The sequence below is a fragment of the Vagococcus fluvialis genome (genome assembly GCF_048815235.1).
Classification (GTDB): domain Bacteria; phylum Bacillota; class Bacilli; order Lactobacillales; family Vagococcaceae; genus Vagococcus.
Window position 1 is genome coordinate 115,133 of the sequence record NZ_JBMEAO010000002.1, and the last position, 57,671, is coordinate 172,803.

A 57,671-nucleotide genomic window follows, 5' to 3' on the forward strand; every position below is an offset into this window, starting at 1 on the left:
TATTTAGAGCGTATTGGTGATTATGTAACAAATATTTGTGAATGGATCGTATACCTAACAACAGGGAAAATAGAAGAGTTGGATCCAAAAAACTTTGAAGAGAACTAAGCTGAAAAGCTTAGTTTTTTTTATTCGTCATAATTTGTAACGAAGTTGTAATCTTATAAATAGCATTTATGTGATATAGTTTATAAAGTAATTAAATTAAGCCGAGGTAATATGAATGAAACTAAAAAAATCAATCATCTTAACAGCAGCAACAATTTCTATGATGGGATTAACATGTCCAGGAATTGTTCAAGCTGAAAGTATCGATAATAAAATAGCTAATGAAGAACAAAAAATCCAAGATTTAAACGCTAAAAAAGCATCATCAGATAATACTTTAGCTAATTTAGAATCGAAAATTAGTGAGTTAACTGTTGAAACAGATAACTTGTTAAATGAAAAAATTAAACTTGAAAAAGAAGTTAACCAACTAACTGTTGATATCAAAGAGTTAGAAGAGAAAATCGCTAAAAGAAATGAAAAAATTGAAGATCAAGCTAGATCTACTCAAATTAATCAAGACAAACAAGATATTGTTAATGTTTTATTAGATTCTGAGTCTTTATCAGATGCGATTGGTAGAACTGTAGCTTATACGAAATTAGTTTCTGCTAATAATGATATCATGCAAGCTCAAAAACAAGATCAAGAAGAATTAAGTGAAAAGAAAGTAAGCGTTGAAGAAAAGGTAGCGGAAGTAACTGAAAAAGCTACTATTCTAAAAGGTAAACAAGAAGAGTTAGAAAGCTCTAAAATAGCTCAAATTCAATTAGCAAATGAAATATTAAAAAATATTGACGATGCTCAAAGTAAAAAATCTGAGTTTGTAGCCCAAAAAGCAGAAGCTGAAAGAATTGCTGCTGAAGCTGCTCGTAAAGCAAAAGAAATTGCTGAACAAGAAAAAGCAGCCCAAAAAGCAGAAGCAGACGCTAAAAAAGTATTTGAACAAAAACAAGAAGCAGCTAAACAAGAAGCAGAAGAAAACTTAGAGCCTACTGGTCCATCATCAATTACAAAACCAACAGGCGATAAAGGAACTGCTGATAATAGTAATAGTCAAGAAAGTTATGCTAGTGGTTTCCAAAGACCATTAAACTCATTTACTATTACAAGTACATTTGGACCACGTCAAGACCCAACAGGTTTTGCTGGGGATTATCATGATGGTTTAGATATGGCAGCTCCTGGTGGAACGCCAATTATGGCTTCAAGAGCTGGTACAGTAGTTGAATCAAGTTATCATTATAGTGCTGGTAACCATGTTATTATTCAACATGATAACGGTTATTATACTTACTACATGCATATGAATGCACCTGGTATTGCATCAGGTTCAACAGTTTCTGCTGGAGATATTATTGGTAACGTAGGAACAACAGGTAGTTCAACTGGTGATCACTTACATTTTGGTATTTCAACAGGACTTTGGAGTGGATTTATGAATCCAGCACCATTCATTGGTTTATAAGAGATTTTAAGAGATGAGAAATCATCTCTTTTTTTGTACTTGTTAGGGGTTCTTGAGATAGATGGATAAATCCAACTCAAGACCTATGACAAAGCACTAGGAAAAAGGCATAATATGTATATAAGATTTATAAAACCTACAGGGAGGCTTTAACATGCAAGAAAGAGATAGAATTTTGGAATTAGTAAAAAAAGGAATATTATCGACTGAGGAAGCTTTGGTTTTATTGGAGAATATAGCAACTGAAAAAGATGAAAAATTGGTAAATAAAGAAGCGGCAGAGGTAAAGAAAAATGTGTCCTTTGAAAAAGAAGAGGAATCAGTGAGTGATGAACAGGAACGCTCATTTGAAGAATCTCTTTTCGAAAAAGAAGAAGAAGTTGATGCTGATGCTTTTTTTGAGAAGCTACAAGAAAACGAAAGAAAAGATCAAGAAAGATTAGAAAAGATATTAGCTGAAATTACAGAAGGTATTAACGAAGTTTCTGCTAATATAGATGAAATTACTGTTGAGGTTGATGGGTTAGATAAAGACATTACTGCTAAAGAAGAAGCTGTCACTGTTTTAAATACAATGGAAGAGTTAGATGGCTTAACTGATATTAAATTAGCTGAAAGAGAACAACTTGAAAAAGAATTAGTTTACTTGAAAGAAACAAAGGAACAATTACAAGAAGAACGTGAAGGATTACGAACACAATTAAAAGAGTTTAAAAAAGAACAAAAAGAAACAGTCAAAGAAGAGTGGAAAAATAAATTTGATATCCCAGAAGATTGGAAAGAGCAAGCAAACGAAACGTTTACTCAAGTAGGAGAAAAAGTTGGCGAAGCAGGAAGTCAATTTGGAGCTTTTATTAAAAAAACAATTGAAGCTGTAACTAGTTCAGTTAACGATAATGTTGACTGGAAAGATATTAATATCAAAGTTCCAGGAGTTGCTAGTCAATCATTTTCACATGAATTTGTATATCCAGAAAATGAAGCAACAATTATTGATGTCAAAGTTGCTAACGGTAAAGTAGTTTTCAAAGAATGGGATGAAAAAGACATTAAAGTTGCCGCTGATATTAAATTCTACGGTAAAGTCAATGCGGATAGTTTATTTGAAGCATTCTTAGAACGAGCAGATATTGATGTGGATGATGAAAGAATTTCATTCCAAATTCCTAATAAGAGAATGAAAGTAGATTTAGTATTCTATTTACCAAAACGCAACTACGATCATATGTCAGTGAAAATGTTAAACGGTGATATTAAGATAAACAATTTAAACTTAGGGGATATCTTCCTTAAAACTACTAATGGTGAGATTGAGATTGATGGCGTAACTGCTAGCATGTTAGAAGTTGAAGGGGTGAATGGTGAGGTTGATGTTAAAAATAGCCAAATCATCGATTTCTTAGGAGAAACAGTTAATGGTGATGTACGATTGAAATCAGATATTAAGAGCGCTAAAGTATCTCTTATTAATGGTGAAATTAGAATCACAGTTCCTAAAAATAGTGGACCTAAAAAAATTGAAGCATCTGCTGTTAATGGAACCATTAAATTAGCTTTACCAACAGAGATTGGCATTGAAGCAACAAGTAAGACTAATTTTGGTAGTATTAAAAACCGACTAAGCAACATTGATATGATTCGTGAAAAGAAAGATAAAACAAATCAATGTGAAGAATTTAGAAGAGATGTATCAGATAGTTTAGTATACGTTAATCTCTCTACAACAACAGGAAGTATTCTTTTAAAGGATACAGATAATTAATTAAAATGGAGTGAAGTGAAATGAATAAGAAATTAACAAAATCAAGATCAAATATTGTTATCTCTGGTTCTTTAGCGGGAGTAGCTGAATATATAGGGATTGACCCAACGATAGTCCGAGTTATTTATGTGATATTATCATTAGTAACAACAGGCTTTCCAGGTTTCTTACTATACATAGCTTTAATGGTTTTATTACCTTCTGGAAATACACGTCAAGAAACATATTACAATACGTATAAGCGTCCATATGAACATCCTTATAAAGGAAGTGCTGGGAGAAAAGGAAGCAAACCAACTAAAACAAGAAAAGAAGCTGAAAAATTAGATGACAATGCTGATGACTGGAGCGACTTTTAATGTCGTTTCTTCAAAGATTAGTTGTTAACACGCTAGCTTTCATTTCACTCTCAGTTTTGTTTCCCACAAAAATCTATGTAGCTAGTTTTACAATTGCTATTGCAGCAAGTTTAGTTCTATCGCTTTTGAATATGTTTGTAAAACCAATATTACACTTATTATCATTACCGATAACATTAATAACTCTAGGTTTGTTTAGTTTTATTATCAATGGAGGAATTTTAAAAATGACTTCATACTTAGTCGGAGAACAAAATTTAGCATTTTCTAGTTTCGGGGCTGCAGTTTTAATGGCTATGATTATGTCTTTAATAAATGCCATTGTAGCCGATCATAATGATAGTAAATACCGTTAAGAAGTATATTGTAGAGAAGTCAGTCTAATAAAGATTGGCTTCTTTTTTATTTAACCAAAAGAAGTATGCTTTTTATGAGAAGAATGAGTGATTTCCTAGAATATAAAGCCGTAAAATGATAAACTAGAACAGTCGAGAATGAATTTTAAATGAGCTAAGGAAGTGAGTAAAAATGGTACAAATTAAAGATATTGTTAACGAATTACAATTAGACGTCTATTCAGGAGAGTCTTTTTTAGATAGAGTTGTTTCCTCAAGTGAAATATCAAGACCTGGTTTAGAATTAACAGGATATTTTAACTATTATCCAGCTGATAGAATCCAGTTATTTGGAAAAAAAGAAATTACGTTTACTGAAAAAATGACATCAATTGAAAAAGAAATGATTTTTAAAAAGCTTTGTGCAGAAGATACACCGTGTTTTGTTGTAGCAAGGGGATTGAAAGTTCCAGAAGAGTTGGTAGAAATGACCAAAGAAAAAAATATACCGATTATTCAATCAACTATTTCAACATCACTTTTATCAGGTATTATTTCTAACTATGTGGAAAGTAAACTAGCAGAACGTGTATCTATTCATGGTGTATTAGTAGAAGTATACGGATTAGGTGTATTAATTCAAGGAAGTAGTGGAATTGGTAAAAGTGAGACAGGTTTAGAGTTAATTAAGAAAGGACACCGATTAATCGCTGATGATAGAGTTGATATTTATCGTCAAGATGAGCGAACTGTAATTGGTGAGGCTCCAAAAATTTTAGAGCATCTAATGGAAATTAGAGGAGTTGGGATTATCGACATCATGAATTTATTTGGTGTTAGTTCCGTTCGAAAAAAATCTCAAATTTCTTTAGTAGTAAACTTACAAGATTGGACACAAGATAATAAGTATGATCGTTTAGGAAGTAGTACCGAAACGATATCCCTTGGTAATGTACCAGTACCAAGAATTACTATTCCAGTATCAACAGGTCGTAATGTAGCGACAATTATTGAAGTTGCAGCCATGAACTTTAGAGCAAAAACTCTAGGCTATGATGCAACTAAAAAATTCGAATCTAATTTAAGTGAATTAATAGCAGAAAACTCTGTTGACAAGGAGAAGTAGTGAATGAAGATTTTAACAGTTAATCCAACAGCTTTTACTCTTTTTGGTATTGATATTCAGTGGTATGCCATTATTATTGTATCTGCTATTGTTTTAGTATCATGGATGGCTTCAAAAGAAGCTGTCAAAGTAGGATTAAAAGAAGACGATGTTGTGGATATGATGCTGTGGGCATTACCTATTTCTATCGTAGGAGCAAGACTTTATTATGTCTTGTTTGAACTAGATTACTATTTAGCAAATCCAGGACAAATTTTAGCTATTCGAAACGGTGGTTTAGCCATATATGGTGGACTTATTGCGGGAGGTTTAGTGATTTTCTTCTTTACACGTCACCGTTTTATTTCTACTTGGAAGTTTCTAGATATTGCAGCTCCAAGTGTGATTTTAGCTCAAGGGATTGGTCGTTGGGGTAATTTTATGAATCATGAGGCATATGGTGAAGTAGTTAGTAGAAGCTTCCTAGAAAGTCTTCATTTGCCTAAATTTATTATTAATAATATGAATATTGATGGAGCTTATCGTCAACCAACTTTTCTTTATGAAAGTGTTTGGAATGTGTTAGGATTTGTTGTCTTAGTTGTTTTAAGAAGAAAACCAAACTTCTTAAAAGAAGGAGAGCTTGCTCTACTTTATGTTATTTGGTACTCATTTGGTCGTTTCTTTATTGAGGGAATGCGAACAGATAGTTTAATGATTGGTGATTTACTAAGAGTTTCACAAATTCTTTCAGGTGTGTTATTCATTGGTGCTATTGCACTTTTAGTATACAGAAGAAAGAAAATGACTTTACCATTTTATGATAGAACAAAAGGAGATAAGAAAGCCTAAGGGCATTCTTATCTTTTTCCTTATCATTATGTAGTGAGTGTGATAAACTTATTAGTGATAAATAGATAGATTAAAGGAGCTTTTACATAATGAAGCAAAAAATAGCTGTGTTAGGAGCAGGTTCTTGGGGAACAGCTCTAGCGATGGTTTTAGTAGAAAACGGCCATGACGTAACGATTTGGGGACATCATGCTGATCAAATGATAGAAATGAACGACAATCATACTAATCATAAATACCTACCAGATATTCAATTACCTTTAGGTTTAAAAGCAACTTCTGATATGAAAGAATGTGTTAAAGAAGCAGCAGCAGTACTTTTTGTTGTTCCTACTAAAGCAATGAGAGAAGTAGCTAAATCTTTCGTAGAAGTTTGTGATAATAAACCTGTTATTATTCATGCTAGTAAAGGCTTAGAACAAAATACTTATAAACGAATTTCAGAAGTGTTACTTGAAGAAATACCAGAAGAACACCGTCAAGATGTAGTTGTTTTATCTGGACCAAGCCACGCTGAAGAAGTCGCTGTTAAAGATGTGACAACAATTACAGCAGCTGCAGCAGACTTATCATGTGCAGAATTTGTTCAACAGTTATTTTCAAATGAATACTTCAGAGTTTATACGAATCAAGATATTATTGGTGTCGAACTAGGAGCAGCTTTAAAGAATATTATTGCTTTAGGTTCTGGAGCCTTACATGGTTTAGGTTACGGGGATAATGCAAGAGCAGCTATTATGACACGTGGTTTAGCTGAAATTAGCCGTTTAGGCGTAGCTATGGGAGCTGACCCATTAACCTTTATCGGTTTAAGTGGTGTGGGTGATTTAGCTGTAACTTGTACAAGTGTCCATTCAAGAAACTGGCGTGCAGGTGACTTATTAGGTAAAGGTCATAGTTTACAAAATGTTTTAGATAATATGGGAATGATTGTGGAAGGTGTTTCTACTACAAAAGCAGCCTACGAATTATCTAGAGATTTAAACATTGATATGCCTATTACAGAAACAATTTATAAAGTTTTATATGAAGACGAAGACGTTGATAAAGTCATTAAACAAATCATGTTACGTGAATTTAAATCAGAACAAGAATTTTAAAAGTGGCAAAGAGACTAGCAAACCGTGCTCAGTCTCTTTTTCATTGGAAAATTAGGAGGTTTCATAATGGAAATCAAAAAGGCGATTTTACATATTATTGATAGAGAAGCAGGCTCATTAATTTGCTCTCAAACAGAATTGGACTTAAAAGAGTATGCTGTAAAGCAGTATTTAGATTCAGTGCTAAAACGTTTAGAAAAAGCAGAATACAAAACGGGTATCTTAAATCAAGAATCGGAATTTTATCGATTAGTAACAAACGAGGAATTAGATTTTGTTGATAAATCAAGCGAAATGGCACAAATGCTTTTTGATAGCTTAGCAATCAGTGAAGATGCTCCTAGTGGGGACTTATTAGTTGTAGAGTTAGCGGAATTAAATGGTACGCCAAAACTGGGTATGATTAAATTTAATTATAAACCAAGCTTTACTCATCACGTTACTTATATTGAAGATAAAATGCAAAATAATATCATTTTAAATAAAACTATTTTCCCCTCAACTACTCAAAGAATTGATGAATGTTGTTTAATTAACTTAAAAACATTTGATTTAGAGCTGGTTGAAAAAAAATATAGTTTTGAAGGGCAAAATAGGTTGTTTTTCTCTGAGCGATTTTTGCAAGTTGATCCTAAACCAACAGTTACTGAAAATTTAAAAATTATCAAAAAAGCAGTTAAAGAAGTGGCTAACAGATATAATGAGGAAGAATATGTTAGTATGAGTCAAACGCAACAAGCGATTTTTGAGAGTATCGAAGAAGATGGGATTATAAGCAAAGAAAAAATCGCAGAAGCTGTTTTTGAAAACAACGAATCTGCGAAAAAAGAATACTATGAGATGATTGAACAAACCAAATTTTCTGAAGAGATACCAAGTAATGTACCGAAGTATGAAAAAAAATACAGTAAACAAAAATTTAAATTAACTAATGGCATTGAGCTTAGTATCCCAACAGATATTTTTAAAGATAAAGAATTAATTGAGTTTATTAATAATCCTGATGGTACGATATCGGTTATGATTAAAAATGTAGAAGAAGTTGTTAGTAAGTTTTAAAACTCTTCTTGAAAAAATCCCCTGTACGATTCATGATATCAATGGTTAGAATATGTGGTTCACCAACTCCTGTATCAAAACTCATGTTTTTACCATATTCTGTGTTAACATTATCCAGGTAAAATTGATGTGTCACCGTATAAGGTAATTTGGCGTCTTCTGTCCCATGCCAAAAATAAAGTGGGCGACTAGCTATTTTTTCAGGCATTAAGTTTAAGTCATAGTGCTTAGTCCAAGCAAGTAAATCTTCCAAAACCGGTACATCATAAATATTAGATTGTTTCATGTAGCTAGTAACTCGGTTAATAAAATCTTGATAGTTAGGTGCACCCATTAAAATTGCAGCAGCTTTAACTTCCGGAAAATGGGTTAAAATACCAGCAGTGGTCATACCTCCCATTGAAAAACCTGCTACGCCTAATAAGTCATCTTTAATTAACTGACGGTCGTTGTAGAAGTCTTTAATGATGGAGAATTCACTTAAATTATGTTGAATTGTTGACCAAAATCTAAATGAGGGGATTTTGGTAGGGTTATTAACTTTTCGTTCCCCGTGGTACATAGAATCAGGTATGATAACTCTGATATTGTTTAAAGCTATTTTTTTCCCAGCCGTTAAAGCTAATTCTTTTTTTGTTTGCCATCCGTGGTAATAAACAACTAATGGAAGGGCTTCGTTTACCTTATCTTCAGGTGATAGTTCTAAAACGGGAATATGTTCAATCATCCGTTTTCTAAGTGTAATATTCATATTAGTCACGTCCTTTAATTAATAGTTTACAAGAGTCGATAATAGTTGTAAACAAAAGTGAATTAAGGATGAAAAAAGCAATAATTCATCTGCCTACCGTAGAAATTTAAGTGAATTTCTATTATAATGGAGGATGAGTTTCAAAAAGAGAGGAGAATGAAAGTGACCTATCAAGCATTGTATCGCGAATGGCGTTCTCAAACCTTCGATGAGATGGTTGGCCAAAAAATGATAACCCAAACGTTAAAAAATGCGATCATCCAAGATAAAGTTTCTCATGCTTATCTCTTTACAGGTCCTAGAGGGACAGGGAAAACAAGTGCTGCTAAAGTTTTTGCTAAAGCCATTAACTGTAAACATGCAGTAAACGGTGAACCTTGTAATGTCTGCCAAGACTGTATTGGTATCACAGAGGGTAGAGTAAATGATGTGATTGAAATTGATGCAGCTAGTAACAACGGGGTAGAAGAAATTCGAGATATTCGAGATAAAGTAAAATATGCGCCAACACAAGTTTCTTATAAAGTTTATATCATTGACGAAGTTCATATGCTATCTTCTGGTGCTTTTAATGCACTATTAAAAACTTTAGAAGAACCACCTAAACAAGTTGTGTTTATTTTAGCTACAACAGAGCCTCATAAAATACCAGCGACCATTATTTCAAGAACACAACGATTTGATTTCAAGCGAATTGGCTTAGAGGATATTATTGGACATTTAAGTCAAATTTTAGAAAACAAACAAATTGATTACGAAGAAGCAGCTGTCAAAATAGTTGCTAGAAGTGCTGAAGGTGGTATGCGTGACGCACTTAGTATCTTAGACCAAGCTCTTTCTTTTAGTGAAGGTAATTTAACAGTCAATGATGCTTTGGAAGTGACAGGTAGTTTAACAAACGAGATAATGGATAATTATTTATCTCATTGTGTTAATAGTGAAGCAGAAGAAGCCTTGTCTGTATTAAATGAATTGTTGCGAGAAGGTAAAGAAAGCAATCGTATTGTTGAGAACTTACTATTATATTGTCGTGATTTACTTGTCTATAAACAAGCACCATCTGTTTTAGAAAAGCAAGTAGGTATTTTAACAGAAAGTTTTAGACAGTTAAGTCAAGATGTATCCTTTGAGCAGCTTTACCAGTTAATTAATGAATTAAATGAAACACAAAAAGAAATCAGATTTAGTCATCAGCCTACTGTATTTTTAGAGGTAATGACAGTTAAGTTAGCCACTACTTTAAGTATCAGAAAAGTAGAAAAGCCTAATGCACAAGAAGTTGATTTAGCTAGTATTGATACAAGTGGATTAGTGGAGAGAATTAATCAGTTAGAAGTAGAATTACAAGGCTTAAAAGAAAGACAGTCTCAATCAAATCAAGGGGAATCTCGTCAAGGGGCAACCGCTAAAAAAGCGAAAGCACCTACTTATAGAATTCCAACTGAGCAAGTCTATCAGATTTTAGAAAAAGCTAAAAAAGATCAGTTACTTGCAGTACGAGATGCATGGCAAGAATTATTACAATTTTTATCAGTGACACAACGGGCGATGATAAAAGCAAGTGAGCCAGTAGCTGCTAGTGAAGATGGCTTGATTGTTGCTTTTGAATATGAGATATTATGTCAGAAAGCTAGTCAAGATGAAGAACTAAATCTAGCGATGAAACACGGTTTAAACAGATTATTAAACTATGCGCCTAACTTGATTAGTGTACCAAAAGAACAGTGGACAGAACTTAGAACTTCTTTTATCTCTCAAATGGATAAATCAGAAGACTCAGAAGATGCCCCTAAAAAAATAGAAACAGATCCAGTTGTGGAAGAAGCTAAAGAGTTATTTGGTTCTTTTGTGAATGTGATTGAAGATTAAAGAAAATAGGAGAGATTATTATGATGCGTGGAATGGGAAATATGCAAGGTATGATGAAACAAATGCAAAAAATGCAAAAAGAAATGACAGAAACAAAAGCTCAATTAGATAGTATGGAATTTACTGGTGAAGCAGGTAACGGTCTTGTAAAAGTTGTGATGACAGGTGAGAGACAAGTTATTTCTGTAACAATTAATCCAGATGTTTTAGACCCAGAAGATGCAGATATGACACAAGATTTAGTTTTAGCTGCAACAAATGATGTTCTTGCTAAAATTGAAGTTGAAACTGAAAAAATGATGGGAAAATACGCTAAGAATATTCCTGGATTCTAAATTAGATAAACATGATGACAGGAAGAGACCCTTCCTGTTTTTTTTAAGAGAAAGAAGGCTGAACTTATGCATTATCCTACACCGATTGCCAAGTTAATTGAAAGTTATATGAAATTACCAGGTATTGGAGCTAAAACAGCAACTCGTTTAGCTTTTTATACAATCAATATGCGAGAAGAAGATGTGACTGAATTTGCCAAGTCATTAATTAGTGTTAAGAGAGATTTACATTATTGCCATATCTGTGGCAATATAACGGATGAAGAAACATGTGACATTTGCCGAAATCCAAGTCGAGATAAACAAACGATTTTGGTAGTAGAAGAAACAAAAGATGTCATGTCTATGGAGAAAATGAGAGAATACAAAGGACTGTATCACGTATTAAACGGCGTGTTGTCACCAATGGATGGTACTGGTCCAGATGATTTAAATATTGCGTCTCTTATTAAAAGATTACATAGTGATGAAGTAACAGAAGTTATTATTGCAACTAATGCAACAACCGACGGAGAAGCAACAGCTATGTATTTATCTCGTTTAATAAAACCAGCTGGAATCAAAGTGACTCGTTTAGCTCATGGCCTTTCAGTGGGAAGCGATATCGAGTATGCTGATGAAATTACTTTGTTAAAAGCAGTTGAAGGTCGAACAGAATTGTAAGGAATTGGAGAATTTATTTATGAATGGAATATTTATTACCGTTGAAGGTCCAGATGGTGCAGGAAAAACAACAGTTATTCAGAAGTTGAAAGAGAAATTAGAGGCAACGATTAATACGGAGTTGGTTGTAACTAGAGAACCAGGTGGCATCCCAATTGCTGAGAAAATTCGCCAAGTTATCTTAGACCCTACTAATACAGAGATGGATGAAAGAACAGAAGCTTTATTATATGCTGCAGCTAGACGTCAACACTTGATAGAAAAAGTATTACCAGCAATGAAAGCTGGAAAAGTTGTTTTATGTGATCGATTTGTAGATAGCTCAGTAGCTTATCAAGGTGCTGGAAGAGGAATAGGAGCAGACGAAGTTTATCGATTAAATGAATTTGCCATTGAAGGTCACTTGCCAGATTTGACTCTATACCTAGATGTCCCTTCAGAAATCGGGCTAGAAAGAATTAACCAAGGAAGAAAAGAAGAAGAATTAGATAGATTGGATAAAGAATCTTTAGCTTTTCATCAAACGGTAAGAGCTGAGTATCTGAAGTTACTAGAAGACAATCCTAATAGAATTCTTTTAGTAGATGCAAAAGAAGATATAGAAAAAGTGACAAAAAATTGTTATGATTTAATTGTAGAGAAGTTCCCTTCTATTTTTAATTAGAAGAAAGGTAGGGATTAAGATGAAATTATTATTAGCAATAGTACAGGATAAGGACAGCAATCGTTTATCTAGTGAGTTTGTCAAAGAAAATATTCGTGCTACAAAACTTTCAACAACAGGTGGCTTTTTAAGAGCAGGGAACACAACTTTTATTGTCGGGATTGAAGATGAGCGTGTAGAAGAGGTATTACAAGTCATTAAAGAAACATGTCAATCTAGAGAGCAATATATTACTTCACCAGTCACTTTTGATTTATCAATGGATCCTCATGGAAGTTATCCAATTGAAATTCAAGTTGGTGGAGCAACTGTTTTTGTGATGCCTGTTGAAGGGTTTCATCAATTCTAATGACAACTAAATTGATAAATCGCGTAAAAGAAACACAACCTCAAGTGGCTTCTCAGTTTGAGAAAGTTATAAAAAGGAAACAATTGACTCACGCCTATCTCATTGAACATTTGGATAGCACCGTTAGCTATGATTTTTCTTTGTGGCTTGCTCAATCAGTGTTTTGTATTCACATGATAGATGGGTTACCTTGTGGAAATTGCGATACATGTCGCCGGATTGAATCTTTTGATTTTCCAGATGTCAATACTGTTGAACCAGATGGACAGCGGATTAAAGTGGACCAAGTAAGAGAAATCAAACAAACCTTTATTCGTAGCGGGATGGAATCAAGACAAAAAGTTTTAATTATTAGAGAAGCTGAAAAAATGACAACTAGCGCAGCCAATAGTCTGTTAAAGTTTATTGAAGAGCCTGATGGATTGATGTATGTCTTTTTCTTAACATCTAATACAAATAGAATATTACCAACGATTCAATCACGATGCCAACAAGTGTATTTAAAACCAGTGTCCAAGAAAAGCATTGAATCACGTTTAAAAGAACAAGGTGAACTATCCAACCAAACGATTCAATTACTTGTTGAATTAACAGATTCCATTCAAAAGGCAGTTGAATTATCAGAGGATGAGTGGTTTAATAGTTCTAAAGAAACTGTGTCTAAATGGTTTCAATATTTAGAGAATAATAACCCATTAAGTTTTATTTTTGTTCAACAACATTTAGTGAAAATAGCAAAAGATAAAGACCAGCAATTTCTAATTTTAGATATACTACTTGTGATGTATCGTTTAAAATTAAAAGAAGAAGTTATTAATCAAGGGATGTCCCAAAAGAGGTTAACTTCATCAATTGAATTAGTCATAAACGCTAGAAGGAAGTTAGAAGCCAATGTTTCTTTTCAAAATGTCTGTGAGCAATTAGTGTGGCAATTACTGAATTAATATAGGAGGGCAACAAAATGGTAGAAGTAGTCGGAGTTCGCTTTAAACCTGCAGGAAGAATTTATTATTATGCCGGTGCAACTGACAACGTGACATATACATATAATCAACAAGTTTTAGTGGAGTCGCAAAAAGCAAAAGAACTAGCATTTGTAGCTATTCCTCAAAAAGAAATTTCTGAAAGTGATTTGCCAGATGAATTAAAACCAATCCTACAAGTAGCAACTGAAAAGGAATTAAAAAAATATCATCAAAATCAAATAGATGCAAAAGAAGCATTTAAAATAGCAAAAGAAAAAATAATCAAACATCAATTAGAAATGAAATTAGTTGATGCTGAATATACATTTGATCGTAGTAAAATTATTTTTAGTTTCACAGCTGATGGTCGCATCGATTTTAGAGAATTAGTTAAAGATTTAGCTAGTATCTTTAAAACAAGAATTGAGCTAAGACAAATCGGTGTAAGAGATGAAGCTAAACTACTTGGCGGAATCGGGCCGTGTGGTAGACCTTTATGTTGTAGTACCTTTTTAGGTGATTTTGCCGCTGTGTCAATAAAAATGGCAAAAGAGCAAAGTCTATCTTTAAATCCTGCTAAGATATCAGGAGTTTGTGGTCGTTTAATGTGTTGTTTAAATTACGAAAATGATGAGTATGAGAGAATCAGAAAATCAATGCCAGACTTTGGACAAACAATCGAGACACCAGATGGACCAGGTAGAGTAATTGGATTAAATGTTTTATCTGAAGTAATCAGGGTTAAATTAAAAACAAGAGAAACCCCTATGGAATATGGATTAGACGAATTAGAAGAAGTAAAAGAGCAGAAGATAAAGGAAGATTAGCATGGAAAAAACAAATCTTTATGATGAATTAGTTGATATAGAAAAAGCGTTACAAACCATGTTAATTCAAGTGAGTGAAATGAAAGATGTGGTTGATACGGTTTTAGAGAAAAATCTGAATCTAGAATTGGAAAATCAACATTTAAGAGATCGCTTAGAAAAATTAGAGCGTGAAGATTTACCAGAAGATAGTAAACAAGAATTATCTAAATCAAGACTTAATTTAGAAAAACTTTATGAACAAGGGTTTCATGTCTGTAAAGATTTTTACGGATCTAGAAGAGAAAATCATGAAGAGTGTGTCTTTTGTTCACATATGATTTATGGAAAATAAAAACTGGTGAGGCACTAGCCTAACCAGTTTTTTTAAAGGAGAAAAAATTATGCAACAGAAAAGTTTTAAAAATATGGATACAGGTAAGCTTTATCTTGTTCCAACACCAATTGGTAATTTGGAAGACATGACTATTAGATCAATTAACATATTAAAGGAAGTTGATTTAATAGCAAGTGAAGATACTAGAAATACTCAGAAATTGCTTAATCATTTTTCAATTGAGACCAAACAAACAAGTTTACATGAACATAATGTAAAAGAACGTGTTCCTGAATTAATTGATGCGTTACTAAATGGTAAAAAGATTGCCCAAGTTAGTGATGCAGGCATGCCATCTATTAGTGACCCTGGACATGAACTTGTTGTTAAAGCCATTGAAGAAAAAATTGATGTTGTGTCACTGCCAGGGGCTTCAGCAGGGATTACCGCTTTAATTGCATCCGGTATTTCTCCGCAACCTTTTCTGTTTTATGGTTTTTTACCACGTAAAAATAACGAACAAAAAAAGGCATTAGAAGAATTAAAAAACCAACAAGCAACAATAATATTTTATGAATCACCACATAGAATTGTTAAAACCTTAACTAATATGTCTGAGGTTTTAGGGACAACTAGAAAAGCTGTTTTATGTAGAGAATTAACAAAACTCTATGAAGAGTACACTAGGGGAACTATTCAAGAGTTGATGGAATTCTTTGATGAGAAGTCTATCAAAGGCGAATGTTGTTTGATTATTGAAGGGGCTAATCTTGAGGATAACTCGATGTTAGAAGAGGAGTTAACACCTCTTGAACATGTTAATTTGTTAATGACGACTCTAGGGCTATCAAGTAAGGAAGCTATAAAAGAAGTTGCTAAAAAAAGAGGATTAAAAAAACAAGAAGTCTACAAAGAGTTTCATGAAAAAGAATAAAATCTTATTTTTCTGTTTCTAAAAAAAAGTTGCATATTAATAAGGTTATGATATAATTTTACTTGTATAAGTACCATTAGAATAGGGATATTGAGATTTTTTTTTATTAAAAAAGTTGTTTTTTTATTTTGATTTTACTTGGATATGTCATGTTTTTTAATATAAGTTTTATTGTGAGGTGGAATTGTATTGTTTAATAATTGGTTAAAACGTCGTGATGAAAACGATGAAGAAACGTCTTTAAATGAAGAACAAGAGCAAAATGTATCTGGTCAGATTTATGGAAATACAGATGATGATGACTATTATTACTATTATTACTATGAAGGTGATAGTAGTGATGAACCAACAATTCCTAATTTATCTTCAGAAACACCAACAGAGGTAACTGATGAAGAAGAATTAGAATTTTTTGATTCAAAAGAAGACACATATGTCAGTCCATTTACTACAACAAAAGAGGATGAAGTAGAGTCTTCAGATGATGTAACGTATGAAGAAGATTTTGTAGCTCCTGAAAAGATTTCATTAACAGAAGAAAAACAACCAGTTTCTGTGAATGAGGAAGAAATGGCTCAACTTAAAGAACAATTGGCAGAAATCCTAATTGAAAATGAATCATTAAAAGAACAAACGAGTCGTTTATCTTTTGTAGAAGCTAATAACGAAAGTTTATCAGATCAGCTTAAAGAGTATAATGACGTTTTAGAAGAAAATAATGAATTAAAGACACGTCTTTTAGATATGGAAACAGCATCAGAAACAACAGAAGAAGAAATGTCACAAGTAAAAGAGTTAGATGAAAGATTGTCAGAGTTAATTCAAGAAAAAGAAATTCAAGAAAAAGAAAATTCTCAATTAACAGCTAAGATAACAGAACTGACAGAAGAAAGAGACACTTTGTTAGTATCAAATTCTGATTTATCTGAAGAGTTAGAAAAAGCAACTAACTTAATTGCAACACTGAAATCAGAGAATAATGTCTTTGTTGAAAAAATTGAAGAATTACAACAAAATTTAGAAGATTCTAAAACAGGTTCTAGTAAAAATGATTTAATTATTGAAGAGAATATTCGCTTAATCAAAGAATTAGAAGAAGAGTTAGAGCAATCTAAAAAACTTGAAACAGAATTAATAGAACGTTATGAAACAGAAATTGAATCTAATAAATTAATGATGACGAAAAATGAACAGGAGTTAACTGAGATGAACGAAAGAATTAGCCAAACTGAGGAATTAGAAAAAGAATTAGCAGAATTAAGAGAAAATCAAAAAGCAATCAATGAATTACAAAAAGAATTATCAACTATGCGTCAACAACAAGTTGATGTAACAACTAGCTTGACAGAATTAGCTTCAGAAAAAACAAGATCAGCTAGATTAGAACAAGAAGTAACAGAATTAAAATCTGTTCAAACACCTGAAGTTTCAGGTTTACAAGCGGAACTAGCAAGAGTTAAAGAAGAGTTAAGAATTGCTAACTTAAAAGCTGAACAATCAGGTTCAATGAATCAATCAGATATTGCTCACGTTATGTTAGAAGCTCAAGCTAAAGCACGTCAAATCGTTGATGTAGCTAACTACGAAGCAAAACGCCGTGTAGCTGATTCAGAAATGGAATTAAGTGCAGTGAGTCAAGAAGCTCGTAATTATTACAGAAAATTAGAAAAAATCAAAGCAGAATCAGAAGTAGTATTTTCTGAATTATTAAGAAAATTAGAATCAATCGGAGATATTGATAGACTATAATAAGCAGAAAGTGAGGTAGAGGATGATGACGAAAAAGAATAAACAACCAGTACATCGTAAAATGGGGATTTTTGTTGGTGTAACAACGACGTTATTTTCGATTTGCGGTCCTATACTTCAAACTGTTGCTATTGCAGAAGAAACAAAACCTTTAGGTATTAACCGAGTGCCAGGATTACCTGATGTCACTTCAGTTATTAATTATGATAGTGAGTTTAGTAGTAATTTAGATAGTTCAAGTGATTTTGAAACGTCAGCATCATCTTCAGATATTCCAGAAGAATCTACTTCTGGAAGCTCTGAGGAGACTGGAACTAGTGAAACGAGTAGTAGTTCTTCTTCAAACAGTAGTACAAGTGAGAGCAGCAATACGTCAAGTAGCTCCTCATCAACTAATTCTTCATCTACAGATAATAGCCATAATATTTCTAGTAGTTCTTCTAGTGATAAGGGGACGTCTTCAACTAGCAGCTCAACTGATGGAAAAGGGGAAACAAAACCTTCTTCAGATAAAAAAGATGAGTCTGATGCTAAAGAGATAAAAGCTCCTATCAAATATACTAAAAATCAATCAACGGCTGAGTTTATTGAAGAAATCGGTGAAGATGCAAGAGCAATTGGGCAAAAAAATGATTTATATGCATCTGTTATGATTGCCCAAGCTATCCTTGAAAGTGGATCAGGAAATAGTGGCTTAGCTTCAGCTCCAAATTATAATTTATTTGGTATTAAAGGTTCTTATAAAGGTGAATCTGTTCAAATGCCGACCTTAGAGGATAATGGTTCAGGTAGTATGTATACAATTACTGCTAAATTTAGAAAATATCCGAGTTATAAAGAATCATTAGAAGATTACGCGACTCTTATGACTGGTGGTACTTTAGGTAGATCAACTTTCTATCAAGGTGCTTGGAAATCAAATACTGATAATTATGAAGAAGCAACTAAATACTTAACAGGACGTTATGCAACAGACACTCGCTATAACGAAAAGTTAAATGGTTTGATTGAAACCTATGATTTAACTCAATATGACCAAGCTAAAGCGTCAAAGAGTAAGATGAAAAAATCAAAAGAAACAGAAAAATTCATCAAAGAAATAGCTCCTGATAGTAAAAAAATAGCAAAAGAAAATGATTTATATGCTTCTGTTATGATAGCTGAGGCGATTCTTCAAAGTACATCGGGTAACAATGTATTAGCAGAAAGTCATAACATTTTTCTGACTGAAGGAAATTATGAAGAAAAAAGTGTTGAATTAGATACAATTAAACACACTTCTGAAGGACCTAAGCTTGAAAAAGTTGATTATAAAGAGTATCCAAGTTATGAAATAGCTATGGAAGATTATGTAAGTGAGATGAAAAAAGACAAAGAAACCTTGAAAGAGATGACGATGTCAGAAAAAGATACTTATAAAAAAGTAACTGCTTATATGACGGCTCAAAAAAATCAAGACCGCAAATATCATAAAAAGATGAATGCTTTAATTGATACCTATGATTTAACTAAATATGATGAAGTTAAAAAAGAGGTAAAAGATAAAGACAAAGAAACAACTGTTGCAATTAAAGATAACAAGAAAAAAGATCAAAGTGTCGATTTAATTAATAAATTAGGTCAGACGATGACAGATAAGTTATTTGAAGGTTTAGAGAAACCTACTAAATATCAAGTGACACAAAAATAAAGAGAGAAATCTCTTTTTTTTTGTGATTTGACATTTACTTCGAAATAGCTTATAACTAAAGAGCTTATATATGATTATAATATGGATAATCGTTTCTACTCAGCACCCTAAATGTTGAACTATAAGTAAATTTGGACCTTCATAGGCCTTTTTTGCTTTCAGCTAAATAGGGAAAAAATATTTGGAGGCCAATCATGAAAGAATTATTGAATAAAATTATTAGCGATGGAACTGTATTAGAGGAAGATGTGTTAAAGGTTGATAGCTTTTTAACTCATCAAGTTGATCCAGAATTAATGAGTTTAGTAGGAAAAGAATTTGCTAATCGCTACCGCGATAAAAATATAACAAAAGTTGTTACGATAGAATCATCTGGTATTGCGCCAGCAGTATTTATTGGTTTGGAATTAGGAGTGCCAGTTATTTTTGCTAGAAAACAAAAAAGTTTAACTATGAATAAAGAACTTTTAACCGCAGAGGTTTATTCTTTTACGAAACAAGTGACTAATGAAATTTCTATCTCAACTAAATTTTTAACAGAAAAAGATCATGTTTTAGTTGTAGATGATTTTCTAGCAAATGGACAAGCTGCTTTAGGTTTAGTTGAATTATGTACCCAAGCAGGAGCAACTGTTGAAGCGATTAACATTGTTATTGAAAAGTCATTCCAAAATGGACGTACATTATTAGAAGAAAAAGGATACAAAGTAGATTCATTAGCTCGAATTAAATCGTTAAAGAATAATGAAGTGACATTTATTGAAGAATAGTTGCTGACAGTTACTCAAAAAGAGTAACTGTTTTTATTTTGTCATCTTTTAGCCTTTACAGTCGATTCTGAGATTGTTACTATTATAAGTGATTATCAGATTTATTAGTAGAAAGTAGTGAAGGATGTTGTCTGAAATAATTTTACCAGGAAGCACAATTGGTATCATCGGTGGTAGGCATATAAGCAAAATGTTGGTTATGTCAGCTAAAAAATACGGTCTCACAGTAGGGATTTTGGATCCATTAAAAAATTCCCCAGCAGCGCAAGTGGCAGATTGGCACATAGAAGCGGAATACAATGATGAACACGCATTACTTGAGTTAGCGCAAAAAAGTGATGTGCTTATTTATGAAACCAGAAATTTAGATACACAAGCAATAGATTTCTTAAAAGATATTGTTTTAATTCCTCAAGGAACATTCGGTTTAGGCGTTACTCAAGATCGATTGATTGAACGAGCATTTTTAGATAATCATTCTATTAACATCCTACCTTATGAAACAGCAGTCGTTATTTCAGATATTAAAGAAGCTGCTCAAATTGTTGGGTACCCTTGTGTTGTTAAAAGCACAAGAAGGTACGGAGAAGAAGAGAGTATTGTGGTTATTCAATCAGAAGATGAAGTTGATTTAGCAGTTCCTTTAATTCAACAGGGGGCATGTATAGTCGAATCTTATGTCTCATTAAAAAAAGAACTTTTTCTTTCAATAGGTATTAATGGGAATGGTGAGTACAGTTTGTTTCCAATCGTTGAAACAATTCATAATAAACAAGGTGAATTAAAAAAAATAAAAGCGCCAATTGATATTCAAGAGCTAGATGACTCGACACAAAATCAAATAAAACTTATTGCTAGAGTAATTGCTTCGGAATTAAATGTTTCAGGAGTAGTGGGAGTCGAATTTTTTATTAATGAATCTGGCAACTTATTTGTTAATGAAATATCTTCAATTGCTCATGAATCATCCAGCTATAGTTTAGATGCATGTGATTTTTCAGAATATGATATTCACATTAGGGGGATTTGTAATTGGCCGTTGCCAAAAATTGAGCAACTAAGACCTGCAATAACTTTTAATATTACAGAAGATAATTATGATACGATTCTCTTTTTACTAAATAAAAAAAGACAATGGCATTTTCATTTTTATCAATATCCAAAGGAAGTTGGAGCGGTTAAAGGGCATGTTACCATATTATCAAGTAACATTGAAGAAACGATACAAGAAATAAAGCATGCTGGCTTATTGAATGACTAGTATTAGAAGTGGACGGAAGAATTAGTGAAAAAAAGTAGAATGCAACAAATGGCATATGATTATATAAAGAATAATATTATTGAAGGGAGATGGGGAAATGATGTCCGCTTAGTGGAACAAGATATATCAAATGAGTTATCTATTAGTCGAACTCCAATAAGAGAGGCGATTAATTCATTGATTGATGAAGGTTATCTTGAGAAAGAAACAAATCGCGGCGTAACAGTGAAAAAACAAATAATAGCTGAAAAAGAATTTATTGAAAGAACGCAATTATTAGAATTACTTTTACAAAATTACCTATTTCAACTTCAGGTTAAACAATTGAAAATTGATACAGTAGAGGTTTTGGATCAATTGGAAATAATGAAAAGTGAATCAGATTATTCTGGTAAACAAAATCAATTAAAAGAGGTATTATGCTGTTTCTTAGGGCAAATGGATAATCAATTAATTAAGCAATTAATTGTTAGTAATTTTGAACAGCTTCATTATGTTAAGTTTCCAAATGTTCCGTTATTATTTTTATATAACGAAGTCGCTCATTGTATGGAAAAAATTTGCCAACATATGAGTGAAGATTCTTACGACTTATGTCGAAAAGATATCAGAGTCTTTTTTAACCGTCTGAACTTAGAGTTAATTGATCAACAAATATAAATCGGAGGCTATAACCATGAAAACAATTCAATTAGGTAATACACATTTAGAGGTACCACAAGTTGCATTAGGTTGTATGAGAATGAGCGGTTTATCAGTGAAAGATGCGAGTAAAGTTGTTGAAGTTAGTTTAGAAGAAGGCATTAATTTCTTTGACCATGCTGATATTTATGGGGGAGGAGAGTCAGAAGCTCTTTTTGCTAAAGCTGTTAAAGAGTTAAGCGTGCCTCGTGAAGACCTTATTATTCAATCAAAATGTGGTATTAGAGATGGCTTCTATGACTTTTCTAAAGAGCATATCATTAGTAGTGTTGAAGGGATTTTGAAGCGTTTGGAGACTGATTATTTAGATGTCTTAGCTCTTCATCGTCCAGACTCTTTAATGGAACCAGAAGAAATTGCAGAAGCTTTTGATATCCTACAAAGCCAAGGAAAAGTTCGTTATTTTGGTGTAAGTAATCAAAACCCAATGCAAATGGAATTAATTGAAAAAAGTATTAGTCAAAAATTAGTGGTTAATCAACTTCAATTTGGTTTGAAACATGCTGGCATGGTGGCTTATGGTATGAATAATAACATGGAAAATCAAGCTGGAATTAATCGTGATAGTGGTGTGTTAGAGTACTCAAGACTAAACAACATTACGATTCAAGCTTGGTCACCTTATCAATATGGCTATTTTGATGGCGTGTTTTTAGGAAATCCAGAATTTGAAGAATTGAATTCAGTTATAGATAAAATGGCTAAAAAATATGGTGTCACAGATACAGGAATTGCGACAGCATGGATTAACAGACATCCTGCGAAGATGCAAACCATTATTGGAACAATGAACCCAACACGTATTAAAGAAGTAGCTGCAGCAAGCGAGATTACTCTTTCACGTGAAGATTGGTATGAATTGTATAAAGCGAGTGGTTATCCAGTATTATAAAGAAGAAAAAGAGGGTTGTTATGGAAATTATAATCGAGAATGTCGTTAAGAGATATGGCGTGTTAGAAGTTCTAAACATTGATTCACTACGTTTTGAAAGTGGAAAGGCATATGGTGTTATCGGACCTAACGGAGCAGGGAAAACTACATTATTTAAAAGCATTACAAACATTATTAGTGACTACGAAGGTCAAATCACTATTGATGGAGTCTCTGTTAAAGAGCGCAATGAAATTTTAAGTAATGTCGGAATCGTTTTAGATGGAATATCTGTCTATAAAGATCGTACCGGTTGGTTTAATATTGAATATTTTTCAGGTTTACGAGGAAATTTTAACCCAGAGCGTGCAGAAGATTTAGCTCGAGAGTTAGAGATTTCAGAGTTTTTACATAGTAAAGTAAAAACTTACTCATACGGAATGATTAAAAAATTAGTTTTATTGATAGCTTTATTACATGAGCCTAAGATTTTAATTTTAGATGAACCTTTTAGAGGACTAGACTCTGATACTGTTACGTGGTTTAAATTTTATTTAAAACAAATGACGAGTAAAGGAATGACTCTAATCATTTCTAGTCATGTGAAGAATGACATTGAGTCTCTTTGTCAGGAAGTATTTGTTATTAAAAAAGGTGTAATTGCTAAGCATATCGATTTAACAGCCACACCTGATAAAATGATTCGTGATATTGAAACGACTAATCAGGAAGTATTAATCGTTATTCTAGAAAATTCTAATTATTATTATCAATTACTCGACAGCGGTGTTGTTAGGTTAAACATTAAAGATGAACGTTGGGGTGAAATCAAAACTCAATTAGTAGCGCAAGGTGTTGAAATCACTGGTTTAACCAAAGTAAATGTTTTAGATGGTAATTTAAATTAGAGGAGGAGTAGAATGACAGCGAAATTGATTTTTAAAATGGAATTATTTAAGTATATGCGAGATAAAAAATATTTGATTGCAACAGGGATTTTAGCAATTGTAAATATTTGTACAACAGTCTATTTGGTTCATTTAATAGACAAAGCTAATTATATATCAGAATCAGAAAGTGCTTTTGTGGGATTATTTTTCTTGTTTTTCATGTTAACCATGTTTGCTAACTTGGCTTTTATGTTTTTATATCCATTTCATCTAATGTCATTGGATTATAAAAATGATGTCATGGCCATGTTAGTGGCATCAGGAGTCAACCGAACTAGATTATTTTTCTCAAAAATAGGTGCCACGTTATTATGGTCGCTCTGTGTGACAATTATTCTAGTATTTGTTCCAGGATTTATTGTGCTACTTAAAATGTCACAAACGACAGGAATGTTTGAATTTATTGGAGAAATTTTTAGGTTGATGAATATTAATTCCTTTAGTATTTTCAGTATTTCCTTTACAATGTTGAATTCATATTTAAATACCTTAATCTTAATCTCTGCAGCTACTATTTTGATGAAAGGGAAAAATTTAACAATATTAGTTTATTTTGCCTTTAATACAGCTCAGACAATGGTTTTAGGCTTTTTAGGATTTATTCCTGCAGCTATGAACTTTAGTGAAACAGGTTACTCATTATTTACGAATTTAGCCATGATGTTAGTTTCTATGGGAATGATTTTATTTTCATTACGAGTTATGAAAACGCAAAATCTATAAAAGACGAACAATTTAATAAAGAAAAGCAAGATTATTATCATATGTCTTGCTTTTTTTTTGGTTATGCGTTAGATTATCATAGGACGCAAAAATAAAGCCGAATTTTTAAGTATTAATATTCGTATTTTGCTCTCTAAAAATACTTTTTATCATTCTAGGAGGAAGTTTTATGAAGATTTTTGATTACGAAGATATTCAGTTAGTACCTAATAAATGTATTGTGGAAAGTCGTTCTGAATGCGAAACTACTGTTAAATTAGGTAATAGAGAATTTAAAATGCCAGTGGTTCCTGCTAATATGCAAACAATCATTGATGAGGATATTGCTGAATTTTTAGCGTCAAAAGGCTATTTTTATATCATGCATCGTTTTGATGAAGAAGGCCGTATTCCTTTTGTTAAGAAGATGCAAGAAAAAGGATTGTTCGCTTCTATTAGTGTAGGTGTAAAACCGAACGAATATGAATTTGTTAAAAAAATGGCGGATGAAAAAATTATTCCTGACTATGTAACGATTGATATTGCTCATGGTCATTCTGATTCAGTTATCAATATGATTAAACATTTAAAAACATTTTTACCTGAAACTTTTGTTATTGCAGGAAATGTAGGAACACCTGAAGCGGTTCGTGAATTAGAAAATGCTGGTGCTGATGCAACAAAAGTTGGTATTGGACCAGGTAAAGTTTGTATTACTAAATTAAAAACAGGTTTTGGTACTGGTGGTTGGCAATTATCAGCTTTAAGAAGATGTAGTAAAGCTGCTCGTAAACCTTTAATCGCTGATGGAGGCATCCGTACTCACGGTGATATTGCTAAGTCAATTCGCTTTGGAGCAACAATGGTTATGATTGGCTCATTATTTGCAGGCCATGAAGAGTCACCTGGTGAAACAGTAGAAGAAAATGGCAAATTATATAAAGAATACTTCGGTAGTGCTTCTGAATATCAAAAAGGTGAGCACAAAAATGTTGAAGGTAAAAAAATTATGATTGAACACCGTGGTAACTTAGAAGATACTTTAAATGAAATGCAACAAGATTTACAATCATCTATTTCTTATGCAGGTGGTAAAGATGTTGAAGCAATCAGAAAAGTTGATTATGTTATCGTTAAAAACTCTATTTTCAATGGAGATATTTTTTAAAAAATAAATAGAAAGAACTTGTTAAACAGCAAGTTCTTTTTTTAGTTTAAATAATTAACATTATGTTAGAATGATAAGACTTATATAAGAAAAAGGAGTGGTTTGCGTATTGAAAGAAGAATCTAATACTAAGTGGGGCATTATTTCAGGTGTTTTAGCTTATTTACTATGGGGAGTATTACCTTTTTATTGGAAAGCAGTGGGAGAAGTTTCACCACTTTCAGTTTTAAGTTATCGAATTGTTTGGTCATTTGTTTTTATGGTAGTCGTTTTATTAGTAACTAATAAATTAACTTTCTTTTATCAAGAAGTAATGAAACTGATTCGTGATAAAAAAAGATTAATAGCAATTATTTTTGCAGCTATTTTAATAACCGTTAATTGGTTTATTTTTATTTTTTCAGTAAGTAGTGGTAAGGTAATTGATGCCAGTTTAGGATATTACATGAATCCTTTAGTAAACGTATTATTAGCTACTTTAATTTTAAAAGAGAGGCTAAACAGAGGAGAGATACTGGCTTGTGCTTTAGCCGCTTTTGGAGTGGTTCTGTTAGCTGTTCAAAGTGGTCATGTACCATGGTCTAGCTTAGCAATGGCTATTACATTTAGTTTATATGGCTTAATTAAAAAAATTGCCCAGGTGGATTCTTTAACAGGCCTGACAATTGAAACAGCTCTCATGGCTCCATTTGCTTTTATCTACTTAGTTTTTTTCTCTGTAGAAGGGTTTATGACATTTGATTTAAAAATTAATATGTTACTAGTTGGAGCTGGAGTAGTGACAGCTATCCCATTATTTTTATTTGCAGAAGCAGCTAAAAACATATCTTACGTTTTAGTTGGTTTTCTACAGTATATTGCTCCTACGTTGATGTTGATTGCAGCTGTCTTTCAATTTGGCGAAACATTTAGTGTTCCTCAACTAACAGCATTTAGTTTCATATGGTTAGGTATTATTATTTTTACTGGAACTAATATTGTTGTTAAGAAAAGAGAGATAAGAAAAAACTAGATGAACCATTTTTGGTTCATCTAGTTTTTTTATTTTAAAACCCATTGAGTTAGAGCATGAGCTACACCATGTTCATCGTTACTAGTAGTAATTTGATTAGCCGCTTCTTTAACAGATGGGACAGCATTTCCCATAGCAACACCAATTCCTGCTGTTTCAATCATAGATAGGTCATTTTCGTTATCTCCAATAGCCATAACTTCATCGAGAGTAATATTTAATTTAGCTGCTAATTCTTTAACAGCTTCTCCTTTTGTGGCTTGTTTGTTTAAAACTTCTAAATAGAAGGGAGCACTTTTGACAATGGCAAAACGATCAGAAAAATCAGTTGGAATTTTAGAGATAGCTTCATCTAAAATCTCTTCCTTATCGATCATCATTGATTTAATTATTTTGATATCAGGTGTCATCTCTGAAATCGCACGATATGAAACTGGAATACCAGTTAAAGTTGCTTCATGAATGGTATATTCGCTTAAATCACGATTAGGTGTGTACATGCGAGAATAGTCCTGAGCATGGAAGTGAACCCCTAACTTTCTTGCAAGTAGTTCGATATCTAAGAAATCATCATGAGAAAGAGGATGCTCAATTAAAACTTCCTCTGTACCAGCATTTTGTATCATTGCGCCATTGTATGTAATCATAAAGTCAAGCTCTAACTCTTTAACTAAATCTAAAACGCCAATTGTTGGGCGACCAGTAGCAAGAACTATGTTAACACCTTGTACAGTTGCCTTTTTTATGGCTGTTTTTACTTCTGAGGTAAGCTCTTTATTTGAATTTAATAAAGTACCATCAATGTCAATTGTTACTAATTTAATACTCAATGTAAAACACTCCTTAGTTTTCTTTGATAGCTCCGTTATGGATGTAGTCATTAAAACGAGTTATCTGTTCTTCGAATAAAGTATAGGATGGTGAGGTTTTAGTTGCAAGCATTTCTTTTGGGAAAAAGAAACGTTGATCACCTTTATTTTCACCTGTTAAAGCTGCTACAAGGTCGCTAACTTTTGATAGCTCTACAAGACTACCATCGCGCTCCATTAATTCGATTTGTGTGCGATGTTTATTTTCAGAAGGTGAATAAAAATCATAAGGCAGATCATAACTTGAATTAATAGCCGTATAATTTTTAGGGTCATAGCCGACTTCATCTATTAAGCTTATTAGGGTAGGAATATACTTTTCACTTTTTTCGTTAAAAGTAATTGATTTAAATGGTCTACGATGTAAAAAGCGTTTTGATAAGTCGCTTAAAGTAGTATCACTATGATCCATCCAAGATAAAAAGGCTGTATTTAAAACACCGTCATCAAGCTTTAAATAATCTGCTAAAGTGTAATCATTTTCAAGAAATGGAATTAGTAAGGGAGAATAACTTTTGAAAAATAAAGGATCCTCCTGATATAAAACCTTTCCTCGATTAAGTAAATGATCAAGAATAACTTCCATCCCTCTAGAAACCGGGTGGAAATAAATTTGCATATACATTTGATAGCGGCTGACAATATAATCTTCGACAGCGTGCATGCCATTAAATTGAAAAGCAATGCCATCTTTATAAGGTCTAATAACTCGTAAGATACGGGTTAAATCAAAAGTACCATACTCAGTTCCCGTATAGTATGCGTCTCTGAGTAAATAATCCATACGGTCTGCATCAATTTGACTAGAAATTAACTGCACAACTTGTTGGTTCGGATATTCTTTACTGATAACACTAGCTACTTTTTCTGGGAAATCAGAGGATACTTGTTTCAATATATGATTGATTTCCGTCGTTTCTGAGGTAATGATATCAATCGTAAAAGCTTCATGATTAGTATTGAAAATCCCTTCAAAGGTATGTGAGTAGGGACCGTGTCCAACATCATGTAATAGAGCAGCACACAAAGCAACTAAAAGTTCAGAGTCATCCCAACCGTTTTTGGGGTCATCTTTAATTGAAAAGTTTCGTTCAAAAAAATGACAAATTCTTCTTGTGATTTCATAAACGCCAAGAGAGTGACCAAATCTAGAATGCTCAGCCGCATGGAAAGTAAAAGAAGAAGTCCCTAGTTGTTTGATTCGTCTTAAACGTTGAAATTCTTTTGAATTGATTAAATCTAAAATAATTCGATGTTCAACATGGATATATTGATGAATCGGGTCACGAAAGACTTTTTCAAAGGGCAATTTTTCAGCCGTTGTCATGTTGTAATTCCTCCCAGTTAATAATTTCGTTACGTTGTAACATTCTTTTTTGTTGGTGTTCAAATTGTGTTGAAAATGGCTCGGATTCAGAAAATACTTTAAATGACTCAGATTCTTCTTGTGATAGTGTAAAATGATTAGCAATAACTGATTCTAATCGTTGTTTCATATCCTTAACACTTAATGCTGTATCAAGAAGCTCTGATAAATTAGCCATTGAATCAGGATTAACAGGAGGGAATTTGTTTTTTCCGAAATCTTCACCTAAGCCAGCTTTATAAAATGACTTTACTAGTTCACCGCGCGCATGTTGATTTCCTTCAACGCTTAAATAAATCATCACACCGATTCCTTTTTTGATTCGTCGTTGAGAAATACCAGCAAATTTTTTACCATTAATACTTAAATCAAATTCACCAGGGCAGTATGAATCAGTCACCTCGAAGGCGTCGATTTGACAATTGAAGTCAATTAAGGCTTCTTCAATCATTTGTTTCATTAATTCATAGCCATGGTTAATAGATAAACTGTTTTTTTCAGCAGGTTGTGGCATAATCATTGAAAAATTTAGCACTCCCTCATCAGCTACAACTGCTAAACCACCAGAATTTCTAACAATGGGTTGATAATTGTTAGCTAAAATAGAAGAAACGCCGGCAGATAGGTCAGTAACTCTAGTATCTTGCATACCTAAAATGAGTTGGTTTTTCATCGTCCAAAAATGAAAGCATGTTACTTGGTGATTTCCAGCATATTCAGCTAGAATATCAGTATATATAAATGGCTCTAGTCCTTGATGAGAGGTTAAATTCATATGCTCTAGAATAAGAGCGTTATTCTCTTTTGTCATGGGTGATTCACTCCTAAAATGATAATAAAACTATTATACATGACTTAGGAAGAAAAAATGAATGAAAACACTTTGACTTTATTTGACAAAAGATCCATAAGCAAGGAAAATAGAGAAAAGATAAAAATGAGGTGTCGATGATGGAAGAAAGAAAATCAATTCCTGTAATGATAAAAGTGAAAACAGAAGTTTTTCAGGAAAATGAATTACGAGAGTTTTTTATGGAAGAAGAAGGGCAAATAGTAAGGATTGGTGAAGTCCTTTATATAAGATATAACGAACAACTTGAAGGCGTAGATGAAAAAATTTCAGTTACAATGAAAATTTTAGCTGATGGAAGTGTTCAGCTGATTCGTGCTGGAGAGGTACGAATGAAGTTAAAATTCGATTATCAAAAATACAATGAAACAAACTACGAAACACCATTTGGAACGATGTGGATAAAAACATTTACAAATAATATTCGAGTTAGTTTGAAAGACAGACCGTATTCTGGTCAAGTAATTATTGATTATGATTTGTTTGGTGGAGATGAAAAAATAGGTGTTTATCATTTAGATATCAACTTTACGGCGTAAGCGTTAGAAAATCAAGAAAATTGAATTGCATTGATAGTACAGATATTGTATTATAAAGAGTAGACTGTGAAAGGACGTGTGCCAGTTGGAATTTAAAACATTCGAGGGTATCGATAAAAGTGAAATATCAATGATTGAAGTAGCTCATGCTATTTTAGCTGATCGTGGCGATATCATGGATTTTTCAGACTTAGTAAATCAAATTCAAAATTATTTAGGTAAAGCTGATAGCGAGATTAGAGATGTATTACCTCAATTTTATACAGACTTAAACATTGATGGTAGTTTTATTTCTCTAGGAGATAATCGTTGGGGATTACGCTCTTGGTATCCAATTGATTCAATCGATGAAGAAGTATCAGGAATTGATGAAGACGATGACGAAACAGTACGTCGTAAAAAACGTAAAAAAGTTAATGCCTTTATTGGAATGGATGAAGATGCTATCGATTACAACGATGACGATCCAGAAGATAGTGACATTCACGATGACGAAGATGATGAAGAATTATACGATGAAGAAGATGACGAAGCAAAAGAAATCAAAGAGTATACGACTGACTTATCTGAAATTGGCGATGTCGATGAAGAAACTGACGAAGCTGAAGGCTTAACAATCGTTGATGAAGATGATTTAGATGATGAAGATTTATACGACGATGAAGAAGAAGAAACTCCAGAAGTATAAATAAGTAAAAGAGCATCCAATAGGTTGCTCTTTTTTTAGAAATGAGGCATAGGAATTGATACATTTAGTAGTGGAATATATTATTTTTGCATTAAATACATTTTCAGTAGTTATTTTATTATTTGGTGTTGGAAAAGCAATGATTGATTTCTTTAGAAATGAATTTAGTCATACAGACAGAATGGTAGTTTCTAAAAAAAATAATTATGTGAAGATGTATCTGGGTTCATATGTCTTGTTAAGTTTAGAGGTTTTAATTGCTTCAGATATTATTGAAACAATATTAAATCCGTCTATTGAAGACATCCTTATTTTAGCTGGAATAGTCGTGATTAGAACAGCTATTTCTTATTTTCTTGGAAAAGAAATTGAGAGTACAGAAATATAGATTGAGAGTAGCTACCTGGGATCCAGGTAGCTTTTTTTATTTTTAAAATTGATTGCTAATTAATTACCGTCAAAACAAAACGCTTGTTTTTATTTTTATATACGCTTACAATAACAACTATACCAAAAATATATTTTTAAAAGGAGAATTAACCTAATGATAGATTTTAAAGCTAATAACAACTATGGATTGTATATAAATGGCGAGTGGACCAATGGTGTTGGAGAAGAAAGACTTGATAGTTACTCACCAGCAACAGGAGAGAAATTAGCTAGTTTTGTGGACGCACTAGACGGAGATGTTGATAATGCAGTGAGTGCTGCTCAAGAAGCATTAGTGAGTTGGAAAAAATGGTCATTAGTGGATCGAAGTAATTTATTATTGAAAATTGCAGATGTGATTGATGAGAATATGGAACACCTAGCAATGGTTGAAGCAATGGACAATGGAAAGCCTATAAGAGAAACAAGAACTGTGGATGTTCCTTTAAGCGCAGATCATTTCAGATATTTTGCTGGAGTTATTCGTAGTGAAGAAGGAAGTGCAACTGCTTTTGATGAAGACACTTTAAGTATTGTTATTCGTGAACCGATTGGTGTGGTAGGGCAGATTATTCCTTGGAATTTCCCAATATTGATGGCAGCATGGAAAATTGCACCAGCATTAGCTGCAGGAAATACTATTGTTATTCATCCATCATCATCGACTTCGTTAAGTTTGTTAGAGATGGTAAAATTAATTGGCCCTCTTTTACCAAAAGGTGTTTTAAATGTTATAACAGGAAAAGGTTCTAAATCAGGTGAGTACATGTTACACCATGAAGGGTTTAATAAATTAGCTTTCACAGGTTCAACAGAGATTGGCTATAATGTTGCAAAAGCTGCAGCTGAAAGATTAATTCCAGCAACACTTGAATTAGGTGGGAAATCAGCTAACATATTCTTTGATGATATGCCATTTGAAAAAGCAATTGAAGGAGCACAACTTGGTATTTTATTTAATCAAGGTCAAGTTTGTTGTGCGGGATCTAGAATCTTTGTCCAAGAGGGCATTTATGATAAGTTTGTCGGTGCTTTAAAAGAAAAATTCGAATCAGTTATTGTAGGAGAACCTTGGCATGAAGAGACACAAATGGGTTCACAAGTAAATGAAAGTCAATTAATAAAAATAGAAGAAGCTGTTGAAAAAGGACGTAAAGAAGGAGCAACTATTTTAACAGGGGGAACTCGTTTAACAGGAGCCCTTAGTAATGGTTGTTTTATGAGACCGACTCTATTAACTGATGTGACTAATGATATGGCAATAGCTCGTGAAGAAATCTTTGGGCCAGTTGCTGTAGTCATTAAGTTTAAAACAGTTGATGAAGTCATTGCCTTAGCAAATGATTCTGATTATGGACTTGGTGGAGGCGTTTGGACAAGTAACATTAATACAGCTCTTAAAGTAGGGAGAGGTATCGAAACTGGACGTGTTTGGGTAAATACTTATAATCAAATTCCAGCAGGTAGTCCATTTGGTGGTTACAAGAAATCAGGGATTGGTAGAGAAACTCACAAAGCGATACTAGATAGCTACTCTCAATCTAAAAATATCTATATTAATACGAATGAAAATCCAGTTGGTTTGTATTAAGTTCAGCTTTGTGAAAAAAGTTGAAACTTTCAGAAAAGTTACCATAAAAGTGGAGTTTGACTAGCAAAACGAACTAGAAAGTGGTAAAATAACGGTGTTAGCTAAGCTAAACTTAATAAAAATCTTTATCCAAAATTAGGAGGAAATTATTTATGGCATTAGTATCAGCAGCAGAAATGTTAAAAAAAGCTAGAGAAGGACAATACGCAGTTGGGGCTTTTAATACAAACAACTTAGAGTGGACTAAAGCAATCTTACAAGGTGCTCAAGAAGCAAATGCACCAGTTATGATCCAAACGTCTATGGGAGCAGCTAAATATATGGGTGGCTACCAAGTTTGTTACGATATCGTAAAAGATTTAATTGATTCAATGGGAATTACAGTTCCTGTAGCTTTACATTTAGATCATGGTGAATACGAAGATGCTTTAAAATGTATCGAAATTGGATATACTTCAGTTATGTTTGATGGTTCTCATTTACCATTTGAAGAAAACTTAGAAAAAGCAAAAGAAGTTGTTGCTAAAGCTCACGCTGCAGGCGTTTCTGTAGAATGTGAAGTTGGAAGCATTGGTGGAGAAGAAGACGGAATTATTGGAACTGGTGAATTAGCAGATCCAGCTGAATGTAAAGCAATGTCTGATACAGGTATTGATTTCTTAGCAGCAGGAATTGGTAACATTCACGGTTCATACCCTGAAAACTGGACTGGATTAAGCTTCGAAACATTAGAAGCTATTGCTAATGTAACTGATGGTAAACCATTAGTATTACATGGTGGTTCTGGTATTCCTTTAGATCAAGTACAAAAAGCTATTTCTTTAGGTGTTTCAAAAATTAACGTAAACACTGAATGTCAAGAAGTATTTGCAGCAGCAACACGTAAATACATCGAAGAAGGAAAAGATTTAGAAGGTAAAGGATTTGACCCTCGTAAATTATTAGCACCAGGATTTACTGCGGTAACTGAATTAGTTAAACAACGTATTGAATGGTTTGGTTCTACAAACAAAGCATAATTAAAATAAAGAGACTGACCCTTAGGTTAGTCTCTTTTTATCTATATTAAATAAACAGGAAATAGAAGTTTCGTAAGGTTTATAAGCTCTTCTATATTCGAACTTGAGATAAATGTATCTATGACTTTTTTTAGGTTCCAATTTATGGTAGAATATCCTTGGTTAATAAAATACATGAAACTTGTAGCTGCTTTTCATAAAGCAGCTTTTTTAAAGTATAAAGTGAGGATTTATAAACATAATGAAAAAATTGGTTATTAACGGCGGAAAGAAGCTAAAAGGTGAAGTAAAAATAAGTGGAGCAAAGAATAGTGCGGTAGCTCTTATTCCAGCAGCCATCTTAGCAGACTCACCAGTAATATTAGAAGGTGTACCAGATATTAAAGATGTTCATTCATTAAAAGAAATTTTAGAAATGATGGGAGTCAGCGTTAGTTTTGAAAACAATCGTATGAAGATTGACCCAACAAACATGAAATCAACTCCAATGCCAAGTGGTAAAATTCAAAGTTTAAGAGCTTCATATTATTTTATGGGAGCTTTATTAGCTAAGTTCAATGAAGGTGTTGTAGGTTTACCAGGCGGTTGTTATTTAGGACCAAGACCAATTGATTTACATATTAAAGGTTTTGAAGCATTAGGTGCAACAGTTACAACTGAAAATGGTGCAACTTATTTAAAAGCGGATGAAGGCTTAAAAGGAACTAGAATCTATATGGATATGGTCTCTATTGGGGCAACAATCAACGTGATGTTAGCAGCGGTTAAAGCTGAAGGACGTACTGTGATTGAAAATGCAGCTCGTGAACCTGAAATCATTGATGTTGCTACATTATTAAACAATATGGGTGCTAACATTCGTGGAGCTGGAACAAATGAAATCCGTATTGATGGGGTTAAAGAATTACATGGTTGTCGTCACTCGATTATCCCTGACCGTATTGAAGCAGGAACTTATCTTTCTCTTGCAGCAGCTTATGGTGAAGGAATCAAAGTTAAAAATGTGATTCATGAACATTTAGAAAGTTTTATTGCGAAGTTAACAGAAATGGGCGTTAATATGACAATTGAAGAGGACTCAATTACAGTTCATCCTTCAACAGGTCTTAAAGCAGCTAACGTAACAACTGTTCCTTACCCTGGATTTGCAACGGACTTACAGCAACCAATCACACCACTTCTATTATTAACAGAAGGAACAAGTATTGTAACTGATACTATCTATGAAGCTCGTGTTAATCACATTCCTGAACTTGTAAGAATGGGAGCTAACGCTAGCCTTGAAGGTAACATGATTGTGATTAATGGTAACCCTGAGTTGCAATTAGAAGGTGCTGAAGTAACAGCGAGTGATTTAAGAGCTGGAGCTTGTTTAGTTATTGCTGGTGTTATGGCAACAGGAACAACTAAAATTTCTAACGTAGGAAATATTTTACGTGGATACGATAGCATCATTGAAAAATTAACTTCTCTAGGCGCTGATATTCGCATGGAAGAAGAGGACTAAAAAATGCGTGATTATTTAACAATGGGAGAGCTTGAGAATAAAACTCTTAAAGAGATTTATACTTATGCTAAAGATTTTAAAATCCCTTATTATAGTCAAATGAATAAAAAAGAATTATCCCTTGCAGTCATTAGAGCCCAAGCTGAAAAGCAGGGCTTTTTCATGATGGAAGGAGTTCTTGATATTGTTTCTCAGGATGGGTATGGTTTTTTAAGACCAATTAATTATTCATCTAGTAAAGAAGATATTTACATTTCAACGTCTCAAATTAGACGTTTTGGTCTGAGAAATGGGGATAAAGTATCAGGGAAAGCAAGACCGCCTAAAGAGTCAGAACGCTATTATGGGTTAATGCATGTAGAAACAGTTAACGGCAAAAATCCAGAAGAGGCGAAAGAACGGCCACATTTCCCAGCTTTAACTGCTTTATATCCAGAGGAACAAATTAAGCTAGAAACTCATAAAAGTCGCTTAGCTACGCGAATGATTGATATTTTTGCTCCAGTTGGATTTGGTCAACGTGGTTTAATCGTGGCTCCTCCTAAAGCTGGTAAGACATCAGTCATTAAAGAAATTGCTAACGGTATTAGTCATAACTATCCAGATGTTGAATTAATTGTGTTACTAATTGATGAACGTCCAGAAGAAGTGACTGACATTGAACGTAGTGTTAAAGGGGAAGTGGTTTCTTCTACCTTTGACCAAAAGCCAGAAAATCATACTCGTATTGTGGAACTTGTTTTAGATCGTGCGCTTCGTTTAGTGGAAGACAAGAGAGATGTTGTTATCTTAATGGATAGTTTAACAAAACTTGCACGTGCTTATAACTTAGTCGTTCCTCCTAGTGGCCGTACATTAAGTGGTGGGGTTGACCCAGCATCTTTCTATAGACCAAAACGTTTCTTTGGTTCGGCAAGAAATATTGAAGAGGGCGGAAGTTTAACTATATTAGCAACTGCTTTAGTCGATACTGGAAGCCGTATGGACGATGTTATCTATGAAGAATTTAAAGGAACTGGAAATATGGAGTTACATCTTTCAAGAGAGCTATCTGAAAGACGCGTATTTCCTGCTATTAATATTAAACGCTCAGGTACAAGAAAAGAAGAGCTACTTATCTCACCAGAAAATTTAGAAGAAGTATACAAATTACGTAGAAATATGAAAGGTGATTCTATTGATTTCACTAATCAATTTTTAAATGTGCTTAAAAAAACTGATTCTAATGAGTCTTTTTATCAAACATTTAAAGATGTTTCTTTTAAAAAAAGTAATTGATAAAAAGGATTCAACGTGTTAAAATAGTAGCGTTGTATAATAACTCTGTTCCAGCAAATGGTTCAGGGCAAAGGAGAGAAAAATTATGAAACAAGGAATTCATCCAGATTACCGTCCAGTATTATTCATGGACACTCAAACAGGTTTTAAATTCTTATCAGGTTCTACTAAATCATCTGATGAAACTGCAGAATGGGAAGATGGTAACACTTACCCAGTAATCCGTGTGGAAATCACATCTGATTCACATCCATTCTATACAGGACGCCAAAAATTCACTCAAGCAGACGGACGTGTGGATCGTTTCAACAAAAAATACGGTCTCAAAGACGAAAACGCTGCAGAGTAATCTTGCGGTTGAAAAACAATGTAACTTACAAAGTTTTAAGAACTTCTCTATTAGTGGAGAAGTTCTTTTTTTATTTTGATATAATAGCCAAATAGAATGGAAGTGAAGACATGATTATTTGGATTAATGGTGCTTGGGGAGCAGGCAAAACAACTACTGCAATAGAATTACATAATAGAGTGGAAAATAGTTTTATTTTTGATCCTGAAGAAACAGGTTTTTTAATTAATAAATCATTTCCTAAAGAATTACATCAACCAGACTTTCAAATGTTTAAAGAGTGGCGTGAGATAAATGTCACATTATTAAAAAAGTTAGCCACCAGCTACTCTGGAACGATTATTATTCCTATGACAATAATTAATCCTCAATATGTTTTAGAAATAATTGAAGAATTAAGAATGCAAGATATATTAGTGACGCATTTTATTTTGGAAACAAATCAAGAAACCTTAAATAAACGTTTAGATAAACGTTTTGAAGGGAAAGACTCCTGGGTAAGGCAGCGAATTAATCCTGCAATTAGCTCTTTAAAAGAATTAGAAAATGTTTCTCGAATTCAAACAGATAACTTAAAAGTCGAAGAAGTAGTGAAAATAATAGCACAGGAAACGAATTTGGAATTGAAGCCAGATCATCGAAGTGAGCTAAAGAAAAAAATAGATCGAACTTTAATAAATATGAAAGAAAAAATAAACTAATCCTAAAAAGTGATATGCTATAATATAACAAAGTAAGGAGAGATAAGTATGAGACAATTACAACAAGAAATTATTGAAGCTTTACACGTAGAAAAAAATATCGAACCCAACGTTGAAGTAAGAGAACGTATTGAGTTCTTAAAAAACTATTTAAAAAAACATCCATTTATAAAATCTTTGGTTTTAGGAATTAGTGGTGGACAAGATTCAACTTTAGCTGGAAAATTAGCACAACTTGCTATTACTGAAATGAGAGAAGAAACAGGAGATAGTGATTATCAATTTATCGCGATTCGTTTACCTTATGGACAGCAAAATGATGAAGAAGATGCTAATAAAGCTTTGTCTTTTATTCAAGCAGATAAAGAATATATTGTTAATATTAAACCAGCAGTAGATAGATTGGTGACTGAATTACAAGAGAATAGTCAACTTGAAATTAGTGACTTTAATAAAGGGAACATCAAAGCACGTGAGCGAATGATTACTCAATATGCGATTGCTGGAGAATTCAAAGGAGCTGTCTTAGGAACAGATCACGCAGCAGAAGCTTTAACGGGATTCTACACTAAGTTCGGTGACGGAGCAGCTGATTTACTGCCACTTTCTGGCCTTAATAAAAGACAAGGACGTCAATTATTAGCTTATTTAGAAGCTGATGAGAGTTTATATTTAAAGACACCTACAGCTGATTTGGAAGAAAATAAACCTATGATTGCAGATGAAGATGCTCTAGGGGTTAGTTACGAATCAATTGACGATTATTTAGAAGGAAAAGAAGTGTCAGAAGAAGCAGCCAAAACAATTGAATCTTGGTATTTAAAAACGGCTCATAAAAGACATTTACCTATCTCTAAATATGATGATTTTTGGAAGTAAAGTGAGGTAATTTATGCGATTTAGAAAGAAAGATTGGTTAAGAGTAAAGTCACTTTGGATAGGGCTTTTAATCAGTTTAGTAGTAGTTTTAGTTAGTAATTATTATTTACAGTTATCAGAAAATAATTGGTCATTTGATTTAGCCACGAAATTTGCCTTTTCATGGCATACCGAGAAATTCTTAATTGGGTCTTTTGTTTTATTAGTCCTTAATTTATTTATAGTTTCCTTGGCAGGTTCTTTTTTTGTAGGAAATTTATTTTATTTAGTCAGTATTATTCTATTAGGTATTACCAATGCTTTGAAACTATCTTATCGTATGGAACCAATTTATCCTGATGATTTAAAGATGATCATTGAATGGAGTATGCTTCGAGATATTATTGGTTTACCTTTATTTTTACTATTTATTTGTGTTGTGTTGGCTTTATTATTTACAATAGGTTATTCATTTTATCAGGCTCTTAAGCTTCCTTTAAGAAGGCAGCAAATTAGAGTAATCACTCTTGTCATAACCAGCCTATTGTTAGTTTATATCAGTCACTTTAATCAACCAGGTAATTTAGTAAAAAAAGCCTATGATCGAACAGCAAAATGGATTCCCTATAGCCAAAAAATGAATTATTACAATACAGGATTTATGGGAGGATTCTTATTTAATTTAAAAGTTGAAGGAATGGAAGAGCCAGAAAATTACTCTAAAGAGACTATTGGAGATATTATGGCAACGTACAATCAAAAGGCTGATAAAGAGAATGCCGTATCTAGTAAAAGTGAACAACCTAATGTCATTTATGTGATGTCAGAGAGTTTTTCAGATCCTTTGAAATTAAAGGGAATTAATGTTACTCCAGATCCGTTAAAAACATATCGTGAAGTAGCCAGTGAATCTCTTCAAAGAGGTCAGATGTTATCTCAAAATTACGGTGGTGGGACAGCTAATATAGAATTTGAGGCCTTAACAGGTTTTTCAATGGGACTTTTAAATCCTCAAATGACAACACCTTATACGATGATGTTATCTAAAGAAAAAGAGTTTCCATCACTAGTATCAACTCTTAAAGACCAAAATTACCAAGCCACAGCAATTCATCCTTATAATACGTCCATGTATAAACGAAAAGACGTGTATCAAACATTTGGTTTTGACAGGTTTTTAGATGAAAAAATAATGACACACCAAGAAAAGCTATCTAAAGGTGGTTATATTTCGGATGAGTCTGCTTTTAAGGAAGTTTTAGATATTCTTGATGATAATCAAAAACCACAATTTGTTCACTTGGTGACTATGCAAACGCATATGCCTTATTCTAATAAATATGACCAATCGGATTATGTTTTAGATGGTTTTTCTTCTGCTAAGGGAGTTGAAAACTACTCCCAAGATATTGCTTATACTTCTGAAGCTTTAAAAGAATTTATTAGCCAGATTAATCAGTTAAGTCGACCAACAGTTGTAGTTTTTTGGGGAGATCATTTACCTTCGATTTACCCTGATGATGTGTTAGCTGATAATAAAGATATTACAGCTCATTTAACTGAATTTTTAGTATATGATACAAGAGATAGTTCACCGACAAAAGAAGAAATTATTAGTCCTTTTTATTTTCCATCAATAGTGAGTCAAGTTGAGGGAGTCGAGACAACAGGATTTTATGAGTTATTAAAAGAGATGCATCAATTTTTACCTGCATTTGAAAAAGAAACATATTACTATAACCAAACTTGGCAAAAAGAAATTGAGCTATCCAAAGAAGAAAAAGAGATTTTTGAAGCATATGAATTAATTCAATATGATATGGTTTCTGGTGAGAAATACAGTAAGAATTTCTTTAAATAGTTACTTAATTTAATAAACGTGATAAGTAATGTTTGATACACTTCAAACATTACTTTTTTTGTTAAACCTTGATATAATAGGGTTGCAACTAAAAGGTTCGTTTCTTTTTTAGCATTATTTGATAGACTTTAGTCAAGAAAGGAGTGGTTAGGATGATTATTTCAAGTAATATAAAAAAACATCGAGAACTGAAAAACTACACTCAAGAAGAACTGGCTAACCAGATGAATATTTCAAGACAATCTATATCAAAATGGGAAAGAGGAGATGCGTTACCTAGTATTGATAATTTAATTAGGTTAAGTGATTTATTAGATTTATCATTAGATGAGTTGATTATGAACCGAGGCGAATTACCACTACCTCTTGATTATGGAAAATTTAAGTCTAAGAAAATATTTGTGTTAAGCATGATTTTTCCACTACTCATGATTATCAATGGTATTTATTATTTACAATTTAATACTGAGGGTTGGTTTATGATTGGTGGTGGATTATTCTTAGGTGCTTTAATAAATGAAATTAATTTGGTTGATTTAAGAAGAATGTATAATTATTTTACGGTGACTAAAACAGGTATTGAGTATTTTGATTCAAACATATATATGCCTAAGATAGTATGGGAAACCATGGCTTTTTTCGGAAAAAGAAGGACTAAATTTATTGATTTTAAAGAAATTGAGCAGATGGAAATTTACTTTGATAATAAAGGCTATGAGGGGCAAAATACAACTGTTGCTTATCGACCGAGACAGATGTTTTATAACCGTGAAGCTTTCTTACTAAGAATCACTTTAAAATCTGGCGAACTGGTAAAATTAAATTTAGATAAAGCTTTTTTCCCAGATTCTGATGAACGTCGTTATTTTTGTGCTTTATTTGAGTATTTTGAGTCTCGAAATATTCTGGTGTCTGATCCTTATCATATTTTATCAAGTATAAGAAATGAATATTCTATTGTTGAAGAAGCGTATAAATTAAAAGTAAAGGGAAACAAATAGACACCTTTTGAAAAAGAAAGCTTTATCTTTTTAGCCAAACAAGTTAAAATGGATGAGTGAGTAATTTAAGAAAGAGGGATATCTTTGAAGAAACCAAATTTAGGCTTTTATATTCAAAAAATAAATGATGTGGTGACAGCGTCTGAACAAGTTGGAGAGGAAATGAACCCTTCATACGAAGTTATTAGACAAGCAATCGATTCAAACTCAATTTCAGAATTATCAGCTGAAGAGTTAAAAAATACCCAAGATTTATTTTTAAGTGGAACAGATAAATATAGAGAATTATTAGCTCAAATTAAAGGCTTAAAAGCACCAGCTAAAGTTATGGGAATCCATAAGAAATTAGAAAAATCATTTGTTTTATATGTTGAAGGATGTCAAGAAATGGTTGACTCTATTAATGTTGAAGCAAACAGTGTTAATGAGGAAATGTTTAATGCCTCAGAAGCGAAACAAGATGAAGCAACAGATAGTATTTCATTTTGTATTCAACGTGTGACACAATTAGTTTTAGGTAAATAATAGAGAGAAACTACCTTATTTGAGGTGGTTTCTTTTTTATTAATCGGTCTTAAGTATGTGGTTTAGTTGAATTTAACATGATAGGATAAAAGAGAATTAGAAAGGTGTGGGGAAATGGATGTCAGACTAGCAAAGCCGCAAGATGTTTCATTATTGGATGATTTGTTAAAAGAAACGGCTAATCGTTTAAAAAGTAAAGGGTCAACACAATGGTCCCACATATTAAAAGGAGAAGAAACAGAAGCGTTACGAAAGCATATTGAGCAAGAAGAAGTTATTATTTTTGAAAATGACAATCAACTTGTAGGTATGTGTTATTTGTATGAGGAGCCTAATGAGTGGGATCAGTCATTATGGGGCCTAGAGGCAGAAAAGGGAAGCTATTATTTACATAAAGTAGTTGTTAGTGACTTGTTTATTGGTAAAAATATGGGGAGTAAAGTATTAGAAAATCTGTTTAAGTGGATTGAGAAGCATCAAGGTAAAGTCGTTAGGTTGGATTGTAAAGCCGATGTTTTCTACTTAAATAAATTGTATCAGCAAGTAGGTTTTAAATTTATTAAAACGTGTAAAGCTGGAGCTTTTGAAGCATTATTTGCTGATTTTAATCTTTATGAATATCATCTCCACAATGACAAATAAATGAGGTACGTTATATGGAACAAAAAAATAAATATCCAGGTTTGACTGAAAGAGAAGTTGAAAATCGTAAAGTACGTGGCGAGTCCAATATCGCAGCACCTACGACAACTAGAAGTTTTAGGCAAATTTTTGCAGAAAACAGTTTAACTTTGTTCAATTTTATTAATTTAATTATTGCAGGTTTTATTGTTTATACGGGAAGTTATAAAAATTTACTCTTTTTAGGTGTTATCGTTTCTAATACGTTTATCGGGATTTATCAAGAAGTTAAGGCTAAGCGAAATATTGATAAATTGTCTTTGTTAAATCAAGCAAAGGTAACGGTTATTAGAGATTATGAAAAACAAGAAATACCGCAAGATGAAGTTGTTAAAGATGACCTCATTCTTTTAAGACGAGGACAACAAGTTATTGTTGACGGGATAGTAATAGAAACAGAAGGATTTGAATGTGATGAGTCTCAATTGACGGGTGAATCAGACCCAGTAGAAAAGACTGAAGGTAGTGAGGTTTTTTCCGGAAGTTTTATTGTCAGTGGAAATGGTTTGATGCAAGCAACTAAAGTTGGGGCTGAAAGTTATAGCTACCAAATCACATTAGAAGCAAAACAATCTCAAGGGATTTATTCTGAGTTAATTATGATGATGAAAAAAATGATTCGTATTTTAACCTTTGTTATTATTCCAGTTGGAGCCTTGTTAATGTTTTCAAGTATTGCCAGCGGTATTCATCTCGATAAAGCGATATTAGGCAGTACAGGAGCCATGATTGGCATGATTCCTGAAGGTTTAGTACTAATAACCAGTGTTGCTTTAGCAGTTGGCGTTATCAAGTTAAGTCAAAAAAATGTGTTAGTACAAACCATGGGATCTATCGAAACACTAGCAAGAGTTGATGTACTTTGTTTAGATAAAACGGGAACCTTAACTAGTGGTAATTTAAAAGTTGTAGAAGAAGAAGTCCTTTTAGATAGTGAATTAGAAATGAATGACTTTAAAAAATTAGTCTCTTCAATTGTTCATGGATTAGATGAAGATAATGCAACAGGACAAGCTTTAATGAATCACTTTCCAGATGAGGATAAGGAACTAGAGTTAACAAAACAAATACCATTTTCTTCAGCAAGAAAATGGAGTGCCGTCTCATTTGAAAATCAAGGTAGCTATTATATGGGAGCACCGGAGTATTTATTTAGCAGGTTTGAAACGAAGCAATTAGACAAAATGTCTGAAGCTATGGCAAATGGATTAAGAATTATTGCGGTTGCCCATTCCCATGAAGAAATTACAGGAACTGATTTACCAGAAAACTTAACGCTTTTAGGTTTTATTTATTTAGAAGATGAAATTAGACCAGAAGCTCCGCAAACATTGGCTTATTTTAAACAAGAACAAGTTGATATTTGTATTATTTCAGGAGATCATCCTGAAACGGTTTCTCAAATTGCCAAAAGAGCTGGTGTTGATAATCCAGATAAAAAAATAGATATGAGTCAAATTAAAGATGAGCAGATACCAGAAATAATTAATGAATACCGAGTATTTGGACGTGTGTCACCTGAGCAAAAAAGACTTTTAGTGACTGCGCTCCAAGAAAAAGACCATGTAGTAGGTATGACCGGAGACGGAGTAAATGACATCTTAGCTTTAAAAAAAGCTGACTGTAGTATTGTCATGTCTAATGGAAGTGATGCAGCAAAAGGAGTCGCAGACTTTGTTTTATTAGATTCTAACTTTGACTCTTTGGTGGGTGTAGTATTAGAAGGAAGAAAAGTAATTAATAATATTCAAAGAGTAGCTTCTTTATATTTAACGAAAACTGTCTTTTCAATGATATTAGCTGCAGTGTATATTTTTATTGCCTCAACTTATCCATTTCAGCCGATTCAGTTAAGTCCGATAAGCTCATTAACAGTAGGGATTCCTTCATTTTTCTTAGCTTTAAGACCCAATACAGCCCCGATTAAAGGGAAATTTTTAAAAAATGTCTTTGAACCAGCTCTAGCGAGTGGTATTAGTGTAGTCATATTTACCTTAAGTATTGAAATTATAGGTAATTTTCTACATTGGAGTTATGATGAGAAATCAACAGTTACTGTGTGGTTAGCTGGTTTGGTTTGTTTTATTGCTCTACATTTTATTGCAAGACCTTTAACATGGAAAATTTATTTATTAATTGGAAGTTTGTTTGGTTTATTCTTAACAATATTTATCTTTTTCACAGATATCTTTTCACTGGTGAACATATTTAATTTCCATTTAGGAATTGTTTATGTCCCAATGATGATTGTAGCACCATACGTATTCTATAAATTAAAACAGTTTTTTGGCTACTTACTAAACTTAGATTTAAAGAAAAAGAAAGCACAATAAAAAACATAAACAAAATGTTGTGACCCCTAAAAGTTAGATTTTTGGTCTAACTTTTGGGGGTCACTACAAAAAGTTTATGTTTTTTTATTTTAATCTCTAAATACAGTGAAGCCTTTTCCGTAAATTTCATTGGCGCTTGAAACGACCATGAAAGCTTCAGGATCAACCTCTAGTACGGCTTGCTTAACAGTTGTATATTTATTTTCACGAATACTTGTCATAATCATTTTCTTTTGATCTAATCGGTGACCACCTTCAACAGGTAAATAAGTAACACCAGAGTCAAGTTCTGTCATCAAGAGCTTAGCAATCTCATCATTTTTAGGTGAGATGATAAACACGTTTTTGGATAAATCAGGACCTACTTGTACTAAATCGACCATTCGACTTGTTAGTAAAATTGAAATGATAGCATATAAAACTTGTTGTAAATCGAAAATAAAGAGAGCTGAAATAATAACAATACCGTCACAAATACCAACTAAGATACCTAACTTAATATGTGTATATTTCTGAACGATTTTTGCAATTAAAGTTGTTCCGCCAGTAGAACCATTTCCTAAAAAGACAAGGCCAATACCAAGTCCAATAAGAGCTCCACCGAAAATAGATGCTAAGATAGGATCACTAGTAGCAACAGGCATACCATGCAGTAGTGAGATGAAAAGTGGTACAAGTAAACTACCTAAAATACTTTTCATAAAAACTTCTTTACCTAATAAAATAAAACAAGCAATTAATAAAAAGATATTAATAATGTATAAGACTAAACTAGGAGACCAGTTGAACATTTCATGTAAAACAATAGTTAAGCCGTTAATACCTCCAGAAACAATTTTATTTGGTAATAAAAAAGCATTAAATCCTATAGCAACTGTAAAAGAACCAATTGCAATTAAAAACATTTCTACAACTTTTTTGCCAAAAAGTTGATTTAACTTTTGAATAATCAAAACGATTTCCCCCTCTGAACCAAATAGTAACTTACTTGGATGAGTTACGCAAACTTAGAAAACGCTTACTGTAAATTTGTTCTGTTTGACGTGGTTTTTTTAGTATGTTATATTGCATTTATTAACTAAAAGGGTGAATCAAATGGTCTTGATTAGACGAATCTGCTCTGAACATTAGAAATAGGATGAAGCATATGTTCGGAAGCTAAAGAAATTTTTCTTCATCACTATTAAGAATATAAGGATAATAAATAGACTGAATAAGCAGTCTTGTTTAATGATGCTTTTATTCTAGTAGTGAGTGTAAGGAGGCGACTATTATGTGTGAAAGTTGTCTTCTTTATTTTTGTCTAGGATAGAAGTAGAGAGGTCAATCAATACATGATTGACCTTTTTGATTGTGAGAAAGAAGGGTAAAAATATGAGTATTTTAACAATTACAGATTTAAATTATGAATTACCAGATAAAGTTTTATATAAAGATAGTTCTTTAAGATTAAATAAGGGTGAGCATCTAGGATTAACTGGGAAAAATGGAGCAGGTAAATCAACCTTGCTTAAGATGATTCAAGGGGAAATACTTCCTGATAGTGGTCAAATTGTTTGGCAAAATAATTTACGTATCTCTTATTTAGAACAACAATTAACTTATGATGATGGGGATACTATTTTTGATTATTTAAAAAGAGCCTTTAATCATTTATATGAGATGAATGAAAAGATTCAAGCTTTGTATATGGAATATGCAGAAAGTTATGATGACTCGTTATTGGAAGAAATAGGTCAGTATCAAGATATTTTAGAAAACAATGATTTTTATAATATTGAAACAGAGATTGAACGTGTAGCAACTGGATTAGGCATTAATGCATTAGGTCTTGACCGTGAAGTTCATGCTTTAAGTGGGGGACAACGTTCGAAAGTCTCTTTAGCAAAATTACTTCTTGAAAAAGCTGATGTCTTTTTATTAGATGAGCCGACAAACTATTTAGATGTTGAACATATTGAGTGGTTGTCTGATTACTTAAATCAATTAGAAGATAGCTATATTGTTATTTCTCATGATAGAGATTTTTTAAACCGTGTAACAAACTGTATTTGTGATATTGAGTTCCAAGTTTTATCAAAATATATGGGAAATTACGATAAAGCGATGAAACAAAAAGAAGCACAACAAGAACATTTACATCGTGAATTTGAAAAACAACAAAAAGAAATTGATAAATTAGAGAGTTACATTAGAAAGTATAAAGCTGGTAGTCGTTCTGCTATGGCTAAAAGTCGTGAAAAACAATTAAATCGAATGGACCGACTAACACCACCAATAGCACCGAAACCAGGGCATTTCCATTTTCCATATACAGCGTCTCATGGTAACTTAGTTGTAGAGGCCAAACGTTTAGAAATAGGTTACGGGAAAAAAGCTTTATTACCACCTATTAATTTATTAGTTCAAAACGGTGAAAAAATTGCTATTAGTGGCTTCAACGGAATCGGGAAATCGACTTTACTAAAAACATTAATTGGTGAAATTCCTGTGATTTCAGGTGAAATTGAGTTATCAAGAGAAGCTAAAATTAGTTACTTCTCTCAAGATTTGGTTTGGGATAATCCGCATCAATCAGCATTTGATTGGATTAAAGAGCAATTTCCTAAGTTGAATAACAAAGAAGTTCGTCGTTATTTATCACGAAGTGGAATTGTAGATGATAATGTAACAAAAGCTTTAGACCAGCTAAGTGGTGGAGAACAAACTAAAGTTAAGTTATGTAGTTTGACGTTGAAGAAAAGTAACTTTTTAATTTTAGATGAGCCTACAAACCATTTAGATCAAGGAACAAAAGATGGATTGAAACGAGCGTTAAAAGATTTTGAAGGAACTTTAATTGTTGTATCTCATGAGCCAGAATTTTTCGATGGTTTAGTTGAGAAGCAATTTGATGTGGAAAGCAATACAATGAAACATGTATAATATGTCAAAAAGGAGATGATTATTAAATCATCTCCTTTTTGATATATTAACTCTAAAAAACAGAATTCATTCGTGTATACTTAGCTTTTTTTATAATATGTTTATCTATAAGTGGTACTAATCGGTTGAAGTGCTCACTAGAGGTATGTTCCTCAAGGGCATTTTCATCTAACCACTTCTCAATAAAGAGAAAATGTCCTTCTTCCTTTAAGTCATGAGTTAATTCATAAGAAATACAGCCATCTTCTTTTCTAGTTATTTCAACTAGTTCTTGATAGAGAGGTAAGACGGTTTCTATTTTAGTTGGGTCAATAAAATCTTCAGCAATAAGTAATAGCATATAAATCCTCCTAGGTAGTTTTATTTATATTCAGTAAAAAGTTAATAGACGTAAAAGTTTTTATTGAGCATTGCGTGTGGCTAGTGTATTCTGTTATTAGCAATCATGAAAAGAAAGACATCTTTAAGGATAAGGTATTTAATATGACAGCTTCAACATTAATAACAAGAGTTGATATCAATCACTTAACTCAGTCATTAACAATAAGTTTAGTAATTTGTTTAATCATTATGGTATTAAATAAATTGATATCAAAACAAATTCTAACAAAGAATTTATCTAAACAAAAGAAAAAAAGAGTTTCAGCTATAAGTTTATATGTTTCAGTTCTAAGTCAAAATGGCTTATTTTTAAGTCTAGCTAATCTTATTATAAGCATTTTTTTGTTAGCCACAATGGAACAAGAGGTTGTTATCAATGATTATTTAGTTTTTAGTGGGTTAGTTTATTTTTTTGTTACCTTAGTTTCACTGTTTACTATCAACAAAAATTATCGTACATTTGTTAAAAAAGGGAAAAAACGACCTAGAAAAAAAGCTTTGAACCGTCTAGATTGGTGGTCATTTTTTGGTATTAGTTTACTGAGTCAATTAAGCTTATTACTGATAACGTATGTTAGTTTGTTTTCTAAATTAACACTCCTTTTTTATTTATATACCTTAATAAGTAGTTTATTATTATTAAGCACACATTTAATTATTAGAACAATGAAAAAACGTCAATAAAAGCATTTATCAACTTTAGGTAAGGGTTGATAAATGCTTTTATTGTGTCGCAATAGGAAACTTTTTCTACTTTTGTTGTGCTATACTCCATTGTTGTTTTGATTTTTTAGCTCTATAATTATATTAGAGGTGAGGAGATGAAAGAGTTTAATATTGGAATGGTCGTACAGAAATATCGAAAACAGAAGCAGTTAACTCAAGAAGAGTTAGCCAGTGTCATGGGTGTTTCAAAATCATCTGTCTCAAAGTGGGAAACAGGTCAAACCTACCCTGATATCTATTTGTTACCAGAACTAGCGACTTATTTTAATATAACCATTGATGAATTAATGGGCTATGAACGGAAACTAACGAAGTATGAAATTAGAGATATTTATGTTGAACTAAGTGAGCGATTTGGTAATGAAAACTTTGATATCGTTTTTGAGGACTACCAAAAATTAGTGAAAAAATACTATAGCAGTGAGCCTTTTTTATTACAAATGGCTGTATTATTATTAAACTATGCAAGCTTAACTGATAGTGAAAAACACCCGATGATATTAGAGTATATTATAAACTTAACCAAAAGAGTCAAAGAAGAGTCATTAGAAAGTCATTTAATTACGCAAGCTAACGTGCTTGAAGCCTTTTGTATGTTGCAATTAGGTTATGTTGAGGAAACTTTAGAACTCCTTAATCACGACGTAGTGGTTTATTTAGGTCAAGAGCAACTTCTCTCGAAGGCTTACGCTATGAAAGGAGATATAACCAAGGCTCAAGAAGTACTACAAGCAACCGAATATCAACACCTAATTGGCTTAATTATTATCAGTGGTGACAACTTAACTTTAGAAATAGAGAATCAAGAAAAATTTGATGAAATTGTTAATCGAATCATGGGAATTTCACAAATCTATAAGATAAGAGAACTTCATCCATTTTTATTAATGACCTTTCTAAATAATGTGTTTTTAGGATACACAGAACAAAATAGAATAGATAAAGCTTTAGAAGTCATGGAGGAAATAACAGACTTAATGATTGCACAACAATTTCCAGTTGAACTTCATGGCGATGACTACTTTTATTTATTAGACAAATGGATGTTGAGTCAACCAAGTATTAACACTAATATGCCTCGTGATGAAAAAACAGTGAAGTTAAGTTTAATTCAGTTTTATGAAGAGCATGCAAAGCTAAAAGAGGTCTATCAAAAGAATGAACGTTATTTAGAATTCATAACAAAATTAAAAAAGAATTGTGGTGATTGAAAATGAATACAACTTTACCAACTATGGAGCAATTAATTGAAATTTTACCAATCTTAATGCCCGTTTTAATTATTCAAATCGGCTTAATCATCTATTGTTTAAAAAAAGTACTTAAAAGAACTGATTTCAAATTTTTAAATAAAAAAGTTTGGATTCTAATTATTCTATTTGTCCAATTATTCGGCCCAATAGCTTATTTAACTTTGGAGCGGGAGGATAACTAATGACAATACTAAAAGTTAAGAACATCGAAAAAAAGTTTGGCAATCAAGAGATATTAAAAGGTGTCTCTTTTGAAGTACCAGAAAATAGCGTTTTAGGATTTATTGGACAAAATGGAGCTGGTAAAACAACTTTAATGAGAATGATTGTTGGTTTATTGAAACAAGATTCTGGAGAAATTGAAGTCTGTGGTAAAGAAGTAACTTTTGGCGAAAATCAAACCAATCAGTGGATAGGCTATCTCCCAGATGTTCCTGAATACTATGGGTTTATGACAGCTAAAGACTATTTGAAATTATGTGGTGATATTACTAATGTCCCAAAAAAAGAGTTAACCAATCGAATTGTAGAATTGTTGAGCTTAGTTGGTTTGTCAGATACATCTAAAAAAATAAAAACGTATTCTAGAGGAATGAAACAACGCTTAGGAATTGCCCAGGCACTTTTAAATAAACCAAAATTATTGATTTGTGATGAGCCAACGTCTGCTTTAGATCCCATTGGACGTAAAGAGATATTAGCTATTTTACAAAAAGTGAAGCAGGAGACAACTGTTTTATTTTCAACACATGTTTTATCAGATGTGGAAAAAATTTGTGATCATATTGTTCTACTTCATGAGGGAGAAATAAAATTAGATGTCACACCAAGTGAATTTAAAAAAATTCATCAAAAAAATAAGATAAAAATTAAACTAAATCAAACAGAACAAATTGAAAAGTTAAAAAATTGCTTTCTTGTAGAAGAGACCAACCAACCAAATGAGTATCTTATTTCAGCTGAAAACTCAATTGAAGAAACCCAAACTTTATTATATCAATTCTTCTTAGAGCATCATTTTTATCCCGAAAATTTCTCAGTTTATCAGCCGACGCTTGAAGAAATTTTTACGGAGGTCGTTTCATGAGAGAATTAAATGCATTTATCAAAAAAGAATGGCACGAAGCTGTTGCGAGTTACCGTGTAGCCATACTAGTTATCCTGTTTATTTTATTTGGGATTGTAAATGTTTTTACAGCAAAATACACACCAGAAATTATTTCTTATGTTGTTTCAGAAGAATTTGCTAAAGCTATGCCAACACCGAGTTTAATAGACGCCTGGCTGCAATTTTATAAAAACATTGGTCAGATGGGAATTATTGTAGCTGTTATTTTGTTTAGTGGTACATTAACAAATGAATACAATCACGGAACACTAACCTTATTAGTTACAAAAGGTTTAACGAGATGGAAAATACTGGTAGCCAAGTTTTTTATGAATACAGCAGTATTTACAATAGCTTATTTATTAGGAATTTTAGTGACATTTGTTTATGGGAAAATATATTTTAAAAGTATTGAACTACCTCACATAGAGTTAGGTTTAATAAGTTTATGGGTCTTTATGTTATTTTTACTGCTATTAGTAAATCTAGGCTCGGTTTTATTAAAATCAAATTATTTAGTTTTATTATTTGTGGGTAGTATCAATGTTGTTCTAATGGTTCTAAACTTTATTCCAGATATCAAAAAATACAATCCAATCACTCTGTTTACTTGTGGAACACCGCTTTTACAAGGAAGTTTGGAAGTGACAGATGTTTTACCAGCTATTTATGTTGTAATTGGTATAGGTATTCTTATTAAATTTTTAACAATTATTTTATTTAATAAAAAATCATTATAAAGCTTGAAGTGGTAACCTTTTTAAGAAGGTTACCACTTTTTTATTCTACGAAAGACCTACCTTTTTAATAAAGATATAAGATGTTCTATTGAAATTATATAATACGTCATATATAATCAAATCATATTTAAAAATGACATTTGGAGGTCTATTCATGACAAAGCGTGTGTACCGTTTTAAAGAAGGAAATGCAGAGATGAAAGAAATACTAGGAGGTAAAGGAGCAAACTTAGCTGAAATGACGCGATTAGGTTTGCCTGTTCCAGATGGTTTTACGATTTCAACTGAAGCATGTATGGACTATTTAAACAACGGTCAAGCTTTTACAACAGAGCTGAAAAAAGAGATTGAAAAGTACTTAGAACAGCTAGAGATAAGCTCAGGTAAGTCTTTTGATGACAAAGAAAACATTATGTTGCTATCAGTGCGAAGTGGTGCGAAGTTCTCAATGCCAGGTATGATGGATACAGTATTAAACCTTGGCTTAAATGATGAGAATGTTGAACATTTAGCGACAATCACTCAGGATGAAGCTTTTGCTTATGATTGTTATCGCCGTTTGCTTCAAATGTTTGGTGATGTTGTATTTGGAATTGATACGTCACATTTCGAAAATTATTTAGATTACTTTAAACGTAAAAATAATGTATTAACAGATTCTGATTTAACAGCAACACAATTAAAAGAAATTGTCGTTGAATATAAACGTTTATACTTAGAAATTAAAAAGCAAGAGTTTCCACAAAATCCTAGAGAGCAACTATTTGCAGCAGTAGAGGCTGTATTTAATTCATGGGACAATGAAAGAGCTAAAATTTACCGTCAATTACATAACATTCCTCATAACTTAGGAACGGCTGTAAATATCCAGTTAATGGTATTTGGAAATAGCGGAAGTAATAGTGGTACAGGTGTTGCTTTCACAAGAAACCCATCAACAGGAGAAAATAAATTATTTGGTGAATACTTAATTAATGCACAAGGTGAAGACGTTGTAGCTGGAATTAGAACGCCACTACCAATTTCAAACTTAAAAGAAACAATGCCAAATGTTTATCAAGAATTTGTGGAAATGTCAGAATTACTTGAAAAACATTATGGTGATATGCAAGATATTGAATTTACCATTGAAAATAAAAAATTATACTTATTACAAACAAGAAACGGAAAACGAACAGCTCATTCAGCATTTAAAATTGCCGTTGACTTAGTTTCAGAAGGCTTAAAAACAAAAGAAGAAGCGATTATGAGTTTAGATCCACAAGCAGTGAATCAATTATTACACCCCGTTTTTGTGGAAGAAAAACTACAAGAAGCAGAACTAGTTTCAAAAGTTGGCTTACCAGCTAGCCCAGGATCAGCTACAGGTCGTGTTTGTTTTGATGCAGCTAGTGCTAAAGAGTGGGTTGAACGTGGTGAAAAAGTGGTATTAGTTCGCCAAGAAACGTCTCCAGAGGATATTGGAGGTATGGTTGTTAGTGAAGCGATTGTTACAAGCCGTGGTGGAATGACGTCTCATGCAGCAGTTGTAGCCCGTGGAATGGGAACTTGTTGTGTGGCAGGATGTAGTGAGTTAGAAATTGATGAGTTCTTAAAAATTATCAAGTATCCAGGAGGTACTTTAACAGAAGGAGATGTTATTTCTGTTGATGGAACAAATGGAGATATCTATGTTGGTGAAGTGGAATTAACTATTTCTGAGAAAAATGATTATTTTGAAACGATTATGGCTTGGTCAAAAGAATTAGCACGCTTAGAAATTAGAATGAATGCTGAGACTGGTTCTGATATCAAAACAGGAATTGCATTTGATGCAAATGGTATTGGGCTTGCAAGAACAGAGCATATGTTCTTTGCTCCAGAGCGACTAATAGAAATGCGTCGGTTCATCTTATCTGATAGCTCATTGGCACGTAAAGAAGCTTTAGAAACAATCTTAGCTTATCAAATTGAAGACTTTAAAACGATTTTCTCAACTATTGAGGAAAAAGCGGCTGTTGTTCGCTTGTTAGATCCACCTTTACATGAATTTGTGCCAAGTAAAAAAGAAGATGTAGAGCGTGTTTCTAAAGAAATGGGAATTCGTGCAGAAGTATTACAACAACGAATTAATGAGTTACATGAAATTAACCCAATGTTAGGTCATCGTGGTTGCCGATTAGCAATTACGTATCCTGAACTTTACTTAATGCAAGCTGAGGCGATTATTCGCAGTGCTATTAGTATGAAAGCAGAAAAAGGCATGGACGTTAAGCCTGAAATTATGATACCATTAGTGGGGATGAAGGGAGAGTTATCTCTTCTTAAAGAAAAAATCAATCGACACATTCAAGCTATCCTTACTGAAGAAAAAGCGACAGTTGACTATACGTTAGGTACAATGATTGAATTGCCTAGAGCATGTCTAATTGCCGATGAATTAGTCAAAGACGCTGACTTCTTTAGCTTTGGTACAAATGACTTAACGCAAATGACTTTTGGCTTCTCAAGAGATGATGCAGCTAAATACATTAATCAATATGTAACAGATGGTATTTTACCAGTAGACCCATTCCAAACACTTGATGTTGAAGGTGTGGGAGAATTGATTAAAGTAGCTGTTAAGAAAGCAAGAACCATTAAACCAAAAATGAAAATCGGAGTTTGTGGAGAGCTAGGTGGAGACCCTGCTTCTATAAAATTCTTTGATGAATTAGGTTTAGATTATGTTTCTTGTTCACCTTACCGAGTTCCAGTAGCATTCATTGCGGCAGCTCAAAGTGCGATTGAGGCTAAAAATAAGTAAAAATGAGGGAAAAAGATGGAGTTAAGTGAACGTCAAAAAACGATCGTAGAGATTGTTAAAAATAATGAACCCATCAGTGGTGATAAAATTGCGGAAGCACTTGGGCTAACCAAACCAACATTAAGAAGTGATTTAGCGGTGTTAACCATGACTGGGGTTTTAGACGCTCGTCCAAAAGTAGGCTATATTTATTCCGGCCTTTCCTTTGAACCTTTACTTCATGACCAACTTTTTAAAACAAAAATTGAAGAGCTAATGACGTCTAGTATTATTGTCTTTCCAAATACGACAGTAAGAGATGCTACGACGTCTCTCTTTATGTATGACAGTGGGTCGCTTTATGTGGCTGAAGAGGGGACAGGAGATTTAATCGGACTTGTTTCAAGAAAAGATTTATTAAGAAGTCTTTTAAATAATCAAACAAATGATTTATCAGTAGCGATTATTATGACTAGGATGCCTAATATTTTTGTGGCTTATCCAGATATGACCGTTTTAGAAGCAGGTAAATTATTAACAAAACATGAAGTGGATTCCTTACCAGTAGTTGAGAGTAAAGGTTCAAGAAAAATTATTGGTAAAATTTCAAAAACACGCATAATGGAACACTTTATTAATATGGGGAGCGAAGGAAACCGATGAACAAATTAAAAGAAAGACATTACCGACAAGTACGCCTATTTGTCGTATCAGACTCGATTGGAGAAACTGCTCAAAGAGTCATTAATGCTGTCTTAGCACAGTTTCCAGACTTAAATAACTATGAGATAAAGAAATTCCCTTTTGTTGATTCAAAAGAAGTTTTAACTGACATCTTGTCAGATGCGTTACATGAAAAAGCTGTTGTGGTGACTACTTTAGTGAATGATGAGTTAAATAAATTCTGTGCAGATTTCTCTAAAGAGACTGGCTTAGAATATGTAGATTATATGTCACCGCTTGTTAACATTGTCTCTAAAAGAACACAAATGGCACCATCTTCTCAAAGTGGTTCCTTGTATTTAATGAATGAAGATTATTTTAACCGAGTTGAAGCAATCGAATTTTCTGTCCGTTATGATGATGGTAAAGACCCAAAAGGCTTCGCCAAATCAGACTTAGTTATATTAGGTATTTCAAGAACATCAAAAACGCCGTTAAGTATGTATTTGGCTAACCGTTCTTTTAAAGTGTCCAACTTACCATTAATTCCAGAAGTACCAGTACCAAAAGAGCTATTTCAGATTGAATCTAAACGAATTATTGGTTTAACCGCTGATCCTGAGTATATTCGTAAAGTTCGCCAATCACGCTTAGTTTCTTTAGGATTAACTGGTAGTTCATCATACGTTTCATTAGACCGTATCAAAGAAGAGTTGAAATACTCACAAAACCTTTATGAAAAATTAGGTGCTACTGTGATAAACGTAGAAAATAAATCCATTGAAGAGTCAGCACAACTAATTGAAGAACATAGTAAAACTTTTTAGTAGAATTTTATAATAAGAAAAATGAAGCATAATAATAAGAGAAATAGAGTGTTGTAGATGAGTAACCTACAACACTCTATTTTTGTTAGATTCTTTTTAAAAGTAAACAAATGTTACTAACGTAACGTTTGTTTTTAGCTTTGTATCTGTAAATTTTCAAGGTACTCAATACCTTTTAAAATATTTTTTCGAGGTGGAAGATAGACACCGTTACCTTCGAATTTAGTTGCTTCTAAATCAATTGTCCCAATGTTGGTTACTTGACTTAAAGTAGCGTGAGTCACCTTTAAAGTATCAACTAGTTCCCACATGTATTTGATTTCTTCTAAGCGTTTATTTTGATAATAATTTTTAGAAGGATAAACAGAAGACATAATAAACACATAAATAAAAAAGTTAGATAGGGACCAATTAAATCGAACTAATAGCAAAAAAATGATTCCAGCTATTAGAATAAAGGCTCTTTTCGATTTTTGTTCGAAAGATAGCTCTTTCCACTTTTTCATCTTATTACCTCCCATTGATAGTTTGTTATATAACAAGTCTATCTGAATAAAGTTAAAATAACAAGGGTTCGTTAAAAAGAAAAACTAAAGGAAATTAGCCCTTTAGTTTCTTCTTTTTTAATTTTTTTGACCAAAAACCACCAGATATGTATTTTGGTTCATGAGAAATAATAAAGGCACGTTCATCTAGTTCTTTAATGAGTCGATAAAGTGCTCGTTCACTTTTTCTAGTTGAAAGAATTTCTAAAATAACACGCCTTCCGTCTCGTCCTTCACCGTAAGATTTAGTGACCCCATAGCCTGCATCACGAATAATAGTCGTTAAATCAGGTTGCAAATCGTCTTGAGGAATGATAACAGTGACCATAATATATCCTAAGGCTAAATAATCTTCAATTCGTATTCCAACGCTAATACCGATTGCGTAACCTAAGGCATAAACAAAAATATTTAATGGGCTGTCGATATGATCAAGAACAAGTGAAAGGCCCACAATATATATTGTAATTTCAACCATACTCACAAGAGGAGCAGCAAGACGATAACCTTTCATTGTTAGCATAAAACGTAGTGTGTTTAACGTAACATAGAAGAAGTTAATGAAAAAAATCTGAACTAATATACCCCAATCCAAAATAATCCCCCCTTTTATTTATTATATCTATCCTATCATATAGAATCTAAATGTACATTTTTT

Annotated in this window: 60 protein-coding genes and 1 riboswitch (1 of these 61 cut by a window edge); of the genes, 52 read left to right on the forward strand and 8 right to left on the reverse strand. The window is 32.6% G+C overall.

The genetic code is table 11. From position 1 onward, the window contains the following. The 9 genes from phoU to ACODH8_RS01875 all read left to right on the forward strand — a co-directional run. Nucleotides 1–108 carry the final stretch of a phosphate signaling complex protein PhoU gene (gene phoU / locus ACODH8_RS01835; RefSeq protein ID WP_332465523.1) on the forward strand. Its footprint begins 570 nt before the window's first position, so only the last 108 of its 678 coding nucleotides appear in the window; the start codon falls outside the window, past its left edge; the stop codon is at nt 106–108. A 115-nt stretch (nt 109–223) separates the two neighbouring features. Further along, on the forward strand, nt 224–1,516 hold the full coding sequence (locus ACODH8_RS01840; protein ID WP_332465522.1) for a murein hydrolase activator EnvC family protein: 1,293 nt from the start codon (nt 224–226) through the stop codon (nt 1,514–1,516). A gap of 154 nt (nt 1,517–1,670) precedes the next feature. Further along, nucleotides 1,671–3,278 carry a daptomycin-sensing surface protein LiaX gene (liaX, locus tag ACODH8_RS01845; RefSeq protein WP_420517470.1) on the forward strand — a complete coding sequence of 536 codons (1,608 nt, stop codon included), beginning with the start codon at nt 1,671–1,673 and terminating at the stop codon, nt 3,276–3,278. 20 nt (nt 3,279–3,298) lie between these two features. Beyond that, entirely contained in the window at nt 3,299–3,637 is a 339-nt protein-coding gene (locus tag ACODH8_RS01850) for a PspC domain-containing protein (RefSeq protein ID WP_332465520.1), read from the forward strand. After that, nucleotides 3,637–3,993 carry a phage holin family protein gene (locus ACODH8_RS01855; RefSeq protein WP_332465519.1) on the forward strand — a complete coding sequence of 119 codons (357 nt, stop codon included), beginning with the start codon at nt 3,637–3,639 and terminating at the stop codon, nt 3,991–3,993. The genes ACODH8_RS01850 and ACODH8_RS01855 overlap by 1 nt, the downstream gene beginning before the upstream one ends. 172 nt (nt 3,994–4,165) lie before the next feature. Next, nucleotides 4,166–5,098 (forward strand): HPr(Ser) kinase/phosphatase, encoded by a 933-nt coding sequence (gene hprK / locus ACODH8_RS01860; protein WP_332465518.1) that lies wholly within the window; start codon nt 4,166–4,168, stop codon nt 5,096–5,098. 3 nt (nt 5,099–5,101) lie between these two features. Further along, nucleotides 5,102–5,929 (forward strand): prolipoprotein diacylglyceryl transferase, encoded by an 828-nt coding sequence (gene lgt / locus ACODH8_RS01865; protein WP_332465517.1) that lies wholly within the window; start codon nt 5,102–5,104, stop codon nt 5,927–5,929. A gap of 89 nt (nt 5,930–6,018) precedes the next feature. Beyond that, nucleotides 6,019–7,029 carry an NAD(P)H-dependent glycerol-3-phosphate dehydrogenase gene (locus ACODH8_RS01870; protein ID WP_332465516.1) on the forward strand — a complete coding sequence of 337 codons (1,011 nt, stop codon included), beginning with the start codon at nt 6,019–6,021 and terminating at the stop codon, nt 7,027–7,029. A gap of 66 nt (nt 7,030–7,095) precedes the next feature. Then, nucleotides 7,096–8,088, forward strand: coding sequence for a nucleoid-associated protein (locus ACODH8_RS01875; protein ID WP_332465515.1), 993 nt, complete (start codon nt 7,096–7,098; stop codon nt 8,086–8,088). On the opposite strand, the gene ACODH8_RS01880 is transcribed toward ACODH8_RS01875, so the two are convergent. After that, nucleotides 8,075–8,839, reverse strand: coding sequence for a hypothetical protein (locus ACODH8_RS01880; protein ID WP_332465514.1), 765 nt, complete (start codon nt 8,837–8,839; stop codon nt 8,075–8,077). The genes ACODH8_RS01875 and ACODH8_RS01880 overlap by 14 nt on opposite strands. A 162-nt stretch (nt 8,840–9,001) precedes the next feature. On the opposite strand from ACODH8_RS01880, the gene dnaX reads away from it, so the two are divergent. From dnaX to rarD, 19 genes are all read left to right on the forward strand, one after another. Beyond that, nucleotides 9,002–10,708 carry a DNA polymerase III subunit gamma/tau gene (gene dnaX, locus ACODH8_RS01885; protein WP_332465513.1) on the forward strand — a complete coding sequence of 569 codons (1,707 nt, stop codon included), beginning with the start codon at nt 9,002–9,004 and terminating at the stop codon, nt 10,706–10,708. 20 nt (nt 10,709–10,728) lie between these two features. Then, entirely contained in the window at nt 10,729–11,043 is a 315-nt protein-coding gene (locus ACODH8_RS01890; RefSeq protein WP_332465512.1) for a YbaB/EbfC family nucleoid-associated protein, read from the forward strand. 66 nt (nt 11,044–11,109) lie between these two features. Further along, a complete protein-coding gene (gene recR, locus ACODH8_RS01895) occupies nt 11,110–11,706 on the forward strand; it encodes a recombination mediator RecR (protein WP_332465511.1) in 597 nt (198 codons plus the stop codon). Between the two features lie 19 nt (nt 11,707–11,725). Next, entirely contained in the window at nt 11,726–12,370 is a 645-nt protein-coding gene (gene tmk / locus ACODH8_RS01900) for a dTMP kinase (RefSeq protein WP_332465510.1), read from the forward strand. 19 nt (nt 12,371–12,389) lie between these two features. Further along, nucleotides 12,390–12,719, forward strand: a complete 330-nt coding sequence (locus ACODH8_RS01905) for a cyclic-di-AMP receptor (protein WP_332465509.1) — start codon at nt 12,390–12,392, stop codon at nt 12,717–12,719. Next, entirely contained in the window at nt 12,719–13,663 is a 945-nt protein-coding gene (locus tag ACODH8_RS01910; protein ID WP_332465508.1) for a DNA polymerase III subunit delta', read from the forward strand. Before ACODH8_RS01905 ends, ACODH8_RS01910 begins: the two co-directional genes overlap by 1 nt. Nucleotides 13,664–13,680: 17 nt before the next feature. Beyond that, nucleotides 13,681–14,511, forward strand: coding sequence for a stage 0 sporulation family protein (locus ACODH8_RS01915; protein WP_332465507.1), 831 nt, complete (start codon nt 13,681–13,683; stop codon nt 14,509–14,511). Between the two features lies 1 nt (nt 14,512). Then, nucleotides 14,513–14,845, forward strand: a complete 333-nt coding sequence (locus ACODH8_RS01920; RefSeq protein ID WP_332465506.1) for a DNA replication initiation control protein YabA — start codon at nt 14,513–14,515, stop codon at nt 14,843–14,845. Between the two features lie 46 nt (nt 14,846–14,891). Continuing rightward, entirely contained in the window at nt 14,892–15,761 is an 870-nt protein-coding gene (gene rsmI, locus ACODH8_RS01925; protein ID WP_332465600.1) for a 16S rRNA (cytidine(1402)-2'-O)-methyltransferase, read from the forward strand. A 189-nt stretch (nt 15,762–15,950) separates the two neighbouring features. Continuing rightward, nucleotides 15,951–17,510 carry a hypothetical protein gene (locus ACODH8_RS01930; protein WP_332465505.1) on the forward strand — a complete coding sequence of 520 codons (1,560 nt, stop codon included), beginning with the start codon at nt 15,951–15,953 and terminating at the stop codon, nt 17,508–17,510. Between the two features lie 22 nt (nt 17,511–17,532). After that, nucleotides 17,533–19,200 carry a glucosaminidase domain-containing protein gene (locus tag ACODH8_RS01935; protein ID WP_420517471.1) on the forward strand — a complete coding sequence of 556 codons (1,668 nt, stop codon included), beginning with the start codon at nt 17,533–17,535 and terminating at the stop codon, nt 19,198–19,200. Nucleotides 19,201–19,244: 44 nt separating this feature from the next. Further along, nucleotides 19,245–19,342, forward strand: a riboswitch (purine riboswitch). A 52-nt stretch (nt 19,343–19,394) separates the two neighbouring features. Continuing rightward, nucleotides 19,395–19,970 (forward strand): xanthine phosphoribosyltransferase, encoded by a 576-nt coding sequence (locus tag ACODH8_RS01940; RefSeq protein ID WP_332465503.1) that lies wholly within the window; start codon nt 19,395–19,397, stop codon nt 19,968–19,970. A gap of 127 nt (nt 19,971–20,097) precedes the next feature. Beyond that, complete coding sequence (locus ACODH8_RS01945) at nt 20,098–21,231, forward strand: 5-(carboxyamino)imidazole ribonucleotide synthase (RefSeq protein WP_332465502.1); 1,134 nt, start codon at nt 20,098–20,100, stop codon at nt 21,229–21,231. 24 nt (nt 21,232–21,255) lie between these two features. After that, nucleotides 21,256–21,891, forward strand: coding sequence for a GntR family transcriptional regulator (locus ACODH8_RS01950; protein WP_332465501.1), 636 nt, complete (start codon nt 21,256–21,258; stop codon nt 21,889–21,891). 16 nt (nt 21,892–21,907) lie between these two features. Then, nucleotides 21,908–22,825 carry an aldo/keto reductase gene (locus tag ACODH8_RS01955; protein WP_332465500.1) on the forward strand — a complete coding sequence of 306 codons (918 nt, stop codon included), beginning with the start codon at nt 21,908–21,910 and terminating at the stop codon, nt 22,823–22,825. 20 nt (nt 22,826–22,845) lie between these two features. Further along, entirely contained in the window at nt 22,846–23,712 is an 867-nt protein-coding gene (locus ACODH8_RS01960; RefSeq protein WP_332465499.1) for an ABC transporter ATP-binding protein, read from the forward strand. A gap of 12 nt (nt 23,713–23,724) precedes the next feature. Continuing rightward, nucleotides 23,725–24,477 (forward strand): hypothetical protein, encoded by a 753-nt coding sequence (locus tag ACODH8_RS01965; RefSeq protein ID WP_332465498.1) that lies wholly within the window; start codon nt 23,725–23,727, stop codon nt 24,475–24,477. A 169-nt stretch (nt 24,478–24,646) separates the two neighbouring features. Next, complete coding sequence (guaC, locus tag ACODH8_RS01970; RefSeq protein WP_332465497.1) at nt 24,647–25,624, forward strand: GMP reductase; 978 nt, start codon at nt 24,647–24,649, stop codon at nt 25,622–25,624. 109 nt (nt 25,625–25,733) lie between these two features. Beyond that, a complete protein-coding gene (gene rarD / locus ACODH8_RS01975) occupies nt 25,734–26,636 on the forward strand; it encodes an EamA family transporter RarD (protein WP_332465496.1) in 903 nt (300 codons plus the stop codon). Nucleotides 26,637–26,665: 29 nt separating this feature from the next. Here rarD and yidA read toward each other — a convergent pair whose 3' ends face one another. Genes yidA through ACODH8_RS01990 form a run of 3 tightly spaced genes read right to left on the reverse strand, consistent with a single transcriptional unit; the run spans nt 26,666 to nt 29,682 of the window. Then, nucleotides 26,666–27,466, reverse strand: coding sequence for a sugar-phosphatase (gene yidA / locus ACODH8_RS01980; RefSeq protein ID WP_420517472.1), 801 nt, complete (start codon nt 27,464–27,466; stop codon nt 26,666–26,668). Between the two features lie 13 nt (nt 27,467–27,479). Beyond that, nucleotides 27,480–28,832, reverse strand: coding sequence for an HD domain-containing protein (locus ACODH8_RS01985; RefSeq protein ID WP_332465494.1), 1,353 nt, complete (start codon nt 28,830–28,832; stop codon nt 27,480–27,482). Next, nucleotides 28,819–29,682 (reverse strand): lipoate--protein ligase family protein, encoded by an 864-nt coding sequence (locus tag ACODH8_RS01990; RefSeq protein WP_332465493.1) that lies wholly within the window; start codon nt 29,680–29,682, stop codon nt 28,819–28,821. Before ACODH8_RS01990 ends, ACODH8_RS01985 begins: the two co-directional genes overlap by 14 nt. A gap of 140 nt (nt 29,683–29,822) precedes the next feature. On the opposite strand from ACODH8_RS01990, the gene ACODH8_RS01995 reads away from it, so the two are divergent. From ACODH8_RS01995 to ACODH8_RS02065, 15 genes are all read left to right on the forward strand, one after another. After that, entirely contained in the window at nt 29,823–30,260 is a 438-nt protein-coding gene (locus ACODH8_RS01995) for a DUF1934 domain-containing protein (RefSeq protein ID WP_332465492.1), read from the forward strand. An 85-nt stretch (nt 30,261–30,345) separates the two neighbouring features. After that, on the forward strand, nt 30,346–30,948 hold the full coding sequence (rpoE, locus tag ACODH8_RS02000) for a DNA-directed RNA polymerase subunit delta (RefSeq protein WP_332465491.1): 603 nt from the start codon (nt 30,346–30,348) through the stop codon (nt 30,946–30,948). Between the two features lie 55 nt (nt 30,949–31,003). Continuing rightward, on the forward strand, nt 31,004–31,336 hold the full coding sequence (locus ACODH8_RS02005) for a DUF1622 domain-containing protein (protein WP_332465490.1): 333 nt from the start codon (nt 31,004–31,006) through the stop codon (nt 31,334–31,336). Nucleotides 31,337–31,468: 132 nt separating this feature from the next. Next, entirely contained in the window at nt 31,469–32,968 is a 1,500-nt protein-coding gene (locus tag ACODH8_RS02010) for an aldehyde dehydrogenase family protein (RefSeq protein WP_420504437.1), read from the forward strand. 152 nt (nt 32,969–33,120) lie between these two features. Then, nucleotides 33,121–33,987 (forward strand): class II fructose-bisphosphate aldolase, encoded by an 867-nt coding sequence (locus tag ACODH8_RS02015; protein WP_332525811.1) that lies wholly within the window; start codon nt 33,121–33,123, stop codon nt 33,985–33,987. 241 nt (nt 33,988–34,228) lie between these two features. Further along, nucleotides 34,229–35,494, forward strand: a complete 1,266-nt coding sequence (locus tag ACODH8_RS02020) for a UDP-N-acetylglucosamine 1-carboxyvinyltransferase (RefSeq protein ID WP_332465487.1) — start codon at nt 34,229–34,231, stop codon at nt 35,492–35,494. A gap of 3 nt (nt 35,495–35,497) precedes the next feature. Then, nucleotides 35,498–36,772 carry a transcription termination factor Rho gene (gene rho / locus ACODH8_RS02025; protein ID WP_332465486.1) on the forward strand — a complete coding sequence of 425 codons (1,275 nt, stop codon included), beginning with the start codon at nt 35,498–35,500 and terminating at the stop codon, nt 36,770–36,772. A gap of 85 nt (nt 36,773–36,857) precedes the next feature. Beyond that, nucleotides 36,858–37,121: a type B 50S ribosomal protein L31 gene (locus tag ACODH8_RS02030; protein ID WP_332465485.1), complete on the forward strand. Its 264-nt coding sequence runs from the start codon at nt 36,858–36,860 to the stop codon at nt 37,119–37,121. A 110-nt stretch (nt 37,122–37,231) separates the two neighbouring features. Further along, nucleotides 37,232–37,822: an AAA family ATPase gene (locus ACODH8_RS02035; RefSeq protein ID WP_332465484.1), complete on the forward strand. Its 591-nt coding sequence runs from the start codon at nt 37,232–37,234 to the stop codon at nt 37,820–37,822. 48 nt (nt 37,823–37,870) lie between these two features. Continuing rightward, complete coding sequence (gene nadE, locus ACODH8_RS02040) at nt 37,871–38,701, forward strand: ammonia-dependent NAD(+) synthetase (RefSeq protein WP_332465483.1); 831 nt, start codon at nt 37,871–37,873, stop codon at nt 38,699–38,701. A gap of 13 nt (nt 38,702–38,714) precedes the next feature. Further along, nucleotides 38,715–40,541, forward strand: coding sequence for an LTA synthase family protein (locus ACODH8_RS02045; protein ID WP_332465482.1), 1,827 nt, complete (start codon nt 38,715–38,717; stop codon nt 40,539–40,541). A gap of 152 nt (nt 40,542–40,693) precedes the next feature. Then, nucleotides 40,694–41,542 (forward strand): helix-turn-helix transcriptional regulator, encoded by an 849-nt coding sequence (locus ACODH8_RS02050; RefSeq protein WP_332465481.1) that lies wholly within the window; start codon nt 40,694–40,696, stop codon nt 41,540–41,542. Nucleotides 41,543–41,626: 84 nt separating this feature from the next. Continuing rightward, nucleotides 41,627–42,067, forward strand: coding sequence for a hypothetical protein (locus ACODH8_RS02055; RefSeq protein ID WP_332465480.1), 441 nt, complete (start codon nt 41,627–41,629; stop codon nt 42,065–42,067). A gap of 114 nt (nt 42,068–42,181) precedes the next feature. Continuing rightward, the gene (locus tag ACODH8_RS02060; protein WP_332465479.1) at nt 42,182–42,709 is read left to right on the forward strand and encodes a GNAT family N-acetyltransferase; all 528 of its coding nucleotides are present in this window, start codon (nt 42,182–42,184) and stop codon (nt 42,707–42,709) included. A 14-nt stretch (nt 42,710–42,723) separates the two neighbouring features. Further along, on the forward strand, nt 42,724–45,081 hold the full coding sequence (locus tag ACODH8_RS02065) for an HAD-IC family P-type ATPase (RefSeq protein ID WP_332465478.1): 2,358 nt from the start codon (nt 42,724–42,726) through the stop codon (nt 45,079–45,081). An 89-nt stretch (nt 45,082–45,170) separates the two neighbouring features. On the opposite strand, the gene ACODH8_RS02070 is transcribed toward ACODH8_RS02065, so the two are convergent. Continuing rightward, entirely contained in the window at nt 45,171–46,034 is an 864-nt protein-coding gene (locus ACODH8_RS02070) for a YitT family protein (RefSeq protein ID WP_332465477.1), read from the reverse strand. A gap of 421 nt (nt 46,035–46,455) precedes the next feature. On the opposite strand from ACODH8_RS02070, the gene ACODH8_RS02075 reads away from it, so the two are divergent. Further along, nucleotides 46,456–48,006, forward strand: a complete 1,551-nt coding sequence (locus ACODH8_RS02075; protein ID WP_332465476.1) for an ABC-F family ATP-binding cassette domain-containing protein — start codon at nt 46,456–46,458, stop codon at nt 48,004–48,006. A 52-nt stretch (nt 48,007–48,058) separates the two neighbouring features. Here the strand turns inward: ACODH8_RS02075 and ACODH8_RS02080 are convergent, their stop codons facing one another. After that, on the reverse strand, nt 48,059–48,346 hold the full coding sequence (locus ACODH8_RS02080; protein WP_332465475.1) for a putative quinol monooxygenase: 288 nt from the start codon (nt 48,344–48,346) through the stop codon (nt 48,059–48,061). 143 nt (nt 48,347–48,489) lie between these two features. Between ACODH8_RS02080 and ACODH8_RS02085 the strand changes: the two genes are divergently transcribed. From ACODH8_RS02085 to ACODH8_RS02120, 8 genes are all read left to right on the forward strand, one after another. Continuing rightward, nucleotides 48,490–49,071 (forward strand): hypothetical protein, encoded by a 582-nt coding sequence (locus tag ACODH8_RS02085; RefSeq protein WP_332465474.1) that lies wholly within the window; start codon nt 48,490–48,492, stop codon nt 49,069–49,071. 137 nt (nt 49,072–49,208) lie between these two features. Continuing rightward, nucleotides 49,209–50,324, forward strand: coding sequence for a helix-turn-helix transcriptional regulator (locus ACODH8_RS02090; protein WP_332465473.1), 1,116 nt, complete (start codon nt 49,209–49,211; stop codon nt 50,322–50,324). A 2-nt stretch (nt 50,325–50,326) separates the two neighbouring features. After that, complete coding sequence (locus tag ACODH8_RS02095) at nt 50,327–50,548, forward strand: PLDc N-terminal domain-containing protein (protein WP_332465472.1); 222 nt, start codon at nt 50,327–50,329, stop codon at nt 50,546–50,548. Beyond that, nucleotides 50,548–51,453, forward strand: a complete 906-nt coding sequence (locus ACODH8_RS02100) for an ABC transporter ATP-binding protein (protein ID WP_332465471.1) — start codon at nt 50,548–50,550, stop codon at nt 51,451–51,453. The genes ACODH8_RS02095 and ACODH8_RS02100 overlap by 1 nt, the downstream gene beginning before the upstream one ends. Next, nucleotides 51,450–52,214 carry an ABC transporter permease gene (locus ACODH8_RS02105; protein ID WP_332465470.1) on the forward strand — a complete coding sequence of 255 codons (765 nt, stop codon included), beginning with the start codon at nt 51,450–51,452 and terminating at the stop codon, nt 52,212–52,214. Before ACODH8_RS02100 ends, ACODH8_RS02105 begins: the two co-directional genes overlap by 4 nt. Nucleotides 52,215–52,368: 154 nt before the next feature. Continuing rightward, a complete protein-coding gene (ppdK, locus tag ACODH8_RS02110) occupies nt 52,369–54,999 on the forward strand; it encodes a pyruvate, phosphate dikinase (RefSeq protein ID WP_332465469.1) in 2,631 nt (876 codons plus the stop codon). A gap of 15 nt (nt 55,000–55,014) precedes the next feature. Further along, a complete protein-coding gene (locus ACODH8_RS02115; protein ID WP_332465468.1) occupies nt 55,015–55,641 on the forward strand; it encodes a helix-turn-helix transcriptional regulator in 627 nt (208 codons plus the stop codon). Beyond that, nucleotides 55,638–56,468: a pyruvate, water dikinase regulatory protein gene (locus ACODH8_RS02120; RefSeq protein ID WP_332465467.1), complete on the forward strand. Its 831-nt coding sequence runs from the start codon at nt 55,638–55,640 to the stop codon at nt 56,466–56,468. Before ACODH8_RS02115 ends, ACODH8_RS02120 begins: the two co-directional genes overlap by 4 nt. Nucleotides 56,469–56,602: 134 nt before the next feature. On the opposite strand, the gene ACODH8_RS02125 is transcribed toward ACODH8_RS02120, so the two are convergent. Continuing rightward, nucleotides 56,603–56,974 (reverse strand): hypothetical protein, encoded by a 372-nt coding sequence (locus ACODH8_RS02125; protein ID WP_332465466.1) that lies wholly within the window; start codon nt 56,972–56,974, stop codon nt 56,603–56,605. A gap of 94 nt (nt 56,975–57,068) precedes the next feature. Continuing rightward, a complete protein-coding gene (locus ACODH8_RS02130) occupies nt 57,069–57,611 on the reverse strand; it encodes a DUF2179 domain-containing protein (protein ID WP_332465599.1) in 543 nt (180 codons plus the stop codon). Nucleotides 57,612–57,671: the final 60 nt, after the last annotated feature.

Coding starts and splice junctions, on each gene's coding strand:
- ACODH8_RS01840 (WP_332465522.1), top strand. CDS start 224: ATGAAACTAAAAAAATCAATCATCTTAACAGCAGCAACAATTTCTATG.
- liaX (WP_420517470.1), top strand. CDS start 1,671: ATGCAAGAAAGAGATAGAATTTTGGAATTAGTAAAAAAAGGAATATTA.
- ACODH8_RS01850 (WP_332465520.1), top strand. CDS start 3,299: ATGAATAAGAAATTAACAAAATCAAGATCAAATATTGTTATCTCTGGT.
- ACODH8_RS01855 (WP_332465519.1), top strand. CDS start 3,637: ATGTCGTTTCTTCAAAGATTAGTTGTTAACACGCTAGCTTTCATTTCA.
- hprK (WP_332465518.1), top strand. CDS start 4,166: ATGGTACAAATTAAAGATATTGTTAACGAATTACAATTAGACGTCTAT.
- lgt (WP_332465517.1), top strand. CDS start 5,102: ATGAAGATTTTAACAGTTAATCCAACAGCTTTTACTCTTTTTGGTATT.
- ACODH8_RS01870 (WP_332465516.1), top strand. CDS start 6,019: ATGAAGCAAAAAATAGCTGTGTTAGGAGCAGGTTCTTGGGGAACAGCT.
- ACODH8_RS01875 (WP_332465515.1), top strand. CDS start 7,096: ATGGAAATCAAAAAGGCGATTTTACATATTATTGATAGAGAAGCAGGC.
- ACODH8_RS01880 (WP_332465514.1), bottom strand. CDS start 8,839: ATGAATATTACACTTAGAAAACGGATGATTGAACATATTCCCGTTTTA.
- ACODH8_RS01890 (WP_332465512.1), top strand. CDS start 10,729: ATGATGCGTGGAATGGGAAATATGCAAGGTATGATGAAACAAATGCAA.
- recR (WP_332465511.1), top strand. CDS start 11,110: ATGCATTATCCTACACCGATTGCCAAGTTAATTGAAAGTTATATGAAA.
- tmk (WP_332465510.1), top strand. CDS start 11,726: ATGAATGGAATATTTATTACCGTTGAAGGTCCAGATGGTGCAGGAAAA.
- ACODH8_RS01905 (WP_332465509.1), top strand. CDS start 12,390: ATGAAATTATTATTAGCAATAGTACAGGATAAGGACAGCAATCGTTTA.
- ACODH8_RS01910 (WP_332465508.1), top strand. CDS start 12,719: ATGACAACTAAATTGATAAATCGCGTAAAAGAAACACAACCTCAAGTG.
- ACODH8_RS01915 (WP_332465507.1), top strand. CDS start 13,681: ATGGTAGAAGTAGTCGGAGTTCGCTTTAAACCTGCAGGAAGAATTTAT.
- ACODH8_RS01920 (WP_332465506.1), top strand. CDS start 14,513: ATGGAAAAAACAAATCTTTATGATGAATTAGTTGATATAGAAAAAGCG.
- ACODH8_RS01935 (WP_420517471.1), top strand. CDS start 17,533: ATGATGACGAAAAAGAATAAACAACCAGTACATCGTAAAATGGGGATT.
- ACODH8_RS01940 (WP_332465503.1), top strand. CDS start 19,395: ATGAAAGAATTATTGAATAAAATTATTAGCGATGGAACTGTATTAGAG.
- ACODH8_RS01955 (WP_332465500.1), top strand. CDS start 21,908: ATGAAAACAATTCAATTAGGTAATACACATTTAGAGGTACCACAAGTT.
- ACODH8_RS01960 (WP_332465499.1), top strand. CDS start 22,846: ATGGAAATTATAATCGAGAATGTCGTTAAGAGATATGGCGTGTTAGAA.
- ACODH8_RS01965 (WP_332465498.1), top strand. CDS start 23,725: ATGACAGCGAAATTGATTTTTAAAATGGAATTATTTAAGTATATGCGA.
- guaC (WP_332465497.1), top strand. CDS start 24,647: ATGAAGATTTTTGATTACGAAGATATTCAGTTAGTACCTAATAAATGT.
- ACODH8_RS01985 (WP_332465494.1), bottom strand. CDS start 28,832: ATGACAACGGCTGAAAAATTGCCCTTTGAAAAAGTCTTTCGTGACCCG.
- ACODH8_RS01990 (WP_332465493.1), bottom strand. CDS start 29,682: ATGACAAAAGAGAATAACGCTCTTATTCTAGAGCATATGAATTTAACC.
- ACODH8_RS01995 (WP_332465492.1), top strand. CDS start 29,823: ATGGAAGAAAGAAAATCAATTCCTGTAATGATAAAAGTGAAAACAGAA.
- ACODH8_RS02015 (WP_332525811.1), top strand. CDS start 33,121: ATGGCATTAGTATCAGCAGCAGAAATGTTAAAAAAAGCTAGAGAAGGA.
- ACODH8_RS02020 (WP_332465487.1), top strand. CDS start 34,229: ATGAAAAAATTGGTTATTAACGGCGGAAAGAAGCTAAAAGGTGAAGTA.
- rho (WP_332465486.1), top strand. CDS start 35,498: ATGCGTGATTATTTAACAATGGGAGAGCTTGAGAATAAAACTCTTAAA.
- ACODH8_RS02030 (WP_332465485.1), top strand. CDS start 36,858: ATGAAACAAGGAATTCATCCAGATTACCGTCCAGTATTATTCATGGAC.
- ACODH8_RS02035 (WP_332465484.1), top strand. CDS start 37,232: ATGATTATTTGGATTAATGGTGCTTGGGGAGCAGGCAAAACAACTACT.
- nadE (WP_332465483.1), top strand. CDS start 37,871: ATGAGACAATTACAACAAGAAATTATTGAAGCTTTACACGTAGAAAAA.
- ACODH8_RS02045 (WP_332465482.1), top strand. CDS start 38,715: ATGCGATTTAGAAAGAAAGATTGGTTAAGAGTAAAGTCACTTTGGATA.
- ACODH8_RS02050 (WP_332465481.1), top strand. CDS start 40,694: ATGATTATTTCAAGTAATATAAAAAAACATCGAGAACTGAAAAACTAC.
- ACODH8_RS02060 (WP_332465479.1), top strand. CDS start 42,182: ATGGATGTCAGACTAGCAAAGCCGCAAGATGTTTCATTATTGGATGAT.
- ACODH8_RS02065 (WP_332465478.1), top strand. CDS start 42,724: ATGGAACAAAAAAATAAATATCCAGGTTTGACTGAAAGAGAAGTTGAA.
- ACODH8_RS02075 (WP_332465476.1), top strand. CDS start 46,456: ATGAGTATTTTAACAATTACAGATTTAAATTATGAATTACCAGATAAA.
- ACODH8_RS02080 (WP_332465475.1), bottom strand. CDS start 48,346: ATGCTATTACTTATTGCTGAAGATTTTATTGACCCAACTAAAATAGAA.
- ACODH8_RS02085 (WP_332465474.1), top strand. CDS start 48,490: ATGACAGCTTCAACATTAATAACAAGAGTTGATATCAATCACTTAACT.
- ACODH8_RS02090 (WP_332465473.1), top strand. CDS start 49,209: ATGAAAGAGTTTAATATTGGAATGGTCGTACAGAAATATCGAAAACAG.
- ACODH8_RS02095 (WP_332465472.1), top strand. CDS start 50,327: ATGAATACAACTTTACCAACTATGGAGCAATTAATTGAAATTTTACCA.
- ACODH8_RS02100 (WP_332465471.1), top strand. CDS start 50,548: ATGACAATACTAAAAGTTAAGAACATCGAAAAAAAGTTTGGCAATCAA.
- ACODH8_RS02105 (WP_332465470.1), top strand. CDS start 51,450: ATGAGAGAATTAAATGCATTTATCAAAAAAGAATGGCACGAAGCTGTT.
- ppdK (WP_332465469.1), top strand. CDS start 52,369: ATGACAAAGCGTGTGTACCGTTTTAAAGAAGGAAATGCAGAGATGAAA.
- ACODH8_RS02115 (WP_332465468.1), top strand. CDS start 55,015: ATGGAGTTAAGTGAACGTCAAAAAACGATCGTAGAGATTGTTAAAAAT.
- ACODH8_RS02120 (WP_332465467.1), top strand. CDS start 55,638: ATGAACAAATTAAAAGAAAGACATTACCGACAAGTACGCCTATTTGTC.
- ACODH8_RS02125 (WP_332465466.1), bottom strand. CDS start 56,974: ATGAAAAAGTGGAAAGAGCTATCTTTCGAACAAAAATCGAAAAGAGCC.